The following is a 57671-nucleotide window of genomic DNA, read 5'->3' on the forward strand; positions in this document are numbered from 1 at the left end:
TCGTTGATGGTCAGCGATTGCAGGTAGCGGCGCTCGGCCTCGGCGTAGTCGCCCCGATCCTGGGCGAGGATGCCAAGCTGGTGGAAGCTGCTGGCCACGCCCACCCGATTACCCAGCTCCTCGTCGATAATCAGCGATTGCTGATAGCGGCGCTCGGCCTCGGCGTAGTCGCCCCGAAGGTGGGCGAGGATGCCGCGCTGACCGTAGCTGCTGGCCATGCCAGCCCGATTACCCAGCTCCTCGTTGATGGTCAGCGATTGCAGGTAGCGGCGCTCGGCCTCGGCGTAGTCGCCCCGATCCTGGGCGAGGATGCCAAGCTGGTGGAAGCTGCTGGCCATGCCAGCCCGATTACCCAGCTCCTCGTTGATGGTCAGCGATTGCAGGTAGCGGCGCTCGGCCTCGGCGTAGTCGCCCCGAAGCTGGGCGAGGATGCCAAGCTGGTGGAAGCTGCCGGCCACGCCCGCCCGGTCGCCCAACTCCTCGTCGATGGTCAGCGATTGCTGATAGCGGCCATCGGCCTCGGCGTAGTCGCCCCGATCATTGGCAAGGATCCCGAGCTGGTGGTAGCTGCTGGACATGCTGGCCCGGTCGCCCAGCTCCTCGTTGATGCTCAGCGATTGCAGGTAGCGGCGCTCGGCCTCGGCGTAGTCGCCCCGGCGCTGGGCGAGGATGCCGAGCTGGTGGTAGCTGGTGGCCATGCCGGCCCGGTCGCCCAGCTCCTCGTTGATGGTCAACGATTGCAGGTAGCGGCGCTCGGCCTCGGCGTAGTCGCCCCGAAGGTGGGCGAGGATGCCGAGCTGACCGTAGCTGTCGGCCATGCCCAGCCGGTTACCCAGCTCCTCTTTGATGGTCAGCGATTGCTGATAGCCGCGATCGGCCTCGGCGTAGTCGCCCCGATCCTGGGCGAGGATGCCAAGCTGGTGGAAGCTGCTGGCCATGCCGGCCCGGTCGCCCAGCTCCTCGTTGATGGTCAACGATTGCAGGTAGCGGCGCTCGGCCTCGGCGTAGTCGCCCCGGCGCTGGGCGACTACGCCGAGCTGCTGGTACCAGGCCGGGCGGCGGGGGGAGTTTTCTGGAAGCCAGCGAAGGGTGTCGTAGATGAGGCTGACTTCTCGGTCCCATGCCCCCCACTCGTCGAGTTGGCCGCAGATGCGCTTAGTGATGGTTCCGGCGGTTTCTAGATCATCGATGGCCAGCAGGTGATGACGGGTTTCGTCGAGGTCGTGGAGGTCGTCGAACCGATCTTGCGGCCAGGTCTCGACGCGCCACCGCCAGAATGTCGCGGCGGCGTGGTGAGCGGCGGTGACCAGCCCGGGGTGGTGGTGCGGACCGTGGTCGGTATTCCAGTGACGATGCAGTTCGGTGGCGGTCCAGCGGTGCATCACCACCCGGCCGTCATCGACGATGGCGATCAGACTGGTCGTGGCGAGTTGCCGGACTAACTCCGTCATGCCCGGTGGTGCGGCGAACGGGGGCTGAGGCGGTTGGCGTGCCTTTTCGATTAGCTGGGCGAGACGTTCGCCGTCTGCCGGGGTCAGCGGACTGTCCTGCCCGAGTGCCTCCGTTAGCCCGTACAGATCGAGTCCGTATCGCGACAGCAGGTCACTTATCTGCGCGGCTGCCTCTGTCATGCCGTGGGGCTGCGCTTCCAGATCGGCATCCGGGTCCGCGACGCCCACCTGGAACAGCAGCCCGTTGACGTCGACTGGTTCGCGGTAGACGCTGATCCCGGCCAGCAGCCGGACCGCGCCCTCGATGGGGTCGAGGCGGGTCAGGTGCTCGGTAAGCAGGACATCGTCGGCGGCCAGCGTGACCGTGTCGGCCAGCGCCGCGTCCAAGGTGCGCTGTTGGGCGAGCCACGCGGCCGTGTCGGCGGGACCGAGCCGTGTTTCGACGGCCTGGCGTAGGCGTCGGGTGATGTCGGAGAAGCGGCCCTGTCCCGCAGGGTCGCCGCCGCTGCTGGGCAGCAGCGCGTCGAGGTACTCCAAGGCCCTGGGGTGTCCACCGACTGTCTGCCAGATGCGCTGCTGCGCGTCGACATCGGCGGCGTGCCGGTCCAGGCGGGGCAGCGACCACAGCAGCTTCCGGGCCTCGGCCAAGCTCAGCGGAGGCACCTGATAAGGATGCAGCCGTTCGGCGGCCGGGTCGGGTAGCCCGAACCGGTAGCGGCTGGTGATCAACAGCCGGCTACGGCCGGGGCTGACCAACCAGGCGGCCAGCAACCCTGCCAGCCCCGGATCCGCGATCGACCAACCGGCGTCAATGCCGCTGTCCTGGATCAGGTTGTCCTCGAAGTTGTCCAGCACCACCAGGATCCTCGTGCCGGCCAGGACCTGATCGCGCAACAGAGCGAACCGGTCGGACCAGGGCAGATCCACCCGGCCGGCCGCCTGCACCGCAACCATCGGCGGGCCGGTGAACTGTTCCCGCAGCACCAACTCTCGACGGGCCGCGTCGGCGAGCGCGGTCAGCAGCCCGTCGACGGTGACCGGCCCGGTCACGGTGACCAGACGCCAGTCCGACGATGTGTCCAGCAGCCGGCGGACCACCTCGGCGGCCAGGGTGGTCTTCCCGACCCCACCGATACCGTGCAGCAGCACCGCCGTACCGGTGCCGTCAGTGAGGAGACCGGGCAGGGTGCGCTGGGCGTGCCGGCGACCGACGAACTGCCCGACCGGCCGGGCGAGTAGGCCGCCCAGGTCCGGCACGGTCTCCGCGCGAGCTTCGGCTGGTGCGGCGCCGTCCGCGACGGTCACCGACGGTGCGGCGGCCAGCACGCTGACCACACTCCACTCGTCCATGCCCGCAACCGCCTGGATCAGCGGGTCCGGGGCGGTCGCGAGGTCTCGTTGCACGCGCCGACGGGCCTGTGCCACCGCCGCGACCACGTCCGGCCGCGCCGAAGCTGCCAGCTCGGCGTACACGGCGGCGAACAATCTCGTGGCGTACGCGTCGGTGACCGAGGTCTGCGTCGCGATCACCGCGCCCGCGCCCCGCCGGGCCATCCTGGCGGCGAACGACCCCGCGCCGTCCTCGCCGTCGGCATCGGTGTAGCAGGCGGCCAGTGAGATCACCCGCGGCATCCGGCCCTCCGGGATCGCCTCCGCCATCAGGGTCTCCGGATCCACCGACCGGGAACGACCCTGCTCGTCCTCCAGGTGCAGGATGCCCGGCGCACCGTGCGCGGACAGATGCAACACGTGCGTGGTGTCCTCGGCCAGCACCGCACGGATGGCCGCCGTCGTGGCGAACGGCAGGATCCGCACCACCGCCCGGCTGCGGTGCGCCCCGTGCACCGCGTCCAGGACGCTGCCCAACTCCCGCTCGTAATCCAGCAGCGGACCACCGCCGGACTCCGGCGACGCGATCGCCACCACGATCCGCAACGGACCCGGCGCCGCTGCCGACCGGGAACCCGCCGCCTCCACCCTCCGATACACCGACACCAGCTCGTGCAGCACCATCGGACGGCCGGTCACCGGCTCCGGCAACGCCTCCCACGGCAGCCACCACCAGTCCGGCGCCTGCACCCCCACCCGCACCGGCACATACTCCCGCTGCGCCCGGCGGATCACCCGGGCCAGCGCCTGTGCCACCGTGACCGGCAGAAACGATTCCGCCAACAGCTCACCGGCGCGCCGCAACGACACCACACCGGCGGCCTGGCCGGCGGCAGCGAGATCACGCGTCACCACACGGCGGCGAGCGCGTTCCCGACGTACGTCCTGCAACGCGTTGGCCAGGCCGGGCGACACACCACGGTGTGCCGCCGTCACATCCTGTCCACACCCCGACAGGCGCACCTGCGACTGCGACACCGTCAGCACCAGGTCCAGCAGCCCATTCGCCGGCACCGTCTCCTCGACGACGACCGACGCCACCCCATCCAGCAGCGTGGACAGGTCTTCAACCCGGGACACCCACACCGCACCTGCCAACCAGCCGTCCTGCGAGTTGTAGCGGCCGGAGACGACGCCAACCACCGCCCGGTCGGACGCCCGCAGCACCGGCGCACCGCTCATACCGGGCATTACCGCGTCCGCCTGCAGACGCGACCACAACACGCCGTCCCGCAACGCCGGGCCACGCCAGTGGCCCCCCGCGGTCAGCAGCTCGTACTCGTGCCCGTCGTCCTCGACCGTCGGATAGCCGGCCGTCGTCACCGGCTCGTTGTCCCGCACCCCGTCGGAGGCGACCACCTGCGACACAGACCCCGCCAGCGGCTGCTCGGCACGCAGGACCGCCAGGTCGTGCACCTCGTCGACGCGTTGCACCGTGGCGTCCCACCCCGCACGGCCGCCGACGGGCCCGATCCGCACCACGGATCCCACCGCCGCCGCACCGATCTCCGCGAGAACGTGGTGGGCGGTGACCAGCACAGCTGACTCGACCTGGAAACACGTGCCGACAGGTACCGCATCGTCAGCAGCGACCCAGCCGAGAAAGTCGTACCCGGCCACCCGCACGGTCATGACGCGCCGTCCTGCGCTTCCTCGGCGTCGGTGTCGGCGTCGTCCGGGTCCGCTTCCCCCGGCCCTCGAAGCGCACGGTCAGCAGTTGCGCCATAAATGATCTTCACCTTCAGTGACGCCTCGCCCGAGGCGCCGGCGACGATCACGTCACCTTTGGCCGACACCTTCAGCCCGAACTCGACCTCCACCGACTCCGGGCTACCGACGCGGCGCGTGACCCGGCCAACCATCCGCGCCGTCGACACCGCGATCTCCTCCACCGCCGACTGCGCCCGTTCGAACGCACCCGCCGCATAGTCCACGGCCCGATCAACGCGCTCACGTGCCGACGTCTGCTGGGAACCACCCACCGGCACGACCTCGACGAGTACCTCGACCGCCCCCACCCGCACCGCAACCGTCTGCGCCACCCAGACTCCTTCGCCGAAAAATGGTAGGAACCATCTGACCAGCAAGCGGAAACACCCAGATAAAGATTAGATAGAGGCTAGGCAGCGGTCAAAACGAAGCACACAACACCAAACACCCAACGCCCCAGACGAACGAAAATATGTCAGCCATCCGACAATCAATTTTCAATCCACGAGAGAGTCCAATTACAAATTCAACAAATTGGACAGATCGAACCTAAGAGGACGCATCGAGCGTCGTGAGCGCCCGCACCATGGCAGAGGTTCGGCGAGTTGGCGACGTGACTCAGGTGGCGGTAAAGATCACTGAGCGGTCCGCTTTAGCGGCTCGGTCGTAGAACGCCTGCACGTCAGCGAAGTTGCTCCAGGTGTACTCGAAATCGTCGTCGTCCTGGGCCCCGTCGTAGTCGCTGCCGTCGATCGCATCGAAGCGGAGGCGTAGCCAGACTCGGTCGATGGTTCGCAGGGCCTCGGCCACATCCCGGACCTCGGCGGCGCTGACGTACACGACGTAATAGTCATCGTGGAGGTGCCGGCCACCGAGCACCGCGTGGGACAACGGATACGGGCCACCGTCCGGGTCGAGCGTGCCATCGGTCAGGCAGCGGTGGATGGCGTCCCAGGCTTTGTCGGTGTCAACCCTGAAGGTGTCGTCGTACCAAGACTCCTCGATCTCCTCAAGGAACTCGCCCACCCTGTCGTCGTCGGCCGCCAGCAGCGAGCGCTCCTGCTCGGACGTAATGGCGAAGTGCACCCCCAACATGCCGGCGATCGTACGGGAGGGGTGCGACGTTGACTCGGAGCCAGGAAGGCGCAACGCTGTGGAAGCGCTCCCATCGTCGAGCTCCTATGCGAAAGGAATGCTCGTGCGTCCCACCACCACCGTTCTACTCCCAGTCGTGCTCGCCACGGCCCTCGGCGGTCTGGCCCTGCCGGAGCCCGCCCTGGCCGCGGCCGGCCCGGCACTCACCGTCGACACCACCGCCGCCCGACACCAGATCAGCCCGTACGTCTACGGCATGAACTTCGCCGACGAGGCTCTCGCCCGCGACCTGCGGCTGCCCGTGCACCGCTACGGCGGCAACGCCACCACCCGCTACAACTTCCGTGCCGACACCACCAACCGCGCCGCGGACTGGTACTTCGAGAACATCCCCAACGACAACCCCAGTCCGGACGACCTCCCGGAGGGCTCGGAGTCCGACCGGTTCGTGCAGCAGAACAAGGCCACCGGCGCTGCCACGGTCATGACCATGCCGATGCTCGGCTGGATCGCCAAGGACCGGTCGCGGGCGTGTGGCTTCAGCGTCGCCAAGTACGGCCCGCAGCAGTCCACCGACACCTGGGCACCGGACTGCGGCAACGGCATCAAGCCGGACGGGTCACCGGTCACCGGCAACGACCCGGAGGACACCAGCGTCGCCGTCGGTGCGGAGTACGCCACCGACTTCGTCAACCATCTCAAGGGGCAGTTCGGCGCTGCCGCCGACGGTGGGGTCCAGTTCTACAACCTGGACAACGAACCGGACCTGTGGCACTCCACCCACCGCGACGTCCGCCCGACCGGGCTGGGCTACGACGAGCTACGCGACCGCACCTACGAGTACGCCGCCGCGATCAAGGCTGCCGACCCGGGCGCGAAGACACTCGGTCCCGTCGGCTGGGGCCTGAACTCGATCCTCTTCTCGGGCCTCGACCAGGACACCTGCTCGCGTACCGGCTGCTGGTCGAACCCGCCGGACAAGGCCGCGCACGGCGGCCAGGACCTCGGCCCGTGGTACCTGGACCGGATGCGCGAGTACGAGCAGCAGCACGGCACCCGCATCCTCGACTACTTCGACGTCCACCTCTACCCGCAGCAGGCCGGCGTGTTGGGCGAGGCCGCCGGCGACGCCAACACCCAGGCGTTGCGGCTGCGCTCGACCCGCCAGCTCTGGGACCCGACCTACGTGGACGAGAGCTGGATCAACAGTCCGGTCCGGTACATTCCGCGACTGCGCGAGCTGGTCGACCAGCACTACCCGGGTACGAAGGTCGCGATGACCGAGTACAACTGGGGCGCCTTCGGGTCGCTCAACGGCGCGCTCGCCCAGGCTGACGTTCTCGGCATCTTCGGCCGCGAAGGGCTCGACCTGGCCACCCTCTGGACCGCACCCACGGCCGACCAGCCGGTGGCCAACGCCTTCCGCGTCTACCGCAACTACGACGGCAAGGGCGGCGCGTTCGGCGAGACCTCCGTCCGGGCGACAAGCGCCGACCAGGGCAAACTGGCCGTGTACGCCGCCGAGCGCAGCGCCGACAAGGCGCTCACCCTGGTCGTCGTCAACAAGACCGGCGACGACCTGACCAGCCCGGTCGCCCTCACCGGTGCCTCCGCCAGCACCGCCCAGGTCTACCGCTACAGCGGGGCGAACCTCGCCGGCGTCGTCCGGGAGGCCGACCTGCCGGTGACCGGCAGCGGCCTCACGGCCACGTTCCCGGCCAACTCGATCACCCACCTGGTGCTGCCCCGCAGCACCACGCCCAGCGACACCCAGGCGCCGACCGTCCCGGGTAAGCCGACCGCCGGCACGATCACCGGCGACAGCGTCGCGCTGACCTGGACGCCGTCCACCGACGACACCGCCGTCACCGGCTACGACGTGCACCGGGTCGACACCACCGGCCCCGTGAAGGTGGGCAGCGCCACCGGCACCACGTTCACCGTGACCGGGCTGACGCCGGACACCCCGTACACCTTTGTGGTGACCGCCCGCGACGCGGCGGGCAACGTCTCGACGGTCTCGCCCGGCCTGGCCGTGCGGACCGCGCCCACCGCCCCGACCGGCGGTTGCACGGTCGGCTACACGGCGAACAGCTGGCCGGGCGGCTTCACCGCGTCCGTGACGATCAAGAACACCGGCACCACCGCGATCGACGGCTGGAAACTCGGCTTCGACTTCCCCACCACCGGCCAGAAGGTCGATCAGGGCTGGTCGGCCACCTGGAAACAGAGCGGCGCGAGCGTCACCGCGGACAGCATGAGTTGGAACGGCAAGCTCGCCCCCGGCGCGTCCACCAGCATTGGCTTCAACGGCACGTGGAGCGGCACCAACCCGGCGCCGACCGCCTTCACCCTCAACGGTCAACGCTGCGGGTGACCTGAGAGAGCCCTCCGCCGGGCCACGCCGGCGGAGCAGGCCTGGGGTCCGGGGTGCAGCTGCACCCCGGACCCCTCGCTGACTCGACGTGATGGGAGTGAAGCGAGATATCTTGGCAACCACCGCAGCCTCTACCGGCGCCTCGGCCTCATCACGGCTGCCAGCTACTGCTCGATGGCCACGGAGGAGTTAACCGCTTGAGGTACGACCATCCGGTGTCCCTTCCTACCGACGAGCAGATCCGGGCACTGCACGAGCGGTTCGCGCCGACCAAAGGCGCCTTCGAACTCGTCTACACCCACTGCCAAATCATCTGCGAGGTCGCGGAGCAACTCCTGGGCAGATACCCCGTTCCCCTGGACACCGCGCTCGTGCGTGCGGGCAGTCTCCTGCACGACATCGGCGTCTACCGCCTGTACAACGATGCAGGACAGCTCGATCACGGAACCTACGTCCGGCACGGGATACTCGGCCACACGATGCTGCGCGAGCTCGGGTTCCCCGAACTGGTGAACAGGTTCTGCTCCCATCACACCGGTGTCGGGCTCACCCGCGACGACGTGGTGCGGCAAGGCTTGCCACTTCCGGTACGGGACTACACGGCAGACACCGTGGAGGAGCAACTGGTGATGTACGCGGACAAATTCCACAGCAAAACGACACCCCCGACGTTCCTCACCGCAAGCTCCTTCGCTGCCAGCGTGCGGCGTTTCGGCGATGACAAAGTTGACCGATTCGCGGCGATGGTCAAGACGTTCGGCGAGCCGGACCTAGTATCACTCTCCCACCGCTACCGGCAGCCGCTCGTCTGAGCGTCCCTGCAACCATGCTCGCCGGCGCCGCCGGCGCGACGGCCTTCGCCCAGCGAGTGCCGGGCGTCGTCGTCGGCATTTGCGCTGTACTCGCTGCTATCCTCGCCGGAACCCAGACCGTGGTTCGCCCGGATCAGCGAGCGCGGTTCAACCAGACGCAGACGTTCGCCCTCGCCCGGCTAGCGACATCGCCGGGATCAATCTGCAGCTCTGCGTCTGCCCGGTATCGCCGGAGCACCGGCACACTTAAGGCGTGTTTCAGAAGTCGTGGGTGGCCGGTGAAGGTCACGGCGTGGCGGTGACCTGGCTGACGATCCAGGGCAAACCGGCCGTGATCCGGAGTGGTCATGGTGGTGGTGTCCGAGGCGGAGCCACGTGGTGCATTGACGTGTTGGACCTGAAGGCGGATTCCCCGGCCACGTTGTGGGAATTCACGATTGGCCTGAACAGGCGCCGGCCTACCGTGCCTCAGTGACCAGCCCTCCGGACGCGGCGCGCATGCGCCTCCGCTTACGCGTTCACCACGTGTCCCGTAGCGCCCAGCTACGGCGGGTGATCACGATGGCGGCTCCACTTCGCAACACCCACATCACCAATGTGCTGTGGCAGCACACCGGCGCTCTTATCAGCTCCCGTGCGGATCTACTTCGCCTCGGGGCGCTGTTCCGGCTGGCGGCGGTCAGCCCACACAGCGCGGTGTTTCTGCCGTTGCGGATGAACGAACCCAGCGATACCGCCGCGTCCTGGCGTGACGGCCAGGGATTGGCCGACCTCCTCATCGTGCGCCGCGATGTGCCGCTACGACCGTCGGCCTGGCCGACGATCCGTGCGACGCTACGCCGTGGCCCCGGGGCCCCCGCGACAATGTCGGCACCGGCTCCGCGCCCGCCGGCCGGCCCGACATACAACCCGGCGCTGCAGGCACTGTTCGTCGCCGAACATGCCCACACGCTGGTGATGTCAGGCACCTCCACCGCCCTGCACGAGGCCGGTGACGAGCTGACGTGGTGCGGCAACGAGGTCGCCACCAACGAGGGCATTCACCGATATGGGGGGCCCACCGGGCTCAGCCAGTTCAACGGACCGGACCGCCGCTCCGGACGACGCGACGGTAGCTGGGAATGCATGGTCCTCGCCGAGGACCCGATCTTCCACCGGTCTCGCTGGCTGCGAATCGTGTCCGAACCAGCTGCCGCCTAATACTGCAACTAAGGCTTTTTTATAAGCCCGGTCAGAGCCATTCGCAGATGATGGTGATGGTCAGGACGGCCTGGAACCGGACGGCCAACTTGTCGTAGCGGGTGGCCACGGCGCGGTGGCGGTTGAGCCTGTTGATGCCGTTCTCGACGGCATGTCGCATCCGGTAGAGGTCTCGGTCGAACGTGGGCGGGCGTCCGCCGCGGCTGGTGTAGGCCTTGTCCGCCAGGACGAGGTCGGGGCAGGTGCGGGACCGGCCTACTCCGAGACGGGTCCCGATTAACGTCGCGCGTGTAGACGGGCGACCGGAGGGCGGGTCATGACGGGGTGGGACGGCGTGCAGTTGTGGGACGGCGGCGACGAGGACGAGGTGCGGGCTCGTCTGGCGGCGGGAGCCGATCCCTGCATGCCACTCGGGCATGACTCGGCCCTGCACGTCGCTGCGGAGCACTGGTCGCCAGCAGTCGTGGCGGCGATGGCCGCGGCGGCGAGCGATGTCGACTGCGTGTCCGACGGCCGGTCCCCGCTGTGGCTGGCGGTTCACGCGCGGCGGCACGACAACGCCCGGGTGCTGGCGGCCGCTGGTGCGGACCCGTGGCAGCCGATGATGGCCGGTTGGTCACCCGGTCGGCTGAGCCTCGCCGGCCCCGAACCCGACCTGTTCGGCACCGCGCCGGCCGGGGTCGAGCTGAGCCCGGCCGAGCGGGAAGCCGTCGCGTTGGCCGGTGAACTGGGCGACCGTTTGCAGGTCGACCACTACGACGGGACCGGGCTTCTCTGCGTCGCGGAGATCGACGCGACCGAGGCGATCCGCCGGCTCGACGGCACCCCGATGACCGAGGACGAGCTTCTCGCCCACTACGACATCGACGTCGACGAGGATCCCGATCCAGGCGACGAGCACGACTGGGTCTGGCTTTCGGAGATGAACGATCTGCTGCTCGTCGGCGTCACCGACGTACCCGGCGGCTGCGTGATCACCCAGCCGTGGGGATACCAGCCGCAGACACCCCTGGTCGGTCGGCTGCTGTCCGTCGGCACGATCGCCTACGGCCTGTACGCGAACCCGAAGAGCGGCAACCAGGGCAGCATTCACCGCGACGGGGAGACGATCGGCTGGGACCTGCATCCCGGCGGTGCCCCGTGGAGCGCAGACACCAGCCAGATGATCCTGCTCAGCTACCTCTACAGGTCGCAGGCCCCCGCATACTCGTGCGCGTTCGTCAGCCTCCGTCCCGTCGACGCCCGATGCATCACCGGCCCCGCCGACCACTGGGTTCTGCTGCCCGAGCGGGACTACTGGGCGAGCAATACAGTGTGATGACATCCGGAATGATGAGGCACTGCCGTGCCAGGTCGGCAAGCCGGCCGGCGCGGGCAGGACGCGCGGTGTCCGTGCCTGCCTTAGCACCGGCCAACCGCTACAGCGCCCGCTGGCCTTGCTGGCCCCGACGTGCAGCCGGGGCCAGCAAGGCGTCGGTCATCTCGCAGGTGAGGGCATGCGCCGAGGTCAGCCCTTGATTCGGTACGCAGCGAAGTCCACGGCCCGTCTTACCGCTGGGCGTCGCGTGCGATCAGCCACCCGTTCACCGCAGATCAGCCAATTCGCGGTGGCCCAGCGCCGGTCGGTCCTGGCCACGGTCGCGTGGTGCGGCCAGCAGCGCGGCCGCAACGATGATCTGTACCGCCAGGACGAGCGCCTGGGCGGCGGGTGCCTTGAGGGTGAGCAGCGCGATGGTGGTGTTCACGCCGAAGTGGACCGCGATCGATGCCGCGACCCCGGCGAGCTCGTAGGCGTAGCCGGTGAGCAGTGCCATCGGGAAGACGCTGAGCGTGAACAACAGGCCACTCCAGCTGACCAGGCCGAACTCGGACTGAAGAGTCCCGTCGATGAAGAACAGCGGCAGGTGCCACACCGCCCAGGCGGTGCCCAGCAGCAGACCGGCGCGCAGGCGGCTCATCGACGCGCGCAGGCGTGGGTAGGCCGTGCCACGCCAACCGGGCTCCTCGGCCAACGGACCACCCACCAGCATGCTGATCAGGAACGGTACGGTTCCGCCCGCCGTCGCGATCAACTCGCGCCCTTCGGTCAGGCTCACTGCGGGGCCTCCCAGGAACTCCGCGAGCAGTGCGGCTGCCAGTACGGTCCCCGATGCCAGGGCCAGCATGGGCAGCGCCCAGAACAGCCGTGGGCGCAGCCGAAGTCGCACCGTGTGGGCGGGGATCGGTTGACGACGGCGATGGCGCCGTATCCGGACGGCGATCGCGCCGATCGCCGGGCCGAATCCGCCGAGAAGGTACGGAACGACGGTGGGGGACGTCATCGCCGGTCCATCGAGTGTGACCGCGAAAAGCCAGAAGGCGAAGGTCCAGGCGAACGTGACGATCCAGAAGGTGGTGAGGCCGTCGTGTCGGCGAGCAGAGGTTGCGGTGGTCACGCCAGTTCCCTTCGCGGGGTTAGGAGCAGGGGTTGTTGGGGTTGGCTCTGGGTGGGGGTGAGCCATCGGTCACCCGGCACGAACCGTGTCGGGCGTCTCGTGTAGTCGGTGGGCGAGCCAGCCGACCACCTGCGCGAGCAGGTCGGGGTCGACCGGCTGGCGGAGCAGTCGCCGGTAGGAGCGCACCGACGGACGGCCGAAGTCGCGACGCAGCACGTGGGTGAGGTCGGGAATCCGGTGCACCGTGACGTCGCCGGGCACCAGCCGGCGGATCTCGTCCAGGTCGGCCGGGTCGACCTGGACGTCCTTGCCGCCGGTGATGGCCAGGACGGGAGCCTTGATGTTCGCCAGGTCGGAGCGCGGGTCGTGGTCGAGCAGCTCCCGCAGCCACCGGGCGTTGGTTGGCCTCCCGAGGACGCGCACCACGTCCGTGCTGGACGTCTTGATTCGGGCGAGTTGGCGGTTGGCCAGGGATCGCAGGATCGGTAGCAGCGGTCGTACGGGAGCGGGGAGGTCGCGGGCGATCATTGCGGCCTGCCAGCGCAGGGCGTCCTCCCCTCGGCGGGCGAACCCGGCCAGCAGCACCACCGCCGCGACCTCCGGGCGTGCCCCAAGCGACATGGCGTGAACGGCACCCTCGCTGTGCCCGAGCACGCCAACGGCGTCCGCCCGGATATCGGGTCGCGCGACGAGGGCGCGTAGCGCGGCGGCGGCGTCGTGCCGACCGGCGGCGAATCCGGTCGCGCGCCAGTCGCCGCCCGTGGCGCCGACACCGCGCCGGTCGTACCGCAACGTGGCGATCCCGGCCTCTGCCAGCCTGCTGGCCACTGGTGGCCCGAGCTCCATCCGGAGGCGCGCGGTGTTGGAGTCGCGATCCAGCCGTCCGGAGCCGTGCAGGATCAGGACGGCCGGGTGCGGTCCGGGACCGACGGGCAGGGTCAGCGTGCCGACCAGGGCAAGTCCGTCGTCTGCGACAGCCGTCATGTCGACATCCGTCATGCGCCACCTCCTATCATTCTCAGCATCGCGAACATTATCAACCGTGGGAACATTATCGTATGTGGGAAGATGGGTCCATGGCAACCGCAGACCTTCTCCTGCACCCCGTCCGGATGCGCATCCTGCAAACGCTGTTCGACACCGACCCGCTGACCACCACACAGCTCCGCGAGCGCCTACCCGACATCCCCCCAGCGACGATGTACCGGCACATCGCCGTGTTGGTCGAGGCGGGCGTGCTGGAGGTGGTCGACGAGCGGCGAGTACGCGGCACGGTGGAGCGCAGCTACCGCGTACGCCAGGAACAGGGCACGGTCAGCCCCGCCGCGCGGGCCGCGATGACCCTCGACGATCACCGACGCGCCTACACCACGTTCGCGGCGTCACTGCTTGGCGACTTCGACCGCTACCTCGCCCATGAACACGCCGACCCCCACCGCGACGGCGTGGTCTACCGACAGGCCGCCGTCTGGCTCACCGACGAAGAGTTCGCCACGATGGTCGCCGAGATCGAACACGCCGTCGTCAGTCGGACCGGCAACACCCGCGACGGCCGGACCCGCCGCGTCGTCAGCCTCGTCGTCGTACCGGACACGCCATCGACGCCACCTGAATCGGCCACAACCACCCGGCCCCCGACCGAGTAACGCGCTCGCCGACGCCGCCCTCAGCGGACAGCCCCTCGCCTGGCTCACTCCCCCGCCGCAGGAGTAAGCCTTCGAGAGGATCCCGCCGCCTCAGCTCAGCGCGCCTCGACTGGTTTGCGGTAACGGGGTCGCCAGGCCGTCACCCGGTATCCCACCTTCTCGTACAACCGAACGCTGTTGTTCGGGTTCTCCGCGACCGTGCCGAGTCGGGCCGTCGACGCTCCCGCCTCCGCCAACATACGCAGCGTGCGCCTCATCACCGCGAGACCGACGCCCCGCCGACGCCACGCGGTGCCCACGGCAACCCACGGCGTCAACGCGGTGCCGTCGGCCTGCAACTCGTTCACCACGACCGCGGCGATGTCGTCCCCCGCCCAAACGACGCACCAGATGTCGATGTCCTGGACGTCGCGGAGGTACTCCTCGTAGGTCCTGGGCCGGTGGCCGTTACGTGATCCCGCGAAGCACTCCTCGATCACCTGGTGGATCTGGGGATGGTGGGCAGCCTCGACCGGACGCTGGACGAGCCCTTCGGGCAGCCGAATGTCGCCGTCCGGTAAGCCGCTGAGGTCGTGGGCCATGTCAACGACCGTGAACGCGACCCGGTAACCGTGAGCTGTCAGCAGTGCCAGCTTGCCCGGCTGGTGCTCGCCCACGTTCGCGCCGAAGACGCTCCGACCGCCGACCGGCCTGCTGCCGTCGAACTCGATGGCCTGTGCCTCCTGCCACCGCAGCATGGCGCTGCCGATGCCCCGTCTGCGCCACGCTGGGCTCACACAGCCACTCAGCAGGTAGACCCGGGTATCGGCCGCTTCGGACCACCAGTCCATCCAGGTGAAGCCCACGATTCGCCCCGAATTGCCTTGGGCGATCAGACAGAACGGGTGTACGCCGTTGGGGTCATCGCTGGTATCGGGACCGGGCAGCGAGAGATCGCCGTCGACCCGGTGCACCTCGGCACGGACGGCCTGGACGCCGGCAATGTCACTGGCACCCACATAGGGCCGCATCGTGACGCCAGCCTCTGCCAATGAACCGAACCGCTCAACCGCCACTGTCCCGCCTTCTTGGTGCCACCGCCGCGGAGGACTGCACGCCCGGTCATCGCGCCGACCGCCGCACCCGCGCTACGGACCGCTGCTCGCAATGCTAAGACGTACGCGCGGACAGCCGATTGTCGATCGACCGGGCAACGGGCTCGTGACTTGCACAATCGGAAGGTGGGCGATGCTGGTATCGGGCAGGCGTTGGAGGCGGACCTTGGAGCGCTCGTTCCTGAGGTGGCCGCGCTTGTGCTGTCGACCTGCTCGTCCCAGACCAGTCGCGGCAGGAACTAACCTCTATCGTCTACCGCCTGCGGGCGGACGCACTCACCGGCACAGGGACGGGCAGATGACCGACGACCACGACGCCGCGGGAGCAATGAGCTTCATCTTCGAGGCCGGCGTCCTCAAGCGCGCCGCCCGCACCGGCTGGTGGTTCGCTGGCGTCAAGCACCCCGAATCCATCGCCGAGCACTCGTTCCGGACCTCGCTCATCGGAATGATGCTCGCCGCCATGGAGGGCGCGGACCCGGCCCGCGTGTCGATGCTTTGCGTTCTGCACGACACCCAGGAAACCCGGATCACCGACATCCCACACATCGCCAGGCGCTATCTCACCGCCGTACCCAACACCGCCGTCACCGCCGACCAGGTTGCGGCCTGCCCACCGGCCGTCGCCGACGTCATCACCGCTGCCGTCGCCGAGTACGAAGCCGGCGAGACGCTGGAAGCCGTCGTCGCCCGCGACGCCGACAAGATGGAATGCCTCGTCCAAGCCGTCGAGTACCGCCATCAGGGCATCGACAACGTCCAGCGCTGGATCGACAGCTCGCGAGCGGCACTGAAGACCGCCAGCGCCCACCGCCTCGCCGACGCCGCCCTCAGCGGACAACCCCTCGCCTGGCTCACTCCCCCGCCGCACGAGTAAGCCGGTCTTCACCTGCTGAACCGTCCACGAAGGTCCCTGCTCGTCCGCTGACATCCGTCCCGATCATCACCCGATTAGTCACCCAGCCGGGTCACTCCCACAGGTCGGCACCGTCGTTGCCGGATGGGTCCGTCTCCCCCAGAGATTCATGGAGCCCGCCGATCTCGCGGCCCGTCGGATTGCACTCCGCGTCCGTCTCGACCAAGTGCCAGCCGGGATCGCTCTCGCGCGCGTGCGGGCCGCCACCCTCGTCGAGGATGCACACCGTGGCAACGACCGCCTCGTACGCTCCAGCTCGCGCGACCAGCAGCACGTCGTGAGGATCCGCGCCTGCCTCAACCAACCGCCGCGCGGCCGCCACGTCGTACAGAGCACTGGCATCCATCCACGGAGATATCGCATCCCGCCACAAGGCGCGCAAAACCATGAACCGAGCCAGCTGCGGAATGTTCTCGCTGACCTCCGACCTTGCCCACCCCTCCGGGTCTTGGGCTCCAAGCTCCTTGAACCTCTCCGCCAGCGATAACGCAGAATCGCGGACATCTGGCGGTAGAGTCGCCAACCACTCATCCCACGTCGGCCAGGAGATCACCGCCTGATCATGCCCTTGCCTCGTCCGCTGGCCAACCCAGCGCTTGATGTCCCTGAATGGCGCGCTGCTCGGCTAGGTTCGGCTGACCCGGTTGCTCTGATTCGCTGCTGCACAGCTGGCGTCAGACGAGGCGTTGGATGCGAACCTTCGGGCGCTCGTTCCTGAGGTGGCCGTGCTTGTGCTGACGCACCTGCTCGTCCCAGACCTCCTGGTCGTAGTCCGGGTCCGGCGGGATCCACCTGCGCGAGCCGTCGTTGTAGTGGAACTTCTCGTCACCCGGCCGCAGGATGCTCATCGGGTCCAACCGAGGAATCGGTAGTGCAGGAGTCCGGCGGGAACGTGGGCCAGATCCTGCGTCGCGTCGACGAACTGACCCGCCAGGTAGAGGACCAGTGAGACCGGGGCTCGGTCGTACTCCGCTCGCAACTCTTGACGCCGGGTCTGGCATGGCCACTCCCAAGCACAGCCACCGCACGTCCAGGCCGGCCTGATCGGGTGGTGAGTGGTCACTGCGGGCCGTCCTGGCTGGGCCAGTGGCCGCGGTTGATCGGGATGCGATGCCGGCTTCGGCATGGCAGCGCGCCTCCGCAGCGGCAAATGCGCCGCCAGCGTCGCCAGGACCAGACGGGCCGGTGACGGCGAGCGAGCGTCAGCGCCACCGCCAGCACGTACTCGTCGTACGAAACTCGCTTCACCGGCTCGCCTCGCCTGCTCGCGCCAGGATCTGCCCTGCCCTTGTCGAAGGGAGCACTGCCGTCTCCTTATACCGGAGCGATCTGGAGGCGTGGATGCCCGAGCGCGGGGGACGCGCCGGACATCCACGCCGGCGAGGACGGCCCACAGCGCCAACCGAGGGAATCGACCTCCTCGGCAACCTCCCACAGGTACCGTTGGGTAGTCAAGGGCTGACGTAGGTGGTCTACTCGTGTTGCCAACCGAGGAGAGCCACGTGCCACCGCGTTACCGCTACGAACAGATCGCCGACGACCTCGCCGAACGCATCAAGGCCGGCGAGTTCCAGCCCGGCTCCAAGCTGCCGAGTCGGCGAGAGCTGATTGAGCACTACGGGGTTACCGAGCCGGTGATCGACCGCGCAATGCAGGTACTACGGATCAAAGGAATGACCGAAACACTTCCCGGTGTTGGCGTCTTCGTCGCCGAGTGAATCTCTCCCTAGGTGCCTGTAACCTCGGGCAATGTTCCGTCTTTCTCCGGCTGAGCCCCTCCCCGTCTGACCCGGTTGCTGTCGACAGCAACCGGGCTCGCATTTTGCATAAACGGGGGGCCGGTTAACCTCCGAGGGTGCGACACCTCAGCAGGTCGTTCCTCCTCGGCGCGCTGCACCGCAAGAAGGGGGCCGAGCAGTTCCTCGGACCCGTCGTGATTGCGGGCGTCGAAGGCATCCGCTGGGTGTCCATCTGGCCCTGGAAAGAGGGCTACAACGTGTCCATCCAGAACGTGCAGGACCTGGACGACGAGAGCCGCCGGGACCTGTCGGTGTTCCCGTCGCTGGACCCAGACGGCGAGGACGACCCAGGGCCTGGCCGCTTGATCGGTCACGTTGAAGACCCGGCCGAAGCGCTGGAATTAGCACAGCGAGCGACCGGGGCGTCGCCGGATCGCTGGGTCAACCACGGGGTTGCCGGGGAGGACTACGCGGACTTCGTACGAGCCAGGAACTCCTGAGTCAGACGTTGAAGCGGAACTCAGACGAGCGGTTGCGTGACCTGCGGCGTTCCTCACGGTGAGGTTGCATCCTGACGGCGGTCCTTGTGCTGACCCACCGCCGTGGTGGGTCACAGGCCGGTTCGCCCGTCGATGCACTCGCGTAGGAGGTCGGCGTGGCCAGCGTGCCGCGCGTACTCCTCGATCACGTGGACAAGCACGTCGCGCGTGGCGTGGCTGCCACCGTCGACCAGCACCTCGCGGCCCAGGTCGGCCTCGTCGAGGGCGTCGAGCCATTCGTCCGCCCTGGCGATCTCGGCCTTCCAGGTGGCAAAGGCGTCCTTCACCACCGCTGGGTCGGGGACTGCGCCCCCGAAGTCCCAATCCGGGTCGTCCTCGTGCTGGTAAAGGCACGGTGCGTCGGTACGCCCCTGCAGCACACGCTGGAACCACTGGTTCTCCATCTGCGCCAGATGGCGGACCAGGCCGAGCAAGCTCAGGGTGCTGGGCGGTACCGAGCGTCGGCCGAGCTGCTCGGCGTCCAGTCCGTCGCACTTCATCTCTATGGTCAGGCGGTAGTTGCCGAGGTACTCCCGGTAGGTCGCCTTCTCGCCGACGGGCTGACCGAAGGTCCTGGGGTCTTTCTCGGGGGCGGTCCACAGTTTGCTCACGGCGCCACCAAATCGCGGGCGGATCGCACCAGTCAAGTGAGTTGCGGTGCACCAACTTCGACGGCGCATCGCTGGCGAAGCTTGACACCTTCGTTCCGCAGGAAGCACCGATTGAGCTGCCTCAAAGTCCACCGGAGTTCATGGACGTCCGGACAGAGTCGTCCTGGTCGTCACTCAGACGAACGCCGGATCTTGCGCATGAGCATGGCCCAGACGCCGTACCCGGAGCCGACATTCCCCGTGATTGCGCCGGCAGCAGAGCCCATGAAGAGGGCGTTGGCGCAGTCAGGGCAGACCTTGCGGCCGGTGATTGTCTCTTGAAACGGCTCTTTGACCCGTCGTCTGCAGTCCGGACACTCACGGCTTGACAGGCCCATTGGCTCTCCCCGGTCGGTTATCGAGCAGGGTATCCGGCTGCCACCACCGAATCCGTCGTCACGAGCGCCTTGACGCCTACGAGACGCCAGGGCGCGGCAGCAATGCGACGCAGAAGCTCCAGGGTCAAAGGGCGGCCCGCAGCGGCGCGACGCGCCCTGCAGATCGGAGGGACGGTCCCCGCATCTCAACCGGCGACGTCCACGACAACCTTGCCGTTCGCGGTGCCGCTGGCGACCAGGCGGTGGGCGTCCGTGACCGTGTCGAGCGTGAACGTGCGTGGATCCAGTCGCGGGCGCAACATGCCGGCGTCGGCCAGCGCCGCGACCTCGCGCAGAATGTCGCCCTGGTGTTCGCGGCCCTGCCCGGTCAGCAGCGGCAGCAGAGTGAACACCCCGGAATAGGTCGCTCCCCGGAACGACAGCGGGGCGAGCGAGTGCGACCCCCAGCCCAACGCGCTGACCACGTGGCCGTGATAGGTGCGCACCGCCGCGAACGACGCGTCGAGGGTCGCGCCGCCCACGTTGTCGGCGATGATGTCGAACCCGGCACCGTCGGTGTACCTCTGCACGTACTCCTCGACGCTTGTCGAGGTGTAGTCGATCGCTACCGCGCCCAGGCTCTCGATCAGAGACATGCTCGCCGGCCCGCCCGTGGCGTACGCCGCGGCGCCGCGCGCCTGGGCGAGTTGGACGCTCACGTAACCGACGCCACCGGCGCCGCCGTGCACCAGCACCTTCTGGCCGGCCCGGACCCCGGCCCGGTCGACAAGCCCCTCCCAGGAGGTGATCGCCGCCAGGGGTAACGCGGCGGCCTCCCGCATGGAGAGGGTGTTCGGCTTGCGGGCCAGGAGTCGGGTGTCCACGGCGGCGTACTCGGCAAGCGAACCCTGGAGGTCGCCCACGCCCCCGCACAGCCCGTACACCTCGTCTCCCGGCGCGAGGTCGGTCACCTCCGCACCGACCGCCGCGACGACGCCGGCGAGGTCCAGGCCGAGCACCGCGGGGAGCTGGATGCGTGCGTGCGCGGCCTTTCCCGCCTGGATCTTCGTGTCGAGCGGGTTGACCCCGCTGGCGACGATCCGCACCAGCGCCTGCCCGCGCTCGGGGCTGGGTTGGTCGATCTCCTCGATCGTCAGCGGAACGTCGAACTCCCGCAGCACCGCAGCGCGCATCGCCATCCACACTCTCCGTGATCGGGGCCTCTCGTGGACGCTATCCGACCGGATCGGCGGTGGGGCGGGTTCTCGGACCGGCCACCGTCACAACGGGCGCGTCAGGCGTCGTCGGCGCCGTCGAGCAACGCGCGTCGCAGCGCCAGCCGGTGCTCCCGGCGGATCTCCGCCTCCCGGTACCGTCGCCGGTCCCCGTCGGTCTCCGGCAGCAGCGGCGGCACCGTACGAGGCTGACCGTCGTCGTCGATGGCGACCATGACCAGGTGGGCGGTGGCCACGTCGGTGGGCGGCACCGCCCGGTCCCACCGGTCGGCGGTCACCTTGACGGCGACCTCCATCGAGCTGCGGCCGGCCCAGGTGATCCGGGCATCGACGTGTACGACGTCACCGACCCGCACCGCGCGGAGGAACGCCGTCTCGTCGATGGCAGCGGTCACCGCCGGCCCGTCGGAGTGCCGGGCGGCGACCACACCGGCGACGGAGTCGATGAGGTTGAGGATCCGGCCGCCGTGCACCGTACCCATCAGGTTGGTGTGGTGCTGGTCCATGATCTGCGACAGGGTCAGGTGCGACGCCGACGGCGCTCGGCCGGCGATCGTGGTGGTGTCGTGCACAGCGGTAGTCCGTCCCTCGGGAAACCACACCGCCGGGTCGCGGACACGCGCTGACGAGGACCTGGCCGTGCGCCACACGCACGGCCCGTCACCCGCTCAGCCCACCCGCGAGGCCGCCGGCAGCGCACACGGTTGTGTACGCGGCGCCGGCAGGTCTTCGGACTCGCGGGCCTGACCGGTCGCGCCGGTCCCCTACTGGCCGTCGCTTCCCAGGCCGATGGGCCCAGTGCTGATGACGGCGGTCGTTCCCACTCACCGCTGCGGGGCAGCCCCGGATTTCCACCGGGTTCCCTCTTGCGACGCCCAGCCGGTCACGACGGGGCGAACCAGCGCCGTCGGCAGCATAGCTGGCCAGGGAATGTGTCCACCCGGGGCGTCCCGCTGCGACGGCCCGCGACCTCGTCGTCAACTTTTGTCGTCGGAGGAAGAAGATCGCCACCTCTTGAAAAAAGTCTCGCGAGGGTGAGGATATCCAGATGCGTCGTCTCCCCCAGACTTGCGGGCGGGTGATCTCGGGCCTCCTCGCGTTCCTCCTCGCCTCGGCGGTCGCCCTGCTCGCGTCCGCCCAACCCGCCGCGGCTCACGGGACCCTCGCCGAGTCCACACCGGCGGGCGGCTCCACCGTGCGCGAGCCCTTCACGGCGGTGCGGCTCTACTTCACCGAGAAGGCCGCCGCCAACGCGTTCTTCACGGTCACCGCCCCGGACGGCACCCGGGTCGACGACGGCTGGTCGCAGGGGGAGCCGAAGCCGCTGGAGAAGCCGGTACGGGAGTACTTCCTGGTCAACGGGCAGTTCGAGCCACGGGAGTACACGACGGGGTTCCCCGCGGTGGTGACCGTCGCCCACCTGCCCGCCAAGGGCCAGTATTCGGTGAGCTACCTGTCGGTCGCCTCGGACGGCGACACCGTGCGGGGCACCCTGACCTTCCGCTACGACGGGCGGGTGGCCGCGGCGCCGAAGGGGTGGAGCCCGCCGTCGACCCAACCGGACCCGGCGCTGGTGGCCGCCACCGAGCAGCACAACACGTCCGGGCAGGCCTCGGCGGTGCCGACCACCGCGGACGATCCGTCCAACCCGCCGGCTGCGGCGGCTCCGTCGACCGAGTCCACCGAGGAGAGCGGCTTCGGAACGGTGGCCTTGGCCGGCTGGGCGGTGGTGGTCGCGGCGGCCGGGGCGGTGGCCGCGTACATCTTCTGGCGTCGCCGATCGGCTTCCACCCGCAGACCCACCGGCCGGGGCCGCACCTCGCCGGCGACCTCCGGTCGACGCGGCGGCGGTGCCCGTCCCACGAACAAGGCCGGCACTGGCCCGGCCACCGGCGGCAAGACCATCGGCGGTGGCAAGGCCGACGGTCGCAGGACCGTCGTCGCGCCGGCTCCGGGCGACAAGCGGCGGCCCACCACCGTGCCGGCGGCACGCAAGGGCAACGCGGTCGTCACGGCCCGCACGGGCGTCGCGGTCGATCCGACGCCGACCGATCAAACCGTCGCCGGTACGGACGGCGAGCCCACGGTCGAGCCCGGAGCACGGCCCGACACGGATCTCGCCGCCGCAGCGCCCGGATCCCGGCTGAGCAACACCCACCTTGCGCTGCTCGTCGGCGGGCTGGTGATCGCTCTGCTGGCCGGGTTCGGTCTGGCCCGCATCGGGACCGGCGACGGGAACCCGGCGGACCGCAGCGCCCGGCAGCCCGCGGGCGGTCCGCCCGCCCCGGGCCAGGAGGGCGCCGCGAACGACGGGCACCAACACCCGGCGGGCACCGGGCCGCACACGCATCGCGGTGACGGCGCGACGGGCGAGACGCTGGCGACCGGGACGACGGTCAGCGCCGGCGGCTACACCCTGCAACCACTGGAGCGGTCCCAACCGCCCGGGGTACGCGCGGACTACCGGTTCCGCATCGTCGGGACCGACCGGCAACCGGCGACCCGCTTCGCGGTCGTCCACGACAAGCCGTTGCACCTGATCGTGGTCGGCCGTGACCTGTCCGGCTACCAGCACCTGCACCCGACGATGGCGGCCGACGGCACCTGGAGCGTCCCCCTGACACTGGCCCGGCCCGGCGGCTACCGCGTCTACGCCGACTTCTCCGTCACCGCGCCCAACGACACGCAGATTCCGCTCGTGCTGGGCGTCGACCACACCGTGCCCGGCGCGCACACCCCGACCGCGTTGCCACCGGTGCAGGCCCAGGCGAAGGCCGGGCCGTACGCGGTGTCGATGACCGGAACCCCGACGGTGGGGGTGACGGCGCCGATGCACTTCAAGGTCAGCGCCGACCCGACCGTGCCCGTGCAGTTGGAGCCGTACCTGGGCGCGTACGGGCACCTGGTCGTCGTCCGCGAGGGCGACCTCGGGTACGTGCACGTCCACCCCGAGCCGGAGCTGGTCGACGGGTCGGTCAAGTTCTGGCTGACCGCCCCGAGTTCGGGCCGGTACCGGGCGTTCTTCGACTTCCAGGTCGCCGGCAAGGTGCACACCGCCGAGTTCACGATCAACGTGCCCTGAGCCGGAACTTTCTCCCCGCTGCGGCCGACCATCCAGCCAGCAGCGATCATCGGAGGAAGAACACATGCGCAGCACCAACCCGTTCGGTTCACGCCACTTGGCCACCGTCCTCGCCGCCGCCATCCTGGCGGTGGGCGCCGCGGGTTGCGGCTCGTCCGACTCTCCGTCGGCAGCGCCGCCCGCGCCGTCCGCGTCGGTCTCGGCCAACCCGGACGCCGGTGTGCTCGGCATTCGTGACCCGTGGGTCAAGGCGGCCGACAAGGGGATGACGGCGGCCTTCGGGACCCTGGTCAACGACGGTGACAGCGATGTCACGCTGACCAGCGCCACGACCGAGGTGTCGCCCATGGAGCTGCACGAGATGGCCATGAAGGACGGCAAGATGGTCATGCGGCAGAAGCAGGGCGGCATCGTGATCAAGTCCAAGGGCACGCACGCGTTGGAGCCCGGTGGCGATCACCTGATGCTGATGGACCTCACCAAGCCGGTCCAGGCCGGAGACGAGCTGACAGTCACCCTGACCTTCGCCGACGGCCGGACCCAGCAGTTCCGCGCGGTGGCCAAGCCGTTCACCGGCGCGCAGGAGAGCTACGCCCCCGGGCACGGCGAGCCCATGCCCGGCACGAGCGCTACGCCGGGGATGAGCATGAGCCCGGCGTCGTGACCGAGACGTCACCCGTCCGGCCGGTGAGCAGGCGTGGCCTGCTCACCGGCGGGGCTCTCGCCGTCGGCGGTGCCGTGGCCGGCGGGACCGCGATCGCCGTGACCCGTGCCGGGCAGACCGGACCACCGCCGGCGACCATCGCCGACACGACGCTGGCGGCGAGCGTGGGCGGCCTGGTCGAGCCGTTTCACGGCGCCCGGCAGGCCGGGGTCGCCACCGAACCGCAGGCGCACGCGGCATTCGTCGCGTTCACCCTGCGACCCGGCACCGACCGGGCCGCGCTGGGGCGGATGCTGCGGCTGCTCACCGACGACGCCGCCCGGCTCACCCAGGGCCAACCCGCGCTTGCCGACACCGAGGCCGAACTCGGGCTTCTGCCGGCGCGGCTGACGGTGACGTTCGGCTTCGGGCCCGGCCTGTACCGGGCCGCCGGTGTCGACGACCGGCGGCCGGCCTCGGTCACCGACCTGCCCTCGTTCCGCGTCGATCGACTCCAGCCGGCCTGGTCCGGCGGCGACCTGCTGGTGCAGATCTGCGCGGACGACGCGGTCACCGTCGCCCACGCCCAACGAGTCCTGATCAAGGACAGCCGGCCCTTCGCCGTCGTCCGCTGGGTCCAGCAGGGCTTCCGGCGCAGCCCCGGAGTCGAAACGGGCGGCCACACGCAGCGCAACCTGTTCGGCCAGCTCGACGGCACAGCCAACCCCCGGCCGGGCACCCCGCTGGACACCGCACTGTGGGTGCCGGACGGCCCGGCGTGGCTTCGCGACAGCACCACCCTTGTGGTACGGCGCATCAGCATGAACATGGAGACCTGGGACCTGCTCGGCCGCACCGACCGCGAACTCGCCATCGGGCGGCGGCTCGACACCGGCGCGCCCCTCACCGGCACCGCCGAGCACGACGAGCCCGACTTCGCCGCCACCGGCCCCGACGGGCTCACCGTCATCCCCGACTTCTCCCACCTCACCCGGGCCCGAGAAACCGACGACCGGCTGAAGATCCTGCGCCGGCCCTACAACTACGACGGCGTGCCGACCGCCGAGGGCCACGCCGACAGCGGGTTGATCTTCACCTCGTACCAGGCCGACATCGCCCGGCAGTACCTGCCCATCCAACGCCGACTGGCCGACCGGGACCTGCTCAACGAATGGACCACCCCGATCGGCTCTGCCGTCTTCGCCATCCCACCCGGGTGTACGCCGGACGGCTGGATCGGCGAGCAGGTGCTCGGATGACCCCGCCAACCGGAGACGTCACCAGGACCGTGCCGCCACCCCGCCCCACCGCCGTCCGGCTCGGCGCGGCGGCGCTCGCCGTCCTCGTGGCGCTGCTCATTCCGGCCAGCCCGGCCTGGGCGCACAACTCGCTCAAGTCGTCGACGCCGGCTCGGGACACGACCCTGTCGCGCGCGCCGACCGAGGTCGCCCTCGAATTCATGCAGCGGCTCGACCCCACGTTCACCACGATCGTGCTCACCGACGCCGCCAAGCGGAAGCTCACCACCGGCGCGCCGGTGGTCACCGGGGCGACGAGCACGGTCCAGATCACCGGCGCACTGCCCAACGGCAGGTACACGGTCGCCTACCGGGTCGTCTCCGCCGACGGGCACCCCGTCCAGGGGTCGTACCCGTTCACGGTTGCCGACCCCGCGTCCAGCGCCGCGCCGGTCGCCGACGCCGGTACGTCGGCCGCCACCGCGTCCGCCGCCGCCACCGCGAAGGACACCGCCGCCGGCCCGGGTGCCGCAGTGCTCGTCGCGGGTGCCGTGCTGGCCGTCCTCGTCGTGGTGGCGGCCGGGCTGCTGTGGCGGCGGGCCGCCCGTCGCTGACCGACCCCTTGCGATCTTGGAAGGAAACCGCCCCTCAAGGGGCACCTTTCTTCCAAGATCTCGATCGATCGAGAGGCCCTTCCGGTCGGAGAATCGGCCTCCACGTCGCCGGGAACCGGCGACGCCGGCCAGCCGACTACCAGACAGAGCCGACGCGACACACCACCGGGCGACCAGACCAGTGCGGGAGAGGCCTTCGGGTGCCTCCCGACTCTTCCGATCGGATCACCATGTCTCTTACCGAGTTGTCCGGCACGCCGACGCCAGAGCCCTCCGCACCCGAGAAACCCGCCCGGCCGGCTCGGCGTCCGTCGCCATTCGGCGCGCTGCTGCTGCGGTTGCACTTCTACGCCGGCATCCTCGTCGCCCCGTTCCTGGTGGTCGCCGCGTTGACGGGGCTCGCCTACACCACGACCCCGCAACTCGACTCGTTCCTCTACGGCGACCAGTTGACCGCCGCCCCGGTGGGTGACCGGCAGCTCCCGTTGGCCGAGCAGGTCGGGGCCGCGCGAAACGCGCACCCCACCGGCAGCATCACCGCCGTGCAGCCCGGCGACGGCGACCGGACCACAACTGTGGTCTTCTCCCTGCCGGAGCTCGGCGAGAAGCAGCACACCGTCTACATCAACCCGTACACCGGCGAGTCCCAGGGGCAGCTCACCACCTGGTTCGGCTCGACGCCGGCCGCGACGTGGCTGGACGACCTGCACCGCCACCTGCACCTGGGCACGGTGGGCGAGAACTACTCCGAGCTGGCCGCGAGCTGGCTGTGGGTGATGGCGCTCGGCGGGGTCATCCTCTGGTGGCGTCGACGCAGCGCCGCCCGAGCCAGCGCCCGACACCTGCTCGTGCCGGACCTGTCCACGGGCCGGGGTGTTCGCCGCACCCGGAGTTGGCACGCCACCACGGGCATCTGGCTCACCGTCGGACTGCTCTTCCTCTCGGCCACCGGCCTGACCTGGTCCCGCTACGCCGGCGCGAACTTCGCCTCCGGCCTCGACGCGCTCAATGCCCGTACGCCGGAGATCTCCACCAGCCTCAGCGCGATCCCCGCCGAGCCGGGCGGCAGTCACCACCACGGTGCCGCCGGGGCGGGCGCGACGGTCGAGTCGGCGGCCTTCGACCGGGTGCTGACGGTCGCCCGCGACGCGCGACTCTCCGGGCCGATCGAGATCATCCCGGCGGCGGAGCCGGGCCTCGCCTGGACCGTCACGCAGGTCGACAACACCTGGCCGGTCGCCAAGGACCGCATCGCCGTCGACCCGGCCACCAGCACGGTCACCGCGCGCAGCGACTTCGCCGACTGGCCCCTGCTGGCCCAACTGAGCGGGCTCGGCATCCAGGCCCACATGGGCCTGCTCTTCGGCCTGGTCAACCAGATCCTGCTGGCCGCGCTCGCCCTCGGGCTGCTCTGCGTCATCGTCTGGGGCTACCGCATGTGGTGGCAACGTCGACCCACCCGCACCGACCGACGCGCCCTCGCCGGCACCCCGCCGGCCCGTGGCGGCGTACGCGGACTGCCGCTCTGGGCCCTGCTGATCGGCGTACCGGTGGTCGTCGCGGTCGGCTTGGCGCTGCCCCTGTTCGGGCTCACCCTGCTCGCGTTCCTCGTCGTCGACGTCGTCGCCGGCGCGGTGTCCCGACGCCGACGACCTGCCCAGGCGCCCACCTCGCCGGCACCCGCCGGGAGCTGATCAGCGAGGGCCGGCCACCGTGGTCAGATCACCACCTGTTTGGTGGTCGGCAAGGCGTCGACCATCGACTTCTGCACGTTTATCGTGTCCGCGATGATCTCGTGGGGCGTGTTGGCCATCCACTGCATCACCGAGATGTCCTCGAAGCGCGGATGCCGGAACATCTCCAGGAACACCAGCGGTTCGTCACCGGTGTTCTCGATGTAGTGCCCGTAGGCGAACGGCACGTAGCCCACGTCGCCGGCCTGGAAGTCGAACGTCCGGGCGGCGGCCTGGGACGCGAAGACGCCCATCCGACCGGTGCCGGAGATGTAGTACTGCCACTCGTCGGTGGTGGGATGCCAGTGCAGCTCGCGCATTCCCCCGGGCTCGACCTCGACGAGAGCCGCGGCGGTGGTCACGGACGCGGCGAAGTTGGTCGAGTCGGTGACCCGCACCGTCCCGCCGCGGAAGCGGTGCGGGGTCTGCGCGGTCATCCGGTGTTTGAAGCTGCGCGGGATGTCGCCGGTGGGGCTGACCACCCGGTCCTGTTGCAGGGGCGGCGGGACGTCGCCCTGGAAGATGTACTTCTCCCGCTCGGGCAGGTTCTCCATCTGTTCCATCGTCCAGCCGAAGTTCTTGGCCAGGACGTGCCGGGGAGTGTGGGCGAAGAAGTCGCTGAGCAGGAAGGTGTTGTTCTCCGAGAAGGCCCCGTCGTTGAAGACGAGCAGGAACTGGGCGCCGTCGTCCAGCGCCTGGATGTTGTGCGGTACGCCCTGCGGAAAGAACCACAGGTCGCCCTCCTTCACGTCCTCGATGAAGTTGCGTCCCTCGTGGTCGACGGCGCTGATCCGGCAGCTGCCGCTGAGCATGTAGGCCCATTCGGACTGCTGGTGCCAGTGGATCTCGCGGTACCCGCCCGGCTCCAATCCGAACTGGACGCCGGCCAACTGGGTGGCGATCGGCAGGTCCCGGCTGGTGACCTCTCGGGTCCAGCCACCCTTCTCCACTCGGGTGTGCGCCTGGGAGAACGAGAACTTGAGGTTGGGCACCAGTCGACTGTCGGTCGTCGGCGGCACCACCAGATCGGGGTTCTGCCGCTCCAGTTCGATGTTGCGGCCCGCGAGGGGCGGTGCCCCCTGGTCGCCGCGGCGCGGCTGAGGATCGCTGTTCGCCATGATCGCTGTCTCCTTATGTCGGTTGGGCCGGCTCGGGCGTGGACATGGATCCGCCTCGCCGGCGTGGCCGGGACGGCAGCCCCAGCAGGGTGCGTACTGCGGGCCATCCGTACTGGACCGCGATCGCGGCGGGTACCGCCACCGCGGTCGCCACCACCACCAGGCGGGTCCACGGCGGAGCGTGGCCGCCCGCCCCGGTGCTGGCGAACACGACGAGAGCCAGCAGGACGACCCGGAGCCGGTTCGCGCCGGGCAGGCTGGTCCGATCCGGGTGCTCGCCCCGGTCGTCGGCTGTCGAGGAGCAGTCCGGCCGACCCGCCGCGTTGCTCGGCAGCCAACGATCAAGGGGCGACGACGTCGTGTGGGCCATGCTTCGATGATCGGGGCCAAGTCGGTGCCGTCACATCACGTGATCGCGCCATTACGTTCCGTCATTTCGGGACGTCGTGGGCCTTACGCCGCAATCCCGCCGCTTCGTCGATCTGGTCGCCCGCCTCTCCCGCCGTGGATAGGCTCGGTCGCAGGACGGCCTTTCGACGCGCCGGGTAACCACCGGGGAGAACGCTATTGTCCGAATCATCCTTCAACGCCACGGCGATCCCGGCTGACGACATCGCCACCGACACCGAGCAACGACAACGGTGGCTGTTCGCCGCGGCTGATCAGCTCCGGCTCGCCGGGCGCGGCGAGGCGGCCCTGCGCGTCCTGGCCGTCGAGATCGCCGCGAACGGCCGCGGTACGCGACACCGTGCCCTGCTGCTGAGCCGCCTGGCACAGATCGCGGCGCTGGAACCACCGTCGGTCGCCCTCGCGGGCCTCCGGGAGTCGCTCAACCAGCGACTGGACGCCCCGAGCCGAGCCACGCTGCTCGCCGTCATCGCCACCATCGCCGCCCGCACCGGACATCCGGACGCCGACGCACTGCTGCGCGACGCGGGCACCGCGCACGCCACCTCGGGTGACCGGTCATCCGCCCGCCACCTCACCCTCGGCCGGGCCGCCCGCGCGCTGTCGCACGGAGATCTACCCGGCGCGCACGCCGTCCTGACGGCACTGGACCCCGACGCCAGGGCGGCCCGACGGGACGCCACCTCGGTCCGCACCGAAGCGATCCTGGTGCAGCTCGGTCTGGGCCGGCACCAGGACGCCCGGACGGCGACCAGGCAGGCCTTCGACGACACGACCTCGACCGGTACGCCGCTGAGCGGCGCCCTGACCGCCCTGGACTGCCTGCGCATGGTCGCGGTGGGCGAGCTGCCCGAGGCCGCCGCCCTCGCGGCCGCCAGGCTCGGATCCGACTCGGTGGACATCAGCCAGGAGACACGTGCCCTACTGGTCACGGTCCTCGCGGAGGTGCACTACCGCCGGGGCGAGCACCACGCGGCGCGCGCCGCTCTGCGCGCCTGTCTCACCCGGAGACGGTGGCCGGACAGTACGGTGTGGACGCCCGCCCTCTGCGTCGCCGTCCGCGATCCCGCCCTCAGCGAGCCGGTGAACCTCCTCGGCAGCATCGTCGCCGACCTGCACCGGTCGGTGCGGTCGCTCCTGCCGGTGCCGCAGTTCGGCCCCCGTCTGGTCCGCGCGGCGGTGGCCGCCGGCGACACGCAGGCCGCCCGCCGGGTCACCGAACTTGTCGCACTGGTGGCCACCCGGACTCCGGTCCCGCTGTGGCAGGCACTGGCGGACCAGACCAGGGGGCTGCTCGATCGCGACCCCGGCGCACTGCGGTCCGCGGTCGACGGGCTGCGCACCACCACCGCGTGGCCGGCTCTGGCCGACGCGTTGCTCGACCTCGCCAACAGCCCCCTACTGCGCCCGGCACAGGCGTGGGATGCCGCGCACGAGGCGGCGGCCCTCTACGCCCGCATCGGCGCGCCCGGCGATCAGGCGACCGCCGACCGACGGTGCGCCGAACTCACGGCCACCCCGCGCCGTCGGTCGTCGATCGATGAGCCGCCGCGCACGGGCATCGAGGCGCTCACACCGGCGGAGGAGCGGGTGGCCGAGATGCTCGCCGCCGGCGCCACCAAGAAGGAGGCGGCCGGGCATCTCTTCGTCTCCTTCCACACGGTGGACACCCAACTCCGGTCCATCTACCACAAGCTGGGTATCCACAACCGGATGCAGCTCGTGCGGGCCTGGGACCGGCACAAGTCGATGATCAGCTGATGATCGAACCAGCCGACCTGATGCCGCTCGCCGAAGGCGTGGAGTGCGAATTCATGTACTCCTACGAGTCACGGGCACCTGAGCCCGCGTACACCGATCTGGGGATCGCGACCACGCGCATCGGCGGCGGTGTCGCCCTCGCGATGCGCAACGACCCCTCCGGCGGGTACTGGAGCAAGGCCCTCGGCTTCGGCATCACCGAGCCGTTCACCGCGCGAACCCTGGATGGCGTCCTCGACTTCTACCGGGAGCAGGGCGTCGCTCAGGCCGTCCTCCAGCTCGTCCCGTCGGTGCTGCCCGCGGGCTTCGACGACATCGCCGCGGCGCGCGGGCTCGAAGCGGGGAGCACCTGGGTCAAACTCGCCGCTCGGCCCGGTGACGTCGCCGCGACCCCGACCCGCCTGCGCGTCGGCCCGGTGCCGACGGCCGAGGCGGAGCGCTGGGCGAACGTGCTGCTCGCCGGCTTCGGCATGCCGGCCGGTGGGCTCACCGACATGCTGGCGGCGACCGTGGGCGAACCGGCCTGGAGACCGTACGCCGCGTGGGACGACGCGGAGCTCGTGGCGGGCGGCAACCTGTTCCTGCACGACGGGGCCGCCTCGCTCAACGCCGCCGCGACGGCACCCGCTCACCGCGGTCTCGGCGCGCAGTCGGCGTTGATCGCCGCCCGCGCCGTGGCCGCGGCCGAGGCCGGATGCCGGTGGCTGTTCGCCGAGACCGGGAAGCCCGCATCCGGTACGCAGAACCCGTCGCTGAACAACCTGCGCCGGGCTGGGCTGGTGCCGCTCTACGAGCGGCGCAACTGGGTCTGGCGGTCCACTCCCTGACGTGGCCGTCACTTCTCGCTGTCGAGCAGGTCCATCATCGGGGCCGCGTACCGCTGACCGGAGGCGGCACCGGCCGGCACGGCGCGCTCGATCTCGTCCAGTGCCTCCCGGTCCAACACCAGGTCGGCCGCGGCCAGCGACTCGGTCAGCCGGTCCCGCCGCCGCGCGCCGACAAGCGGCACGATCTGCTCGCCCTGCGCCGCCACCCAGGCGATCGCCACCTGGCTCGTGGTGGCCCCCAGCCGCTGCGCGACCCGGCTCAGCGCGTCTACGAGCCGCAGGTTGGCGGCCAGGTGCTCACCCTGGAACCGAGGGCTGTTCGCCCGGAAGTCCGTGCCGGTCAGCTCACGGTCCGCCGACCAGTGCCCGCTCAGCAGACCACGGGACAGCACCCCGTAGGCGGTCAAGCCGATGCCCAACTCGCGCAGGGCCGGCAGGATCGCGGCCTCGGGGCCACGGGACAGCAGCGAGTACTCGATCTGGACGTCGCTGATCGGCGCGACGGCCGCCGCCCGGCGGATGGTGTCCGCGCCCACCTCGGAGAGCCCGATGTGCCGGATGTAGCCGGCCTGCTGCATCTCCAGCAGCGCGCCCACGGTCTCTTCGACCGGCACCTGCGGGTTCAGCCGGGAGGGCCGGTAGATGTCGATGTGGTCGGTGCCCAACCGGCGCAGCGAGTACGCCAACCGGTCCCTCACCGCCGCCGCCGACACGTCGTACGGTGCCGCCTGGAACGCGCCGTCCGGTGTGCGGCGCGCACCGAACTTCACGCTGAGCACGACCTCGTCCCGACGGCGCTCACGCAACACCCGACCGATCAGCATCTCGTTGTGGCCGGAGCCGTAGAAGTCCCCGGTGTCGACCAGGTTCACGCCGGCGTCGATGGCCGCGTGCAGCGTCGCCACGCTCTCCGCCTCGTCGGACGGGCCGTACAGGTCCGACATGCCCATCGCGCCCAGCCCGATGATCGACACCTCCGGTCCGGAGGCACCCAGCCGTCGTCGTGGTAGAGCCGTCATGGTCCTCGTCTCCTTCGGTCGGGTCGCGGCGCGTTCCGAGATCGGGCACCGCTGTGTACGCTGTGTCCATATAACCACCCCGTAGACACGCTGTCCATATAACCGGGAGGACCCGTGGCCCAGCTCACGCCGGACGCCCACACCCCGCCGCGCCGTGGTCGCGGCCGTCGCCCCGCCGATCAGGTACGCGCGGAGATCCTCACGGCAGCCGGCGCCCTCCTGCTGGCCGAGGGCATGGCCGGCTTCACCATCGAGAAGGTCGCGGCCCAGGCGGGGGCCAGCCGCATGACGATCTACAAGTGGTGGCCGTCCCGGGGGGCGCTCGCCCTGGACGGCTACTTCACCGTCGTCGCCCCCACGTTGGCCTTCCCCGACACCGCCGACATCGTCGCCGACCTGACCAACCAGCTCGTCGCCTTCGTCCACCTCGTCCGGGACACCTCTGCCGGGCGGGTCATCAGCCAACTCATCGGCCAGGCGCAGACCGACCCGGAACTGGCCGCCGCCTACCGGGAGCGCTACTCCGGCCCCCGCCGCGCGCTCGCCGTGGAGACCCTCACCAGAGCCATGGCCCGCGGGCAGCTCCGCGCCGACATCGACCCGGAATCCGTCGTCGACCAGCTCTGGGGCGCCTGCTACCACCGGCTGCTGATCCCCGACCTGCCGCTGACCGAGGACTTTGCCCGCACCCTCGTCGACAACCTCGTACGCGGGCTGCGCTGACGGCGCGGCTCACTCGGGCGGCTCGGCCCCCGACTGCTCGCTCACCAGGTACGCCGCGTACCAGTCGGGCCAGTTGTCGTCATGCTCGCCCGTCCGCTTCTCGTGCTCACCGTGCGCGGCGGCCGCACGCCGGAGCGCGCTCGCCAGGTCGCTCGTGGAGCCGAACGACGTGCGGCCTCCCTCGATGCGTCCGGGAAGCCTGGTCGTGATCTCTTGCAGCAGCCAGGTGTTGCCGTCCGGGTCGCGCAGCGTGGCGCGCGAGAAGTAGCTGCGCCGCTGCGGGTCCGGCCCGTCGACCGGACCGTCCGGGCTGACGTGGAAGACGTCGCCGACCTCGACACCGGCCGCGACGAGGGCGTCGTGGGCCGCCTCGATGTCGGACACGATCAGGTACGCCATGGCCGAGCCGGGGGCCGCCGACGTGAGCCCGGGCCCGAACTGCACCGAGCAGTCGGAGCCGTGCGGCGTGAGCTGGACGATGCCGGGCGGTGTCTGGTCGAGGCGCCATCCCAGCCGCAGGTAGAACGCCTTCGCCCGGTCGACGTCCGACACCGGGATGACAATCACCTCCAGCTTCACGTCGACGCTCTCGATGCTCGACCTGCCGCTCGCATCACCCTGGGCGCTCTTCGGGCTCATCACCGCCCCCTCTCGATCCGCCGATCGCCGAAACCGCGTGCCGGATGCCGCCTTCCCGGCATCGGCCGGACGACACCCTGGCGGCCCGGCGCACCCCGAGGAGCGCGGGGTCCGGGTGTTCGCGCCGCCGGCTCAGCCCTCGGTGTCGTGGCCGGTCGCCGGCAGGCTCGCCACGGCGTGGCCCAGCGCGTCTCGGAAGTCCCGGTACCGGTCGGGACCGAGCGTGTCGGCGAGTTTCTGCTCGATCAGTTGCACGAAACCGTCGGAGATCTCCATCAACCGGCGACCCCGGTCCGTCGGCACGATCAGCTTTGCCCGGCGGTCCGCCGGGTCGGGCGTACGCCGGACGTAGCCCAGCCGCTCCAACTCGTCGAGGATCGCGCCCATCGTCTGCTTGTTGCGGCCGGCCAGCCGGGCCAGTTCGCCGGGGCGGGTGCCCTCGGCGTCCAGGTACGCGAGGACCGCGCCGTGGCGGGGGCGGACGTCGTCGAACCCGTGCTCCGCCGAGTGTCGGAAGATCTCCCGCTGCACCCGTGCGGAGAGCTGCACGGCCAGGATCCCGAGGTCGGGGTCCTGCTCCTTCAGTGTGCTGCGTTTCATAACGTAGTCCAATCATTGGACGGTACAAGTTTTGGACTATATCGTCGCTGGCGGCGACCGATGGCCCGACCACGGTTTCGCCCCCACCGAGAGGACGACCATGACCATTCTGATAACCGGGGCAAACGGCACCGTGTCGAGGGAGGTGCTGCGCGAACTCGCCGGCCGCCAGCCGGTACGCGCCCTCGTCCGGGACGTCTCGCGCGCACCCCGCCTCGACGGTGTCGAGTACGTCGTCGGCGACCTGGACCGCCCCACCACACTGACCCCGGCGTTCGAGGGGGTCACGACGCTGTGGCTGCTGACGCCGATGGGTCCGCTGGCCCCGAGCCAGAGCATGAACGCGGTGTGGGCCGCCCGCCAGGCCGGCGTGCGGCACATCGTCCGACTCTCCGCGATCGGTGCCGCGCACGATGCGCCCACCCGCAACGGTCGGCTGCACGCGCTCTCCGACGCGGAGGTGCAGGACTCCGGGATCCCCTGGACGATCCTGCGACCGAGCTACTTCATGCAGAACCTGCTCGGCGCCAAGGCCGGTGAGCACCTCTACGGGCTCTTCGGCGACGCGCGGGTCGGGGTGATCGACGCCCGGGACATCGCCGCCGCGGGGGCAGCGATCCTCGCCGCCCCGCAGCGGCACGAGGGCATGATCTACACGCCGACCGGGCCGGAGAGCATCACCCTGGAGCAGGCCGCCGAGGACATCACTCGTACCCTCGGGCAGCCCGTCACGTACGTACCGCAGAACCCGGAACAGACGCGCGACAGTCTGCTCCAGGCGGGCCTCGACACGTGGTCGGCCGAGGTTCTCACCGAGTACAGGGTCGCCTACGGCTCCGGGTGGGGCGACTTCACCAACGACCACGTCGCCCGGATCGTCGGCCGGCAGCCGCGGACCTTCGCCGAGTTCGCCCACGACCACCGCGCGCACTTCGCCAACGCCTGACCGGCGAGCGGTGCCCTTCGGTGCGGTCTCGCCGAAGGGCACCGCGCGGGGCTTCCGCCAGTCGACGCCCTACAGGTCGGGGTGACCGAAGAGTCCCGGCAGTCCCCCGGTGTGCAGGAAGACGACCTTGTCGCCGTGCGGGAAGCTGCCGGCCAGCAGCCCCGCCATCGCCCGGCCGGTGTACGTCGGGTCCAGGAAGACGCCCTCCTCGCGCGCGGTCGTCTCCAGCGCCGCCCGGGCCCCGTCGGTCAGCGTGCGGTACCCGGCGCCCACCTGGGAGCCGTCGATCCGCAGCGCGTCCGGCTCGACCTCGCCGTCGAGCAGCCCGGCGACTGTCGTACGCGGGTCCGGCAGGGCACCGACATCCACGCCGATCACCCGCGCGGCACCCAGCTCCCGCACCAGCCCGGCCATCGTGCCACCGGAGCCGAGCGCCACCACGACGTCGGTCCCGTCGACGTCCGGCACCTGTGCCCGCAACTCCCGGCCGCCGTTCACGTAACCCTGGACCGACGCGGGCGAGGTGCCGCCGAACGGGATCACCCAGGCGGATCGCCTCTCCGCCTCGGCCGCCACCACCTCGGCGAGCGGGCCGTCCCCGCCCCAGACGACCTTTGCACCGGCGAGCCCGTCGAGGAGCAGGTTGCCACGCCGCTTCGCCGCAGGCGGGCCGGCGAGCACCAGCACACAGGCGAGACCGAGCCGCGCGGCGGCGGCCGCGGTGAGCCGGGCGTGGTTGCTCTGCGGCGCGCCCGAGGTGATGACCGTGGTGGCGCCGGCGGCGATCGCCTGGGCGCAGGTGTACTCCAACTTGCGGATCTTGTTGCCGCCTCCGCCGAGGCCGTTGAGGTCGTCACGCTTGAACCAGAGCTCGGCCAGCCCCAGCCGCGCCGCGAGCCGGGGCGCAGGCTCCAACGGTGTCGGCCACGTGCCGAGGGAAACGGGAGTGATCACCCCTGCAGCTAAGCACGCCACCGCGGAAGGCCAGCACCCCTTCGCCGCAACCCCAGCCTCGTCTAACGCTTGCGGCCCACCCCGCCGAAGGCGTCGATGTCGGCGGGCGTGTCGACCACGTCGTCGGGTCGCCACTGCGGGCACGGCACCACGCCCGGCTCCACCAGCTCCAACCCGTCGAAGAACCCGACGATCTGGTCCGGCGAGCGAAGCGTGTACGGAACCGCCCCACTCTCGTTGTAGTCGTCCTGCGCCTGCTGCATCTCGGCGCTGATCAGACTCGTACCGTCGTTGAGGGAGAGGTAACTGCCGCTCGGTAGCGACGCCAGCAACTGTCGCGCGATCGACCTGGCCGCCTCGTAGTCGGGCACGTGGCCCAGCACACCGCTGAGGATGAGGCCGATCGGCTGCTGGAAGTCCAGCGTCCTGCCGGCCTCGGCGATGACCGCGGCCGGGTCACGCAGGTCACCGTCGATATAGGCGGTCCTCCCCTCGGCCGCGCCGACCAGCAACGCACGGGCATGGGCCAGCACCAGCGGGTCGCTGTCCACGTAGACGATCCGCGCGTCCGGCGCGATCCGCTGCGCCACCTCGTGGGTGTTGTCGGCCGTCGGCAGCCCCGTGCCGACGTCGAGGAACTGGCGGACGCCCGCCTCGCCGGCGAGGAACATGACCGAGCGGACCAGGAACTGCCGGGAGGCCCGGGCGACGTCGACGACGCCGGGGAAGACCTGCCGGTACTGGTCGCCGGCTTCGCGGTCGACCGCGAAGTTGTCCGTGCCGCCGAGCCAGTAGTTCCAGATCCGGGCCGAGTGCGGCACCGAGGTGTCGATCTTCTGCACCGCATCGACTCCGCCAGCCTCGGGCCGGTCGGTCGCCTGCGAATCCGTGGTCACGACGAACCCCTCCTCCCATCGCGCACGCGATGTCGTGGCGGGGACGGCCCGTCGAGGATCTGGCCGCCTCGCGACCGTGCCACGGTATATAAGGCAACGAATACGCGCCACCCTGAGGACAATCCACACGCGAGCCAGCCCGGACCGCCGCGATCGAGGCGGCCGGCGATGGACCGCCGTCAGGCCGTACGGTGGGGTGATGGCCCGCGGTCACGGGGAGGTCAGCCATGCGGTACCACCTGCTCGGGCCGGTCGAGGTTCGCTCCTCCGCCGGGGATCTGCTGACGCTCGGCACGCCGATGCAGGTACGCCTGCTGGCCGTCCTGATGTCGCAGCCGGGCAGCGCGTGGACCATCGACCAGCTCGTCGACGAGCTGTGGCAGGGACGCCCGCCGAAGACGGCAGCAGGCAACGTGAAGACCTACGTCTGGGCGCTACGCCGGGCGCTGCGGTCCCCCGGCGCGCCGGAGCCCACCATCCTCGCCGGAGCCACCGGTTATCGTCTCGTCCTCGATGGGCAGACGGTGGACAGTCTGACCTTCGACGACCTGGCGCAGCGCGGCTATCACGCGTTGCGCCAGGACCGCTGCGCGGATGCCCTGCGGGCGTTCGAGGCGGCGCTGGCGCTGTGGCGGGGCGAGCCGTTCGCGGGACTGCCTGGCGCGGGGGTGTTGCTCTCGGTCCGGACCAGGCTCCAGGAACAGCGGTCGAGTCTGCTGGAGGAGGTCGCGGACCTCCATCTCCGCGCCGGGCGGCACAACGAGCTGATCGAGCCGCTCCGGACCCGGATCGACGGGGATCCACTGCGCGAGCGTCCCTGGGGGCAGCTCATGGTGGCCCTGGCCCAGGCCGGACGGCGGGCGGACGCGCTGGCGACGTACCGGCAGGTGCGTCGGGTCCTGGCCGAGGAGGTGGGGGTCGAGCCCGGCGCCGACCTGCAACGGTTGCACACCAGCATCCTGCGGGCCGACCGGGAGGTGTCGACATCCGGGGCACGGCCGCCGGAGTGGCAGCCAGCACGGATGGTTCCCCGGCAGTTGCCCGCCCCACCGACGTTGTTCACCGGCCGGACCAGCGAGCTGGCCCGACTCACGACGCTGCTGCTCGACGACACCGAATCGGCCGGCACCGTCGTCGTCACCGGCACCGGCGGCGTCGGAAAGACCTGGCTGGCGTTGCGCTGGGCACACGACAGCCTGCACCACTATCCGGACGGGCAGCTCCACGTCGACCTGGGCGGTTTCGGCACGGCGACACGGGAGGCGGCACCGTCCGCCGTCGTCGTGCGATCGCTGTTGCCCGCCCTGGGCGTCAAACCCCTGGAGATACCCGCCGAACCGGCGGCCCAGTTCGCCCTGTACCGGAGCCTGACCGCGGACCGACGGCTGCTCGTGCTGCTCGACAACGCGCGCGACGCCGAACAGGTCCGGCCGCTGCTGCCCGGGTCCCGCCGATGTGGCGTGATCGTGACGAGTCGCCACACGCTGCCGGGCCTGGTCGCCGCCGAGGGCGCCCACACCGTCGCACTGGATCTGCCCAGCGCCGCCGAAGCACGCCAGTTGCTCGTGCGCCGGCTCGGTGCGCGGGCCGCCGCCCAGCCGGCCGCGGTGGACGAGCTGGTCAGCCGTACCGCGCGGTTGCCCCTCGCGTTGTCCATCGTGGCGGCGCGGGCCGCCGCCCGACCCGCGTTCCCACTCCAGGCCATCGCGGACGATCTGGCCGCACCCAGGGGCGGTCTCGCGGCACTGGCCACCGACGACGCCGCCACCGACCTGCGGACGGTGCTCTCCTGGTCGTACCGTCTGCTCAGTCCGGACGCGGCCCGACTGTTCCGGCAGATCAGCCTGCACCCGACGGCCGACCTCGGCGCGGCGGCGGCGGCCAGCCTCGCCGGGGCACCGCCACACCAGATCCGGCCGGCCCTCGACGAGTTGACCCGGACCAACCTGCTGACCGAGCAGTCCCCCAGCCGCTTCCGCTGTCACGACCTGCTCCGGGCCTACGGAGAGGAACTGACGGACAGCCACGACTCCGCGGCCGCCCGGAGAGCCGCCCGCAAGCGCGTGTTCGACCACTATCTGCGGGCCGTCCGTGCCGCGGCGAGGCTCGTCGACGCCGGCCACCAGCCGACCGATCCGCTGCCCCCGCCCACCGACGCGGCACCGCCGACGTTCGCCGACCACCGGGCCGCACTGGCCTGGTTCACCATCGAACAGGGGGTGCTGCTGGCCGCCGTCGACGACGCGGTCGCCCACCGCTTCGACGCCCACGCCGGGCAGCTCGCCCAGGCCCTCACTCCCCTGCTCAGCCGGTTGTCGCGGTGGCACGACCTGAGCGCCGTGCAGGCCGTCGCGGTCGCGGCCGCCCGACGCCGCGGTGAGCCGGGGGCCGAGGCGGTGGCACACCGGGACCTCGCGCTGGCACACCTCCAGCTCCGCCGGTACGGTGCCGCCCGCCGGCACCTGCGCAGCGCGATGACGCGGTACGAGACGGTCGGTGACCGGCCGGGCCAGGCGAGCATCCACCTGCACCTCGCCTGGGTGTACGACATCGAGGGCAACCCGCGCGACGCGCTGCCGCACGCCGAGGCGGCGCTGGCGCTGTCCAGCGGCAGCGACGACGCACGCGGCGCGGCGGATGCGCTCAACGCGATCGGGTGGGGTCACGCCCGCCTGGACGAGCACGTCCGGGCCATCGCCTACTGTGAGCAGGCACTGGCACTCCATGCCGAGGTCCACAACCGGGTGGGCGAGGCCCAGACCTGGGACAGTCTCGGCTTCGCCCATCAGGGTCTCGGGGCACACCCGACGGCGGTGGACTGCTATCGACGCGCCCTCGCCCTGTATTCCGACGCTCAGGACCAGTGCGGACGGGCCGAGACACTCGTCCGGCTCGGGGACAGCCATCGGGCGGTGGGCGAGCACGACACGTCGAAGGACCTCTGGGGACAGGCGTTGGCGATCTTCGACCGGATCGGTCATCCGCTGGCCGGTGAGCTGTCCGAGCGGTTGGCGACCACGCGCTGAGCGTGCCCCGTACGCCGCGTCCGGACCGGCATGGATCGGGCATGGACCGGTCGTCGGCAGGCTGGGCGAATGCTGACCCTGAAGAGACCCACTCTCCGGCACCGCGGCGGGGTCGACCGTCGACGCCCGCCGCTCGTCCTTCGCCTTCCGGCCGCCGTCGCGGTCCTCGTCGCCCTGTCGCTGAACGCCCCACCGGCGTTCGCGGTCACCCCGCCGGCGTCGCCCCCCGCCAGCGGGTCGGCCACCGGTTCGGTCGTGGAGAGCACCACCGGCGGGTGGAACGGCCGCATCGACTGGCGGGCGTGCGCGGACCCGGCCGACGATCCGGGTACGCGATGCGGCACCCTGCGCCTGCCTGTCGACTGGGCCCGGCCGCGAGGGGAGACCTTCGAGCTGGCCCTGGCCCGCCGCCCCGCCACCGACCCGGGCGCCCGCATCGGCGCCCTGGTCTTCAACCCCGGTGGCCCCGGCCTGTCCGGGGTGGACGTGGCGCTGACGGCCGCCAGTCAGCTCGGGCCGGACGTGCTGCGCCGCTTCGACATCATCGGCTTCGACCCCCGGGGCACGGTGCGGAGCGCACCGGTGCGCTGCTCGTCGGCGTTGCTGGCCCAGCACCCCTCCCTGACCCCCACCACCGCCGCGGAGTTCGAGCGACTCCGCACCTACAACCGCCAGTTGCGCGAGGACTGCCGCGCGAAGAGTGGCCCCCTGTTCGACCACCTCGACAGCGTGAGCGTCGCGCGGGACACGGACGCCATCCGGGCGGCACTCGGTGAGCGGCAGCTCAGCTTCTACGAGTGGTCCTACGGCACCCTGATCGGGCAGGCGTACGCCGAACTGTTTCCCGACCGCGTCCGCGCACTGGCCATGGACAGCGTGATGGACCACAGCCAGGGGGTCCGGGGGTACTTCCGCAGCGGGGCGGCCAGCAACGAGGCCCTGTTCCACGAGTTCGTGAGCTGGTGCGAGCGGACCCCGAGCTGTGCGCTGCACGGCCGCGACGTGCCCGCGCTGTACGACCAACTGATGCGCCGTGCCGACGCCGGCACGCTCGTCGACGCGGGCACCGGCGAAACGCTCACCTGGTTCGAGCTGGGGTTCGCGACGTTCGTCAACTTCTTCGACGCGACCTGGGCCGACCTCGCCACCATGCTTCTCGCGTTGGAGCGGGGCGAGCCCGCCGCACTCGCGTCCCCGATGGTCCCGGTCGACAGCGGCGTGGACCTGACCGAGTACGCCCTACCCGCGTTCTGCCAGGACTGGTCGCTGCCGGTCGACGACTTCGCCGAGTGGAACCGGTATCTGAAGGTGTCCCGCGACGCGGCGCCGCACCTGCGGGCCTCCCCGCTGGCCGTCCGCTTCGCCGCGATCTGCCTGGGCTGGACGGCGGTCAACCCGCAACATGAGCTGCGGGTGCGGACGAGCACCCCGGTCCTGCTGCTCAACGGTAGCTACGATCCGGCCACCCCGTACGACGGGGCGCAGCGGGTGGCGCGCCAACTCGGCACGCATGGCCGCCTCCTCACCTACGAGGGGTCGGGTCACGCCAGCTACCCGCGCACGGAGTGCACCCGCGGGAACGTCGACAGGTACCTCATCTATCGAGTCCTGCCGCCGGTCGGCGCGAGCTGCCCGGCCGCCCCGGCCTGACGCATCGTTTTCTCCGGGCGGACGTCGCCGACAGCGTGACACCGGGGTCGGCGCCGAGGCTGGTTGCCTCGGCGCCGACCCGGCGTTCGCGGGGCGGGTCGTCGGCACGGGCCTCAGGTGCAGCGCCACACCAGCGGCCGGTGCGCCTCGTTCTCGTAGACGGCACCGACCACGGTCCGGCCGTCGTCGCTGATCCCGTCGGCCGAGTACGTGCCCGCCTCGGTCGACCGGACCTCGGGCCGGCCCGGCAACCGACGGGACGTGCCGTCCGCTGCGACGATCAACGGCGCGCCGTCGTCGACCAGCAGGTCGCCGTTGCCGGCGATCCCGCTCGCGGACGGGTACGGCAGCACGCTCGCCGCCCCGGTCGTCAGGTTCCATCGCACCGGCAGCATCTGCACGCTCCCGCCCCGCGCGGCACCGGGGACCATGCCGATCGCCCAGTTGCCGTGTGCCGAATCGACCGAGGCGTGCGGGTAGCCGTCCGGCACCGCCAACTCGGCCCCGGTGCCCTGGGGCGTCCACCGGTAGGGCCGATCGCCCATCGTGCCGACGACAGTGCCGTCCTCGGTGATCCCGGTCGCCGCGGACCCCACTCGGCCGAGGAAACGGTACTGCTGCGGGCGGTCCACGGACCACAGCACGGCACGGGGTGTGTCGTCGGCCTTCCGGGCGGTGCCGGCGATGTCGCCCCGACCGTTGACCGCGTACACCAGGACCGCGTCGTAGCCGGGCGGGGTGGTCAGGAAACGCAGCGTCCCACCCCGGTAGACCCAGCCGGTGCCGTCGCCGTTGGTGCCGACCACGTACCCGCCGGCGTTGACCGCGGCCCCGTGCCGGGCGGCGGCCGGCAGGACCGTCGCCCGGCCGTCGGTCCACAGCACGACCTTCCCGTCCTCGTTCCCGGTGCCGATGTCACCGACGATGTGCCGACCGGTGGGGTCGACACCGGTCGCCACCGCGACCGAACCACGGACCGGTTGCGCCAGCAAAACGGCCGCACAGGTGAGCGATCTGGCCGGCGCGGTCGACACGGACGCGGCCGGCGACGCCGCGACGGCCGGCGGGACCGGGGCGGGCTCGTCGGCGACCCCGCCGACCTGGACGGCGCCCACCGCGGCAAGCCCGGCCAGCACCGTCGCCGTGGCGACACCACCGACCCGTCGGCGTCGGCGTCGACGCCGGCCGTCGCGGATCGCGCGGTCCAGGTCGACGCGCGGCTCGGGGACCGGCGCCGATCGCAGCAGTGCGGCGATCCGCTGGTCGTCCACCATGGTCATGTCGAATTCCTTCCGGCCATCTCGGCGACGTCGAGCACCTGGCGGATCGCCGCCAGCGCCCGAGCCGTCTGCGACTTCACGTTGCCTTCGGAGCAGCCCATCGCGGCGGCCGTGTCGGCGAGCGACAGGTCGCACAGGAACCGCAGGACCAGCACGGTGCGCTGGCCGCGGGGCAGGTGGGCGAGCGCGGCGACCAGGCTGTCCCGCTCGGCCACCTCGTCGTGCGGCATCACCGGGCGCTCCGGCTCGGGCGTCGACCCCGACAAGCGGACCTTCGACCAGCTCAACCGCTTCTCGTCGACGAGCTTGTGGACGAGCATCCGGTGCACGTACGCGTCGACGTTGTCGGCCCGGCTGACCTTGCGCCAGTGCACGTACAACGCCGTGATCGTCTGCTGCACCACGTCGTCGGCCAGATGGGCGTCGCCGCACATCAGGAACGCGGTTCGATGCAGGTTCGGTAGTCGCGCGGAGACGTACTCCACGAACTCCCGCTCGGCATCCATCATTGAGGCTCCCTCCTCTGCACGCTCGACGGGTCCGGACGACCGTCGGGTTGCGTCCGGTCCGAGGTTCGGCGGGATGCCAGGTCAGCGCCGGTGACCGTAGCAGCGCGTGCGGCGCTCGGCGTCCGGCGCAGCTCCCTCTGGCGAGGGAGCGTCTCCCCTGTCGGCGGGGTTCGCCCGGCCCCGGGCAGCGGGAGGATCGGATGCATGGCGACATCAATCGTTCGCAGGGCGGGCCACGGTCTGACGTACGCGGTGCTCGGCTGGACCGTGGCATACGGGGGCGTGCGTCTGGCGTGGACCGTCGGCGAGGCCCCGGAGTTCCGGCAGTTCGGATCGGACCTGGTGGGGTTCACCGGTTGGTGGTCGGTGGCGCTGTGTCTGGCCGCGGCTGTGCTGGCCGTTGCGCTGGACCGGGTGTCGACGTGGCGGCCGGTGCTCGCGGGGGTCGCCTGGGCGGTCACCGGGGCGCTGGTCGCGGCCGCCGCGATCCTGCTGCCGGAGCTTGTGGGCTTCCTGCTGTTCGTGGTCAGCCCGCACTTCGACCCGACGGCGTTCGTCAGCCGGCTGGGTTGTGTGACCGGAGCGGCCCTGCTCGGCCTGGCCACCGCCCGCTATCAGCGGCGCACCCGGGGCGACTGCCCGGAGTGCTGCCGGACCGGGCGACCCGGTCACCGCCGCGCGGTCCCCGCGCGCTGGGCACGCTGGGCCGCGTACGTCGCGGTGGCCGGCCTCGTGACGCGCTTCGCGGCACAGGGCGTGGTGGGGTTCGACAGCCTCATCCAGGACCCCTCCGTGATCGGGCTGGAGGTCGGCCTGCTGCTGGCGGGAGCGCTGTTGCCGTTGGCGCTCGTCCACCACTGGGGTGAGGTCTGGCCGGGGTGGGTGCCGCTGCTCGCCGGCCGCCCGATCCCTCGCCTGCTGTTGCTGGTGCCCGGCTTCGGGCTCGGGGCGGGCATCGTGGCGTACTTCGGCATGGGGCTCGTGCAGTTGGTGTCCGGATCGGTCAGCGAGTTCTCCGACACGTTCCTCTGGGTGGCGATGTCGGCGTACTGGGTCCTGGGGCTCGGGCTCCTCGCGGCGTCAAGCGACTACCACCTGCGTACCCGCCGGGCGTGCGGGGCCTGCGGGCGCTGACGGGAGCCCCAGCCGTGCGCTGGGGCTCCCGCCCGGTGCCCGGTTCGTGGTGGGCGCACGGTCAGTGCGAGTGCCGGGGTACGGCGCTGCCGCTGCCGCCGACCAGGAAGTCGAGGTCGGCTCCCTGGTCGGCCTGGAGAACGTGCTCGGTGTACAGGCGTGTCCAGCCCCGGTCGGCCGTCCGCGGTGACGGTTGCCAGGCGGCGCGGCGTTGGGTGAGTGTCGCGTCGTCGACCAGCAGGTCCAGGCGCCGCGTCGGGACGTCGACGCGGACCAGGTCGCCGGTGTGTACCAGCGCGAGCGGGCCTCCCACGGCGGCCTCCGGGGCCACGTGCAGGACACAGGTGCCGTACCCGGTGCCGCTCATCCGGGCGTCGGAGATCCGCACCATGTCGGTGATGCCGGCTTCGAGCAGTCGTCGTGGCATGGGCACGTTGCCCACCTCCGGGAAGCCGGGATAGCCCCGGGGGCCGGCGTTGCGCACCACGATCACCGTGTCCGGGGTGACGTCGAGGTCCGGATCGTCGGCGGCGACGACGTAGTCCTCGATCCGGTCGAAGACGAGCGCCGGTCCGGTGTGTCGCAGGAGGTGCGCGGAGGCGGCGGAGACCTTCAGCACGGCCCCGGACGGCGCGAGTGACCCCCGGAGCACCACGGTGCCCGAGCCGGCGGGTTGGAACGGCTCGGCCAGGGTGCCGATGACCTGCCGGTTCCAGCACTGCACGCCGCTGATGTTGTCGGCGACGCTCCGGCCGCTGACGGTGACGTGCTCCATGTTGAGCAGGGCGGCGATCTCGTTCATCACCGCCGGCACGCCGCCCGCGTAGGCGAAGTCCTCCATCAGGTACGCCCCGGACGGCATCAGGTTGACGAGCATGGGCACGTCGGCGGTGAGGGTGTCGAAGTCCTCCAGGGTCAGCGGGACGCCGAGGCGGCCGGCGATCGCCAACAGGTGGACGACGGCGTTCGTGGAACCGCCGATCGCGGCGTTGACCCGGATGGCGTTCTCGAACGCCTCCCGGGTCAGCACCGTGGACAGCCGCTGGTCCTGCGCGACCATGGCGACGATCCGGCGGCCGGCGGCCTGCGCGAGCGCGTACCGGCGCGAGTCGACAGCCGGCACGGCGGCCGCACCCGGCAGTTGCACGCCCAGTGCCTCGGTCACGCAGGCCATCGTGGAGGCGGTGCCCATGGTCATGCAGTGCCCCCGGCTGCGGGACATGCCGACCTCCGCCTCCGCGCAGTCGGCCGCGGTCATCCGGCCGGCGCGCTGCTCCTCGGTGAAGCGCCAGACGACGGTGCCCGACCCGATGTCCTGGCCCCGGAACTTGCCGTTCAGCATCGGTCCGCCGGTGATCATCAAGGTGGGGAGGTCGACGCTCGCCGCGCCCATCAGCAGGCCGGGGGTGGTCTTGTCACAGCCGGAGAGCAGCACCACCCCGTCGAGGGGGTTGGCGCGGACCGACTCCTCCAACTCCATGGCCAGCAGGTTGCGGTAGAGCATGGTCGTGGGTCGCATCAGGGGCTCGCCCAGGCTCATGGCGGGGAACTCCAGTGGCAGGCCGCCGCTCTCCCACACCCCCCGCTTCACCGATTCGGCCAGGTCCCGCAGGTGGGCGTTGCAGGGTGTCAGCTCCGACCAGGTGGTGGCGATGCCGATCACCGGACGACCGTCGAAGACGTCGTCCGCGAAACCCTGGTTGCGCATCCAGGAACGGTGGATGAACCCGTTGCGGCCCTCCGCGCCGAACCACTGCCCGCTGCGCAGCGGACGATCCGTCGTCGACATCAGCACACCTCTCTGTCATCCGGCGATCAAGGGGGTGGCACCTACCGGAGGCCGCCGACGGACAGCCCGCCGCGCCAGTGCCGTTGCAGGCTGAAGAACGCGATGACCAGTGGGATCACCGACACGAGCGAGCCCAGGATGATGAGGCTCCACAGCGAGGTGCCTCCCGAGTTGTTCGCCGAGGCGATGCCCTGCCAGAGGCCGAGGCCGACGGTCACCGGAAAGAGCCGGTTGTCGGAGAGCATGGCCAGCGGCAGGAAGTAGTTGTTCCAGGACGCCACGGCGGACAGCAGGAGCACGGTGACCACCGCGGGGCGCATCAGCGGGAGGGCGATCTGGAGGAAGGTACGCACCTCGCCCGCGCCGTCGACACGTGCCGCGTCCAGCAGCTCGTCGGGCACGGCGTCGCGCGCGTAGACGTGCATCAGGTAGACGCCGAACGGATTGAGCAGCGACGGGAGGATCACTGCCCAGACCGTGTTGGTCAGGCCGAGCCGGGAGAACATGATGAAGGTCGGGATGACCAGGGCGGTGGCGGGCACCATCAGCGCGCCGAGCACGACGGCGAAGCTGAAGCGCCGGGCGGCGAACCGGTACTTGGCGAAGCCGTAGCCGGCCATCACCGACAGGACCGTGGCGCCGATTCCGCCGGCTATCGCGTACAACGTGGAGTTGAGGATCCACCGCAGGTAGATGCCCCCGTCGTAGGTGAACAACTGCCGGAGGTTGCCGACGTAGTCGATCTGGTCGGAGAACCACAGGGTGTTGCCTCCGCCGAACAGCCCCGGTGCGTCCTTGGAGCTGTTGACGATCACCCACCAGAACGGTACGAGGAAGTAGATCACCATGAAGCCGAGGAGGATCTGCAGCGGCAGATAGCGTTGCGGTCGACGAGGACCCGCGCTGACGCTCGTGCGATTGGCCATCAGAGGAAGCTCCTCCGCTTGCGGGTGAAGAACAGGAATGCGTACACGCAGATGAACACGATGCCGCCGAGGGCGAACGAGATCGCCGATCCGTAGTTGAAGTTGGCGAGGGCGAACGCCTGCTGGTACGCGTACATGTTGGGGGTGAAGTCCGTCCCGATCGTGCCGGCGGCGAGATACCGCAGGATCTGCGGTTCGTTGAAGAACTGCAGGGTGCCAATAAGTGCGAAGACCAGGATGAGGATCAGCGCGGGCGCGATCAGTGGGATCTTGATCCGCAGCGCGACCTGCCACCGTCCGGCGCCGTCCATCCGGGCGGCCTCGTAGAGCGTGGGGTCGACGCCCTGCAACGCCGCGTACAGGATGATCATGTAGTAGCCGACCCACTGCCAGGTGACGACGTTCAGCAGGCCGTAGAAGATCAGGTTGCTGCTCAGGAAGTCGGGTGCCGTCGCCCCGAACAACCCGAAGATGTCGGTGAGCGGGCCGAAGCCCTTGCTGTAGAGGAACCCCCACATCACCGCCCCGATCACCGTGGGGATCGCGTACGGCAGGAAGATCATGAGGCGGGAGAAGCGCGCGAACAGGGACGTCACCGCGTCCAGGATGAGCGCCATCGCCAACGCGATGGCGATCTGCACCGGGATGGCGACGAGGGAGAACCGGAGAACGAACCACGCCCCGGACAGGAAGCTCGGGTCGGTGAACGCCTTCACGTAGTTGTCGAAGAGGACGAAGCTGGTGCCGCCGATCAGCTTCTTCTGGAAGAGACTGAGGTACAACGCGTAGCCCAGCGGCGCGATGAGGAACGCCAGGAAGACGACCGCGAACGGCCCGACGAAGAGCCACCCCATCAGGTGCTCGCGGAGGTGCACCTTGCCACGGGTCTTGCGCTTCTCGGTGCGGGTACGCGGTGTGCGCTGCTCGGTCAGGAGTGTCATCTGTGGTCTCCGGGACGTGGACGCTGCGGGATCGTGGGTGGGCCGGCCGTCGAGCGGCGGCACGGCCCACCCATCCGGTCACTGGACGGTGAAGCCCTGCTCCTTGGCGTACTTCGCCACGTCCTCCTGGATCCTGTCGGCGGCCTGCGCACCGGTGGCGGAGCCCTTGATGATCTCGCTGATCTGCTTGGTCATCGCGTCGAGGTAGAACTGGCCGAACGGGGCGTAGGCGACGCCCTTGTAGGCGTTGGCGGCGGGGACGTAGACCTCCTTGTTCGCCTGCTGGCCGTCGAAGAACGCCACCTTCAGGTCGATGAACGCGGGATCGTTGAGCGCCGTCAGGTTGAGCGGGAAAATGATCTGGTTGGTCCAGCCGTCGGTCAGCGACTCCTTGTCGGCGTAGAGCCCGTAGGCGACCTTCGCCGCCAGCTCCGGCTTCTTCGCCTGCTTGGTCACCGAGAAGGCCGACCCACCCCAGTTGACCTGCACCGGGTTGTTCGCATCCCACTGCGGCAGCGGCGCCACCGCGAACTTGCCGGTGTCCTGGCCCTTACCGACACCCGCGCCGGTGAGATAACCGGGTGCCCAGGCCGCCGAGATGTACGTCGCGTAGTTGCCGTTGATCACGCCGGAGATGTACTCCGGGGTGAACTGGTCCTGCGTCCCGACCAGGCCCTTCTTGGCGAGGCCGCCCCAGTAGTCGAGCACGTCCTTGGACGGCTGGTCGTTGAGTTTCACGCCGATGGACTTCGGCTGCGCCGGATCGAAGGTGAACGGGGACGCGCCCTTCTGGATCTGGAGCGCCATCATGACCGCCGGGACGTTCGCGCCGAGGTCCCCGAACAGCGGGCCACCCGCGTCCTTGACCTTCTGCGCGGCCTGCTCGTACTCGGCCCAGGTCTTCGGCGGGGTGATCTTGTACTTGTCGAAGATGTCCTTGCGGTAGATCATGCCCATCGGGCCACCGTCGACCGGGACCCCGTAGACCGCGTCGCCGACCGACACGTCCTTCCAGGCGCCGTCGCTGTAGTTGGCCTTGACCGCGTCGTAGCCGTACTTCTTGATGTCGATGAGCGCGCCCTGGATCTGGAAGGTCGGGATCCGGTCCGCCTCGACCATGATCACGTCGGGCGCGCCGGTGCCCGCCGAGATGGCCGTCTGGAACTTGTCGTACTCGTCGCCGCCCTGCCCGACGTTGGTCCAGCAGACCTGCACGTCGTCGTGCTGCTTGTTGAAGTTGTCGACGACGAGTTGGGTGTTGGGGTACCAGCCCCACATCGTCACGACCGGCACGTCCTTCTTGGTGATGGTGTTCGTGCAGTTGCTCGCGTCGCTTCCCCCCTCGTCGGAGGAACAGCCGACGAGCCCGGCCCCGGCCGCGAGCATGGTCACCGTGGCGAGTATTCGTATCGTCTTCATTGACGGTCTTCCCTTCGGGGATCGCGGTGCGACAGTTTCCTGCTCGGCGGGCGCCACCAGGGCAGGAAGGCCTGCCCCGGTGTCGCCGCCGTGGACGTGCTCCTAGCGCTTGAACAGGCGCGGCGCCAGGTCGATGAGGTTCTTCTGCCACACGTCCCAGCCATGCGGCCCGGGGGTCACCCCGTCGAACTCGTAGCGGATACCGAGGTTGTCCAGCGTGGTCAGCGATGCCATGAAGCTCGGGTACACGAAGTCGGTCCGGTCGCCGACGTACAGGCGCAGCATCTTCGTCCCGCTGTTGATCGCCTCGACGTCGACACCGGCGCCGCTGCCGAACCCGGCCGAGAGCGCCGCGACGTAGGCGAACTCACCCGGGTACGCCCGCAACACCCCCAGTGCCTGCCCGCCGCCCATCGACAGGCCGGCGATTGCCTGCTGGGACGACTCGCCGGAGATGCGGTAGCGGGCGCGGGCCGTCGGCACGATGTTCTCCAACAACTCCCGGTTGAAGTTCGACGAGTTGCCGTTGCCCATCACGACGACCATGGGCGTGAGGTCACCGTCGAGGAACTGGTGGTCGAGGATCTGCTTGGCGCGTCCCATCTCGACCCAGTCGGTGTGGTTCTGGCCACCGCCGTGCTGGAGGTAGAGGACGGGGTACGGCTGAGCCCGGCCCGGGTCGTACCCGGGTGGCGTCCACACCAGAGCCGTGCGGTCCTGGCCGGCCACGGTGCTGGGATAGGTCATGCTCTCGACGGTCCCGCCCCGCCCGGCGGGGACGTCCGTCAGCAGGCGGGCACCCGGCCCGGGGATGAGGAAGGTGCTCCACGTCGGTTCCGTGGTCACCGTCGTCGGGTTCGAGGTGTCCTTGACCGCGACCCGGTCCACGATCAGCCGGTAGTAGTAGAACCAGGGCTTCAGCGGACCCACGGTCGCCCGCCACCGGTCACCGTCGCGGGTCAGCGGCACGCGCAACCAACTGCCGCCCGGCGCGATGTTCGCCCATACCGTGACGTGCTGTGCGTCCGTGAAGTTCGTGGTCGTCTCGAACGTGACGAACCCGTCCTCGGTGACGAACGGCGTCGGGGTGGTGCCGGCCGGCGGCGGAACGAACTCCCCCCGCAGCGGCCGGTGACCGGGGCTCGGCCCGTGGTCCGACACGTGCTGGAACAGTCGCGGCGCGAAGTCGACGAGGTTCTCCTGCCAGGTGGTCCAGTTCGCGCCGCCGTCCGGGTTGACCCCGTCGACCTCGAACCTGACCTCGGCCCGGTCCAACGCCTTCATCAATCGGTAGGTGGGGTTGTACGCGGGATCCGTCTGGTTTCCCGTGTAGAGGCGCAACACCTTCACGGTGCGGTTGACCGTCCTGGCGTCCTTCCGGTCGACCTGCGGGACCGACCGACCCGAGAACCAGCCCACGTAGCCGAACTGACCCGGCTTGGCCAACGCGGCCTGGACCGCCGCCGTCGCGCCGCCGGACACACCCGCGATCGCCTGGTGCGCCGGATCACGAAGGACCCGGTAGCTGTCGGTGACCGCCTTCCGGAGGTCCTTCAGCTCCCTGCCGTCCGCGCCGTTGGCATCGTTGATCACGACCACCATCGGCCTGATGGCGCCGGCGGCCGAGAGGTTGTCGAGGATCTGCTTGGATCGGCCGAGGTCGAGCCAGTCGCTGGCCTTCGCGGCATCGCCCGACTGCAGGTAGAGCACCGGGTAGCCCTTCGGTCCCTTGGCCGCGTACCCCGGTGGCGTCCACACCAGGGCCGACCGCTGCCCGCTCCGGGTGCGGTAGTTCAGGGTCTCGACCGTGCCGCCGGTGCCCGTCGGTGCGTCTGCCAACCACCGCGCCGAGTCACCGGGGACGAGGAAGGTGCTCAGGAGCGGATTGGACGCCACAGTCGTGCTGTTCGTCGGATCCTTGAGGCTCTTGGTGTCGTCGGCGGTGACCTGGTAGTGGTAGAGCCCCGGCGTGAGCGGGCCGAGGATGCCCGACCACACGTCGCCGCGCCGGGTCAGCCCGAACTCCGCCCAGGCCGCGGAGGGGCCGAGGTTGCCCTCGACGACGACCTGCGAGACCGAGCCCAGGTGCTCCTGGACGTACGCGGCCGGCACGGTGAACGAGGCGTAGCGATCCGGGGAGACATCCAGCCACGGTGTCTCCGCCGCCGCGGCCGGTTGCGGCGCGAACAGGACGGCCGCGGCCGCCATGACTCCGGCGGTGAACACCGCCGAGAGTCGACGCACGCCCGATCGGCGTACGGGCCAGTGGTTCGTTGCGGTTGTCACGCTCCACTCCTTTCCTGCGCCGGCAGCGGACGCGACCCGCCGGGCCGGCTCAACTCATCGGCGAAGCTCGCCGTGGGTCTGCGCGTGCACACCTCCTTCGCGGCTCTGCCCCGGGCGGACCTGACGGGGTCGCCCGCTGCGGCGGACATGGGTCACGGTCGTGCCGCGCTTCGTGGTGGCGCGCTCGACCCACGGACGACGAGGTCTGTCGGCAGCACGACCTGGCGTGGCCCCTCCCACTCGCCGGTCACCAGCGCCTTCAACATGCGCGCGGCCTCGTAGCCGAGTTGGTACATCGACTGGTCCACAGTGGTCAGACCCGGCCGGGTCAACGCCGACTCCGGGATGTTGTCGAACCCGACGACGGACAGGTCCCCGGGGACCGCGAGCCCCAGCTCCGCGGCGACCTCCAGCACCTTCAGGGCCATCCCGTCGCTCGCCGCGAAGATCGCCGTCGGCGGGTCCGCACGTTGCAACAGCGCGCGTGCCAACGGCGTCGCCGACTCGGGGTTGAAGTCTCCTTCGCCGATCAGCGTCGGGTCGACCGGGAGGCCTGCGTCGGTGAGCGCCGCCCGGTAGCCCTCCTCCCGCGACCACGCCGCGGCCAGGCTGGCGCGGCCCGCGATGAACCCGATGCGCCGGTGGCCCAGGCCCAGCAGGTGCTCGACCGCCGTGGTGGCGCCCGCGAGGTTGTCGGCCGTCACCGAATGCGCCGTCGAGCCGCGCACCGGGTCGATGGCCACGATCGGTGTCCGGCTCTGGACCTCACCCCAGGGTGTGACGACGATGCAGCCGTCGGTGAGGGTGCCCGACAGGCGGGCGACGTGCCGCTTCTCCCAGCCCTCCGAATACGACCCGTAGAGGTCGCTGTTGGCGTAGATGATCAGATCGAAGCCCGAGCGGCTCAGCGCCTTCATCGCTCCCTTGAGCACCTCGGCCGTGTACGACTGGAAGCTGTGCGTCACGAGGCCCAGGACGTTGGTGCGGCTGCGCCGGAGGCTGGTGGCCACCAGACTCGACTCGTAGCCGAGCTGGTCGATGGCCGAGCGGACCTGAGCAATGGTGCGGGCACTGACGCCGTAGTGCCCGTTGACCACGCGCGAGACGGTGGCGGTGGAAACACCGGCGACCCGCGCGACATCACTCATTGTGGCCGGCGCATTGACCTCAATCATGCCGCTCCCTCTGGACTGCAATCGTTATCGGTTACGTTTCCAGGGTGTTGCCAACGTAACCGACCGGGGTTACGAGCACAAGACCTCCGCGCCTCCCGCGACGCCTGGTAGAACGTCCTACCAGGACAGTCGGGCAGCCTCGGTGAGACAGTGGGACGGCCACGGAATTGTGAACGGAGGCCGCTCTCGGCGCGGACGGGAAGTGCGAGTTTCTGCGGTTGCGCAGACCGAAAGAACGGGGCGCAAGGCCACCGACATTGCATTCCCCACCGCAGCAGGGAATTGCGGTCCCCGATAACGGGTCCGGTGCGCCGCACCCGCGCGCCACGTTCGGCCACGCGTCACCGGCCGGGCGGCGTCCGCCCGGATCGCCCACATTGACCGCGGGCAACTATTCCCTACCGTAAACGTAATCGGTAACGTTTACATAGATCAAGAACGTAGTCCACCGCCCCCGCGGTGTCCAGACCGCACACGGACCCCACCACCCCTCGGTCCCGCGCGCCGGCAGCGCTCTCGGCGTCGGGACCTCGCACGAAGGGAGCCCGTCCTGAACCCCCACCTCGACAAGGCGCCGATGCACCTGACCGGCGCCGGATGCCCCCTCCCCCACCGCTACCGGATGCCCGCCCGGCCCCGGCCGGACCGGCTGGCCGGGATCGGGCCGGCGGTCACCGGGGAGGCGTCGTGAACACCGCCCGCCTGAGCCTGGACCCGCGTCGGCGCGTGGCGCCGGTGTCGCGCCGGCTCTTCGGCTCGTTCGTGGAACACCTGGGTCGCTGTGTCTACACCGGCATCTACGAGCCGGGGCACCCGACGGCCGACGCCGACGGCTTCCGGCGCGACGTGCTGGCGCTCGTCCGGGAGCTGGGCGTGACCACGGTCCGCTACCCGGGTGGCAACTTCGTCTCCTCCTACCGGTGGGAGGACGGGGTCGGGCCGGTCGACAGGCGACCGGCCCGACTCGACCTCGCCTGGCACAGCCTGGAGACCAACGCATTCGGGCTCGACGAATTCATGCGCTGGCTCGGCCAGGCCGACCTCGAACCGATCATGGCGGTCAACCTCGGCACCCGCGGCACCGCCGAGGCGGTCGACCTGCTCGAGTACGCCAATCACCGCGGCGGCAGCCACCTCGCCGACCAGCGGCGCGCCAACGGCACGGACGACCCGTACGGCATTCGGCTGTGGTGCCTGGGCAACGAGATGGACGGCCCGTGGCAGGTGGGCCAGCGCAGCGCGACCGAGTACGGCCGCCTGGCGGCACAGACCGCGAAGGCCATGCGCCGTTTCGATCCCGAACTCGAACTCGTGGCCTGCGGCTCGTCCCACCTCGGCATGCCCACGTTCGGTAGCTGGGAACGCGACGTGCTCACCGAGGCGTACGACGACGTCGACCTGATCTCGCTGCACGCCTACTACCAGCCGGTCGACGACGACCTGCCCAGCTTCCTCGCCTCCGGCGAGGACATGGACAGATACATCGACGCCGTCACGGCCATCGCCGACTCGGTCGGGGCGATCCGCCGGTCGACCAAGAAGATCATGATCGCGTTCGACGAGTGGAACGTCTGGTACCAGTCCGCCACCCCGTCGACCCCACCGAGCGGTGACGACTGGCCGGTCGCGCCGCGGCTGTTGGAGGATCACTACAGCGTGGCCGACGCCGTCGTCGTCGGTGGCCTGCTGATCAGCCTGCTCCGCCACAGCGACCGGGTGACGGCGGCGTGCCAGGCCCAACTGGTGAACGTCATCGCACCGATCATGACCGAACCGGGCGGCTCAGCCTGGCGGCAGACCATTTTCCACCCCTTCGCCCGCACCGCCCGGCACGCCCGGGGAGCGGTGCTCGACGTGCTCCGCGACGGCAGCACGACGACCACCGACCGCTACGGTGAGGTGGCCGCGGTCGACGCGGTCTCCACCTGGGACGACGACAGCGGCGAGATCAGCGTGTTCCTCGTCAACCGCGTCACCGACACTCCGGCCGAGGTGACCGTCGACGTCAGCGGCGCCCACCTGACCGGGATCATCGAGTGCGTCACCGTCGGCGGCACCGACCTGGCCGCCAAGAACACCGCCGACGGTCCGGACCACGGCGCACCGCGACCCAACGACACCGCGCGACAGGCCGATGCCGCCGTTCGGCTGACGCTTCCGCCGGCGTCCTGGACCATGCTGCGGATGCGGGCCACGGAAGCAACCCCGTAACCGCCCTGAGCGGGAAGCGCCCGGCCGCCAGGGGTGGCGGCCGGGCCTTTACCCCGCGATCTTGCACTTTCTATCCCGACATAAGGGTCACATGCCCCCGAATCAACGACAGAAACTGCAAGATCGGCGCACTCCTCGAGCGCGGGGTGGGCTGCGGCACAGCGCGCCGGTCCTAGCGGCGCGAGGGTTTCACGGGTGGCTCCAGCTCTCCGTCGACTCGGCGGGGAATGGCGGTGCAGCCGTCCTGTAGTTCCTCCGGAAGGATCCAGGCCGGCGCGTCCTGCCAGGCCAGCGGGCGCAGGAAACGCCGGATCGAGGTGGCGCCGACGGAGGTGTGCACGGCGTTTGTCGAGGGCCAGGGTCCGCCGTGGTGCTGGGCCCACGAGACCCGGACGCCGGTGGGATAGCCGTCGAAGACGATGCGACCCGACCGGCCGGCGAACAGCTCGACCAGCCGGCGTACGACAGCGGCGTCGTCGTCCGGCGCGCTGTGGATGGACCCGGTCAGCGACGGTGGGACGGCCGCCAGCGCCGCGTCCAACTCGGCGACGTCGTCGTAGCGCACCACGACCAGGAGCGGGCCGAAGCACTCGTCGGTGATCTCGGCGGTGAGGCCCGACAGCTCGACCTCCAGGAGCGTCGGCGCGACGCGGAAACCCGCCTCGGCGTCGATCCGCGCTCGCGCCGAGACCCGAGCGCCGGCCTGCTCGAAGGCCGCCGCCTGCTGCTCGTACGCGGCCCGGATGCGGTCGTTCAGCATGACCGCACCGCCGGTGGCGGCGACCTTCTCGCGCAGCGCGTCGACCAGGCGCGCGCCGCTCGGATCGGACGGGACGAACGCCAGACCGGGCTTCGTGCACAGCTGGCCGCCCGAGTTGGTGAAGGAGGCGAACAGTCCCTCGGCGATCTGCTCGCCCCGGTCGGCGGCTGCGCCGGGCAGGACGACGATCGGGTTCACGCTGCTCAGCTCGGCGTAGAGGGGAATGGGATCGGGTCGCTCGTCGATGGCCGCCTGGATGCCGCGGGCGGCCCCGACGGAGCCCGTCAACGCGGCGGCGCGGATCGCGGGGTGGCGTACCAGCGAGCGGCCGGCCTGCTCGCCGTACACGGTCGCGATCACACCGTCGGGCCCGCCCAGGTCGCGGACGGCCGCCGCGATGGCCTCGGCCGAGGCGTGTGAGGTCAACGGGTGCGACGGGTGGGCCTTCAGGACCGTGGGACAGCCGGCGGCGAGCGCGGCCGCGGTGTCACCTCCCGCGACCGAGAAGGCGAACGGGAAGTTGCTGGCGCCGAAGACGGCGACCGGCCCGAGGGGTACGAGCATCCGCCGCAGGTCCGGGCCGCGTCCGAGCGGTGTGTCGGCGGCGTGGTCGATGGCGGCCTCGACGTAGCCCCCGTCGCGCAGCACGTCGCCGAACATCCGGAACTGGACCGCCGCCCGGGTGAGTTCCCCGTCGAGTCGCGCGTTGCCGAGGCCGGTCTCCGCCTCCGCCGTCGCCACCACGTCGCCGCGATGGGA

Annotated in this window: 48 protein-coding genes, 1 pseudogene and 1 riboswitch (1 of these 50 only partly in view); of the genes and pseudogenes, 21 read left to right on the forward strand and 28 right to left on the reverse strand. The window is 70.4% G+C overall.

Translation table 11 applies throughout. From position 1 onward, the window contains the following. From AB0C01_RS12575 to AB0C01_RS12585, 3 genes are all read right to left on the reverse strand, one after another. Nucleotides 1-4472 (reverse strand): tetratricopeptide repeat protein (locus AB0C01_RS12575; RefSeq protein WP_357571116.1); only part of this gene is annotated, 4472 nt, incomplete at its 3' end. Further along, entirely contained in the window at nucleotides 4469-4927 is a 459-nt protein-coding gene (locus tag AB0C01_RS12580) for a CU044_2847 family protein (RefSeq protein WP_357250285.1), read from the reverse strand. The genes AB0C01_RS12575 and AB0C01_RS12580, both read right to left, overlap by 4 nt. A 241-nt stretch (nucleotides 4928-5168) precedes the next feature. Further along, nucleotides 5169-5645, reverse strand: coding sequence for a YfbM family protein (locus AB0C01_RS12585; RefSeq protein WP_357250288.1), 477 nt, complete (start codon nucleotides 5643-5645; stop codon nucleotides 5169-5171). A gap of 97 nt (nucleotides 5646-5742) precedes the next feature. Here AB0C01_RS12585 and AB0C01_RS12590 point away from each other — a divergent pair, with 97 nt between their 5' ends. From AB0C01_RS12590 to AB0C01_RS12600, 3 genes are all read left to right on the forward strand, one after another. After that, the gene (locus AB0C01_RS12590; RefSeq protein WP_357571117.1) at nucleotides 5743-8022 is read left to right on the forward strand and encodes a glycoside hydrolase family 44 protein; all 2280 of its coding nucleotides are present in this window, start codon (nucleotides 5743-5745) and stop codon (nucleotides 8020-8022) included. 215 nt (nucleotides 8023-8237) lie between these two features. After that, entirely contained in the window at nucleotides 8238-8834 is a 597-nt protein-coding gene (locus tag AB0C01_RS12595) for an HD domain-containing protein (RefSeq protein WP_357571118.1), read from the forward strand. A gap of 552 nt (nucleotides 8835-9386) precedes the next feature. After that, nucleotides 9387-10034: a hypothetical protein gene (locus AB0C01_RS12600; RefSeq protein ID WP_357571119.1), complete on the forward strand. Its 648-nt coding sequence runs from the start codon at nucleotides 9387-9389 to the stop codon at nucleotides 10032-10034. A 31-nt stretch (nucleotides 10035-10065) separates the two neighbouring features. On the opposite strand, the pseudogene AB0C01_RS12605 reads toward AB0C01_RS12600, so the two are convergent. After that, a pseudogene (locus tag AB0C01_RS12605) lies at nucleotides 10066-10239 on the reverse strand (IS5/IS1182 family transposase); the annotation flags it as partial. Between the two features lie 111 nt (nucleotides 10240-10350). On the opposite strand from AB0C01_RS12605, the gene AB0C01_RS12610 reads away from it, so the two are divergent. Then, nucleotides 10351-11352, forward strand: a complete 1002-nt coding sequence (locus AB0C01_RS12610; protein ID WP_357571340.1) for a hypothetical protein — start codon at nucleotides 10351-10353, stop codon at nucleotides 11350-11352. 265 nt (nucleotides 11353-11617) lie between these two features. On the opposite strand, the gene AB0C01_RS12615 is transcribed toward AB0C01_RS12610, so the two are convergent. Continuing rightward, a complete protein-coding gene (locus AB0C01_RS12615) occupies nucleotides 11618-12469 on the reverse strand; it encodes a type II CAAX endopeptidase family protein (RefSeq protein WP_357571120.1) in 852 nt (283 codons plus the stop codon). Between the two features lie 69 nt (nucleotides 12470-12538). Beyond that, nucleotides 12539-13453 (reverse strand): alpha/beta fold hydrolase, encoded by a 915-nt coding sequence (locus AB0C01_RS12620; RefSeq protein WP_357571122.1) that lies wholly within the window; start codon nucleotides 13451-13453, stop codon nucleotides 12539-12541. A 92-nt stretch (nucleotides 13454-13545) separates the two neighbouring features. Between AB0C01_RS12620 and AB0C01_RS12625 the strand changes: the two genes are divergently transcribed. Further along, nucleotides 13546-14115 carry a helix-turn-helix domain-containing protein gene (locus AB0C01_RS12625; RefSeq protein ID WP_357571124.1) on the forward strand — a complete coding sequence of 190 codons (570 nt, stop codon included), beginning with the start codon at nucleotides 13546-13548 and terminating at the stop codon, nucleotides 14113-14115. 95 nt (nucleotides 14116-14210) lie between these two features. Here the strand turns inward: AB0C01_RS12625 and AB0C01_RS12630 are convergent, their stop codons facing one another. Continuing rightward, a complete protein-coding gene (locus AB0C01_RS12630; protein WP_357571125.1) occupies nucleotides 14211-15125 on the reverse strand; it encodes a GNAT family N-acetyltransferase in 915 nt (304 codons plus the stop codon). A 382-nt stretch (nucleotides 15126-15507) separates the two neighbouring features. Between AB0C01_RS12630 and AB0C01_RS12635 the strand changes: the two genes are divergently transcribed. Then, on the forward strand, nucleotides 15508-16086 hold the full coding sequence (locus tag AB0C01_RS12635) for an HD domain-containing protein (protein ID WP_357571126.1): 579 nt from the start codon (nucleotides 15508-15510) through the stop codon (nucleotides 16084-16086). A 91-nt stretch (nucleotides 16087-16177) separates the two neighbouring features. Here the strand turns inward: AB0C01_RS12635 and AB0C01_RS12640 are convergent, their stop codons facing one another. Together AB0C01_RS12640 and AB0C01_RS12645 are read right to left on the reverse strand one after the other, a co-directional pair. Then, complete coding sequence (locus AB0C01_RS12640) at nucleotides 16178-16678, reverse strand: hypothetical protein (protein WP_357571127.1); 501 nt, start codon at nucleotides 16676-16678, stop codon at nucleotides 16178-16180. A 121-nt stretch (nucleotides 16679-16799) separates the two neighbouring features. Further along, a complete protein-coding gene (locus AB0C01_RS12645) occupies nucleotides 16800-16973 on the reverse strand; it encodes a hypothetical protein (protein ID WP_357571128.1) in 174 nt (57 codons plus the stop codon). 654 nt (nucleotides 16974-17627) lie between these two features. Here AB0C01_RS12645 and AB0C01_RS12650 point away from each other — a divergent pair. Then, a complete protein-coding gene (locus tag AB0C01_RS12650) occupies nucleotides 17628-17843 on the forward strand; it encodes a winged helix-turn-helix domain-containing protein (protein ID WP_357255930.1) in 216 nt (71 codons plus the stop codon). A 137-nt stretch (nucleotides 17844-17980) separates the two neighbouring features. Continuing rightward, nucleotides 17981-18364: a hypothetical protein gene (locus tag AB0C01_RS12655; RefSeq protein WP_357255928.1), complete on the forward strand. Its 384-nt coding sequence runs from the start codon at nucleotides 17981-17983 to the stop codon at nucleotides 18362-18364. A gap of 110 nt (nucleotides 18365-18474) precedes the next feature. Here the strand turns inward: AB0C01_RS12655 and AB0C01_RS12660 are convergent, their stop codons facing one another. The 3 genes from AB0C01_RS12660 to AB0C01_RS12670 form a co-directional block, all read right to left on the reverse strand. After that, nucleotides 18475-19014 (reverse strand): DinB family protein, encoded by a 540-nt coding sequence (locus AB0C01_RS12660; RefSeq protein WP_357255926.1) that lies wholly within the window; start codon nucleotides 19012-19014, stop codon nucleotides 18475-18477. Between the two features lie 562 nt (nucleotides 19015-19576). After that, a complete protein-coding gene (locus tag AB0C01_RS12665) occupies nucleotides 19577-20569 on the reverse strand; it encodes a zinc-dependent alcohol dehydrogenase family protein (protein WP_357255924.1) in 993 nt (330 codons plus the stop codon). Between the two features lie 95 nt (nucleotides 20570-20664). Further along, nucleotides 20665-21177 (reverse strand): acyl-CoA thioesterase, encoded by a 513-nt coding sequence (locus AB0C01_RS12670; RefSeq protein WP_357369322.1) that lies wholly within the window; start codon nucleotides 21175-21177, stop codon nucleotides 20665-20667. Between the two features lie 130 nt (nucleotides 21178-21307). After that, a riboswitch (cobalamin riboswitch) is annotated at nucleotides 21308-21523 on the reverse strand. A gap of 130 nt (nucleotides 21524-21653) precedes the next feature. Here AB0C01_RS12670 and AB0C01_RS12675 point away from each other — a divergent pair. The 5 genes from AB0C01_RS12675 to AB0C01_RS12695 all read left to right on the forward strand — a co-directional run bounded on the left by AB0C01_RS12675 (nucleotide 21654) and on the right by AB0C01_RS12695 (nucleotide 27876). Beyond that, nucleotides 21654-23687, forward strand: coding sequence for a copper resistance protein CopC (locus AB0C01_RS12675; protein ID WP_357571129.1), 2034 nt, complete (start codon nucleotides 21654-21656; stop codon nucleotides 23685-23687). A 64-nt stretch (nucleotides 23688-23751) separates the two neighbouring features. Next, a complete protein-coding gene (locus AB0C01_RS12680) occupies nucleotides 23752-24351 on the forward strand; it encodes a copper chaperone PCu(A)C (RefSeq protein ID WP_357571130.1) in 600 nt (199 codons plus the stop codon). Further along, nucleotides 24348-25589: a Dyp-type peroxidase gene (locus AB0C01_RS12685; RefSeq protein ID WP_357571131.1), complete on the forward strand. Its 1242-nt coding sequence runs from the start codon at nucleotides 24348-24350 to the stop codon at nucleotides 25587-25589. Before AB0C01_RS12680 ends, AB0C01_RS12685 begins: the two co-directional genes overlap by 4 nt. After that, a complete protein-coding gene (locus AB0C01_RS12690) occupies nucleotides 25586-26182 on the forward strand; it encodes a copper resistance CopC family protein (RefSeq protein WP_357571132.1) in 597 nt (198 codons plus the stop codon). Before AB0C01_RS12685 ends, AB0C01_RS12690 begins: the two co-directional genes overlap by 4 nt. A gap of 230 nt (nucleotides 26183-26412) precedes the next feature. After that, a complete protein-coding gene (locus tag AB0C01_RS12695; RefSeq protein WP_357571134.1) occupies nucleotides 26413-27876 on the forward strand; it encodes a PepSY domain-containing protein in 1464 nt (487 codons plus the stop codon). 23 nt (nucleotides 27877-27899) lie between these two features. On the opposite strand, the gene AB0C01_RS12700 is transcribed toward AB0C01_RS12695, so the two are convergent. Beyond that, the gene (locus tag AB0C01_RS12700) at nucleotides 27900-29033 is read right to left on the reverse strand and encodes an oxalate decarboxylase family bicupin (protein ID WP_357255912.1); all 1134 of its coding nucleotides are present in this window, start codon (nucleotides 29031-29033) and stop codon (nucleotides 27900-27902) included. A gap of 13 nt (nucleotides 29034-29046) precedes the next feature. Further along, nucleotides 29047-29403, reverse strand: coding sequence for a hypothetical protein (locus tag AB0C01_RS12705; protein WP_357571135.1), 357 nt, complete (start codon nucleotides 29401-29403; stop codon nucleotides 29047-29049). 197 nt (nucleotides 29404-29600) lie between these two features. Here AB0C01_RS12705 and AB0C01_RS12710 point away from each other — a divergent pair, with 197 nt between their 5' ends. Continuing rightward, a complete protein-coding gene (locus AB0C01_RS12710; RefSeq protein WP_357571136.1) occupies nucleotides 29601-31202 on the forward strand; it encodes a helix-turn-helix transcriptional regulator in 1602 nt (533 codons plus the stop codon). Next, a complete protein-coding gene (locus AB0C01_RS12715; protein ID WP_357255906.1) occupies nucleotides 31202-32029 on the forward strand; it encodes a hypothetical protein in 828 nt (275 codons plus the stop codon). Before AB0C01_RS12710 ends, AB0C01_RS12715 begins: the two co-directional genes overlap by 1 nt. An 8-nt stretch (nucleotides 32030-32037) precedes the next feature. On the opposite strand, the gene AB0C01_RS12720 is transcribed toward AB0C01_RS12715, so the two are convergent. Continuing rightward, nucleotides 32038-33048 carry an aldo/keto reductase gene (locus AB0C01_RS12720; protein WP_357571137.1) on the reverse strand — a complete coding sequence of 337 codons (1011 nt, stop codon included), beginning with the start codon at nucleotides 33046-33048 and terminating at the stop codon, nucleotides 32038-32040. Between the two features lie 114 nt (nucleotides 33049-33162). Between AB0C01_RS12720 and AB0C01_RS12725 the strand changes: the two genes are divergently transcribed. After that, complete coding sequence (locus tag AB0C01_RS12725; RefSeq protein WP_357255902.1) at nucleotides 33163-33771, forward strand: TetR-like C-terminal domain-containing protein; 609 nt, start codon at nucleotides 33163-33165, stop codon at nucleotides 33769-33771. A 9-nt stretch (nucleotides 33772-33780) separates the two neighbouring features. Here AB0C01_RS12725 and AB0C01_RS12730 read toward each other — a convergent pair whose 3' ends face one another. Next, nucleotides 33781-34410 carry a VOC family protein gene (locus tag AB0C01_RS12730; RefSeq protein WP_357255900.1) on the reverse strand — a complete coding sequence of 210 codons (630 nt, stop codon included), beginning with the start codon at nucleotides 34408-34410 and terminating at the stop codon, nucleotides 33781-33783. A 132-nt stretch (nucleotides 34411-34542) separates the two neighbouring features. After that, nucleotides 34543-35022 (reverse strand): MarR family transcriptional regulator, encoded by a 480-nt coding sequence (locus tag AB0C01_RS12735; protein WP_357255898.1) that lies wholly within the window; start codon nucleotides 35020-35022, stop codon nucleotides 34543-34545. Nucleotides 35023-35110: 88 nt separating this feature from the next. Here AB0C01_RS12735 and AB0C01_RS12740 point away from each other — a divergent pair, with 88 nt between their 5' ends. After that, complete coding sequence (locus AB0C01_RS12740; RefSeq protein WP_357571138.1) at nucleotides 35111-35956, forward strand: NAD(P)H-binding protein; 846 nt, start codon at nucleotides 35111-35113, stop codon at nucleotides 35954-35956. 69 nt (nucleotides 35957-36025) lie between these two features. Here AB0C01_RS12740 and AB0C01_RS12745 read toward each other — a convergent pair whose 3' ends face one another. Together AB0C01_RS12745 and AB0C01_RS12750 are read right to left on the reverse strand one after the other, a co-directional pair. After that, complete coding sequence (locus AB0C01_RS12745; protein WP_357571139.1) at nucleotides 36026-36910, reverse strand: pyridoxal-phosphate dependent enzyme; 885 nt, start codon at nucleotides 36908-36910, stop codon at nucleotides 36026-36028. 62 nt (nucleotides 36911-36972) lie between these two features. Continuing rightward, nucleotides 36973-37806, reverse strand: a complete 834-nt coding sequence (locus AB0C01_RS12750; protein WP_357571140.1) for an SAM-dependent methyltransferase — start codon at nucleotides 37804-37806, stop codon at nucleotides 36973-36975. 227 nt (nucleotides 37807-38033) lie between these two features. Here AB0C01_RS12750 and AB0C01_RS12755 point away from each other — a divergent pair, with 227 nt between their 5' ends. Together AB0C01_RS12755 and AB0C01_RS12760 are read left to right on the forward strand one after the other, a co-directional pair. Continuing rightward, nucleotides 38034-40832: a BTAD domain-containing putative transcriptional regulator gene (locus AB0C01_RS12755; RefSeq protein ID WP_357571142.1), complete on the forward strand. Its 2799-nt coding sequence runs from the start codon at nucleotides 38034-38036 to the stop codon at nucleotides 40830-40832. A 69-nt stretch (nucleotides 40833-40901) separates the two neighbouring features. After that, nucleotides 40902-42482: an alpha/beta fold hydrolase gene (locus tag AB0C01_RS12760; protein WP_357571143.1), complete on the forward strand. Its 1581-nt coding sequence runs from the start codon at nucleotides 40902-40904 to the stop codon at nucleotides 42480-42482. 113 nt (nucleotides 42483-42595) lie between these two features. On the opposite strand, the gene AB0C01_RS12765 is transcribed toward AB0C01_RS12760, so the two are convergent. Both AB0C01_RS12765 and AB0C01_RS12770 read right to left on the reverse strand, forming a co-directional pair. Further along, nucleotides 42596-43762 carry a hypothetical protein gene (locus tag AB0C01_RS12765; RefSeq protein ID WP_357571144.1) on the reverse strand — a complete coding sequence of 389 codons (1167 nt, stop codon included), beginning with the start codon at nucleotides 43760-43762 and terminating at the stop codon, nucleotides 42596-42598. Continuing rightward, complete coding sequence (locus tag AB0C01_RS12770) at nucleotides 43759-44271, reverse strand: SigE family RNA polymerase sigma factor (protein WP_357571145.1); 513 nt, start codon at nucleotides 44269-44271, stop codon at nucleotides 43759-43761. The genes AB0C01_RS12765 and AB0C01_RS12770 overlap by 4 nt, the downstream gene beginning before the upstream one ends. 204 nt (nucleotides 44272-44475) lie before the next feature. Between AB0C01_RS12770 and AB0C01_RS12775 the strand changes: the two genes are divergently transcribed. Continuing rightward, nucleotides 44476-45405, forward strand: a complete 930-nt coding sequence (locus AB0C01_RS12775; RefSeq protein WP_357571147.1) for a hypothetical protein — start codon at nucleotides 44476-44478, stop codon at nucleotides 45403-45405. 61 nt (nucleotides 45406-45466) lie between these two features. On the opposite strand, the gene AB0C01_RS12780 is transcribed toward AB0C01_RS12775, so the two are convergent. From AB0C01_RS12780 to AB0C01_RS12805, 6 genes are all read right to left on the reverse strand, one after another. Next, nucleotides 45467-47194, reverse strand: a complete 1728-nt coding sequence (locus tag AB0C01_RS12780; RefSeq protein WP_357571148.1) for an IlvD/Edd family dehydratase — start codon at nucleotides 47192-47194, stop codon at nucleotides 45467-45469. A 41-nt stretch (nucleotides 47195-47235) separates the two neighbouring features. Further along, the gene (locus AB0C01_RS12785) at nucleotides 47236-48120 is read right to left on the reverse strand and encodes a carbohydrate ABC transporter permease (protein ID WP_357255881.1); all 885 of its coding nucleotides are present in this window, start codon (nucleotides 48118-48120) and stop codon (nucleotides 47236-47238) included. Beyond that, entirely contained in the window at nucleotides 48120-49061 is a 942-nt protein-coding gene (locus AB0C01_RS12790) for a sugar ABC transporter permease (protein ID WP_357255879.1), read from the reverse strand. The genes AB0C01_RS12785 and AB0C01_RS12790 overlap by 1 nt, the downstream gene beginning before the upstream one ends. A gap of 78 nt (nucleotides 49062-49139) precedes the next feature. Continuing rightward, the gene (locus AB0C01_RS12795; protein WP_357255877.1) at nucleotides 49140-50480 is read right to left on the reverse strand and encodes an extracellular solute-binding protein; all 1341 of its coding nucleotides are present in this window, start codon (nucleotides 50478-50480) and stop codon (nucleotides 49140-49142) included. 102 nt (nucleotides 50481-50582) lie between these two features. Then, nucleotides 50583-52766 carry an alpha/beta hydrolase-fold protein gene (locus tag AB0C01_RS12800; protein ID WP_357571149.1) on the reverse strand — a complete coding sequence of 728 codons (2184 nt, stop codon included), beginning with the start codon at nucleotides 52764-52766 and terminating at the stop codon, nucleotides 50583-50585. Between the two features lie 152 nt (nucleotides 52767-52918). Next, the gene (locus AB0C01_RS12805; protein WP_357255873.1) at nucleotides 52919-53941 is read right to left on the reverse strand and encodes a LacI family DNA-binding transcriptional regulator; all 1023 of its coding nucleotides are present in this window, start codon (nucleotides 53939-53941) and stop codon (nucleotides 52919-52921) included. 687 nt (nucleotides 53942-54628) lie between these two features. On the opposite strand from AB0C01_RS12805, the gene AB0C01_RS12810 reads away from it, so the two are divergent. Next, nucleotides 54629-56152, forward strand: coding sequence for an alpha-N-arabinofuranosidase (locus AB0C01_RS12810; RefSeq protein ID WP_357571150.1), 1524 nt, complete (start codon nucleotides 54629-54631; stop codon nucleotides 56150-56152). Between the two features lie 172 nt (nucleotides 56153-56324). Here the strand turns inward: AB0C01_RS12810 and AB0C01_RS12815 are convergent, their stop codons facing one another. Beyond that, nucleotides 56325-57671: the 3' portion of an aldehyde dehydrogenase (NADP(+)) gene (locus AB0C01_RS12815; protein ID WP_357571334.1), read on the reverse strand. 177 nt of this gene lie beyond the right edge of the window; only the last 1347 of its 1524 coding nucleotides appear in the window; its start codon lies off the right edge, out of view — the gene reads right to left on this strand; the stop codon is at nucleotides 56325-56327.

This window comes from Micromonospora sp. NPDC048905 (genome assembly GCF_040649655.1).
In the GTDB taxonomy this organism is placed as follows: domain Bacteria; phylum Actinomycetota; class Actinomycetes; order Mycobacteriales; family Micromonosporaceae; genus Micromonospora.

Excerpts from the sequence above, each read along its gene's own strand:
- AB0C01_RS12585 (WP_357250288.1), bottom strand. The coding sequence starts at position 5,645 with ATGTTGGGGGTGCACTTCGCCATTACGTCCGAGCAGGAGCGCTCGCTG.
- AB0C01_RS12590 (WP_357571117.1), top strand. The coding sequence starts at position 5,743 with ATGCTCGTGCGTCCCACCACCACCGTTCTACTCCCAGTCGTGCTCGCC.
- AB0C01_RS12610 (WP_357571340.1), top strand. The coding sequence starts at position 10,351 with ATGACGGGGTGGGACGGCGTGCAGTTGTGGGACGGCGGCGACGAGGAC.
- AB0C01_RS12620 (WP_357571122.1), bottom strand. The coding sequence starts at position 13,453 with ATGACGGCTGTCGCAGACGACGGACTTGCCCTGGTCGGCACGCTGACC.
- AB0C01_RS12625 (WP_357571124.1), top strand. The coding sequence starts at position 13,546 with ATGGCAACCGCAGACCTTCTCCTGCACCCCGTCCGGATGCGCATCCTG.
- AB0C01_RS12630 (WP_357571125.1), bottom strand. The coding sequence starts at position 15,125 with ATGCGGCCCTATGTGGGTGCCAGTGACATTGCCGGCGTCCAGGCCGTC.
- AB0C01_RS12635 (WP_357571126.1), top strand. The coding sequence starts at position 15,508 with ATGACCGACGACCACGACGCCGCGGGAGCAATGAGCTTCATCTTCGAG.
- AB0C01_RS12645 (WP_357571128.1), bottom strand. The coding sequence starts at position 16,973 with ATGAGCATCCTGCGGCCGGGTGACGAGAAGTTCCACTACAACGACGGC.
- AB0C01_RS12665 (WP_357255924.1), bottom strand. The coding sequence starts at position 20,569 with ATGGCGATGCGCGCTGCGGTGCTGCGGGAGTTCGACGTTCCGCTGACG.
- AB0C01_RS12675 (WP_357571129.1), top strand. The coding sequence starts at position 21,654 with ATGCGTCGTCTCCCCCAGACTTGCGGGCGGGTGATCTCGGGCCTCCTC.
- AB0C01_RS12680 (WP_357571130.1), top strand. The coding sequence starts at position 23,752 with ATGCGCAGCACCAACCCGTTCGGTTCACGCCACTTGGCCACCGTCCTC.
- AB0C01_RS12690 (WP_357571132.1), top strand. The coding sequence starts at position 25,586 with ATGACCCCGCCAACCGGAGACGTCACCAGGACCGTGCCGCCACCCCGC.
- AB0C01_RS12695 (WP_357571134.1), top strand. The coding sequence starts at position 26,413 with ATGTCTCTTACCGAGTTGTCCGGCACGCCGACGCCAGAGCCCTCCGCA.
- AB0C01_RS12700 (WP_357255912.1), bottom strand. The coding sequence starts at position 29,033 with ATGGCGAACAGCGATCCTCAGCCGCGCCGCGGCGACCAGGGGGCACCG.
- AB0C01_RS12705 (WP_357571135.1), bottom strand. The coding sequence starts at position 29,403 with ATGGCCCACACGACGTCGTCGCCCCTTGATCGTTGGCTGCCGAGCAAC.
- AB0C01_RS12715 (WP_357255906.1), top strand. The coding sequence starts at position 31,202 with ATGATCGAACCAGCCGACCTGATGCCGCTCGCCGAAGGCGTGGAGTGC.
- AB0C01_RS12720 (WP_357571137.1), bottom strand. The coding sequence starts at position 33,048 with ATGACGGCTCTACCACGACGACGGCTGGGTGCCTCCGGACCGGAGGTG.
- AB0C01_RS12730 (WP_357255900.1), bottom strand. The coding sequence starts at position 34,410 with ATGAGCCCGAAGAGCGCCCAGGGTGATGCGAGCGGCAGGTCGAGCATC.
- AB0C01_RS12740 (WP_357571138.1), top strand. The coding sequence starts at position 35,111 with ATGACCATTCTGATAACCGGGGCAAACGGCACCGTGTCGAGGGAGGTG.
- AB0C01_RS12755 (WP_357571142.1), top strand. The coding sequence starts at position 38,034 with ATGCGGTACCACCTGCTCGGGCCGGTCGAGGTTCGCTCCTCCGCCGGG.
- AB0C01_RS12760 (WP_357571143.1), top strand. The coding sequence starts at position 40,902 with ATGCTGACCCTGAAGAGACCCACTCTCCGGCACCGCGGCGGGGTCGAC.
- AB0C01_RS12765 (WP_357571144.1), bottom strand. The coding sequence starts at position 43,762 with ATGACCATGGTGGACGACCAGCGGATCGCCGCACTGCTGCGATCGGCG.
- AB0C01_RS12770 (WP_357571145.1), bottom strand. The coding sequence starts at position 44,271 with ATGATGGATGCCGAGCGGGAGTTCGTGGAGTACGTCTCCGCGCGACTA.
- AB0C01_RS12775 (WP_357571147.1), top strand. The coding sequence starts at position 44,476 with ATGGCGACATCAATCGTTCGCAGGGCGGGCCACGGTCTGACGTACGCG.
- AB0C01_RS12780 (WP_357571148.1), bottom strand. The coding sequence starts at position 47,194 with ATGTCGACGACGGATCGTCCGCTGCGCAGCGGGCAGTGGTTCGGCGCG.
- AB0C01_RS12785 (WP_357255881.1), bottom strand. The coding sequence starts at position 48,120 with ATGGCCAATCGCACGAGCGTCAGCGCGGGTCCTCGTCGACCGCAACGC.
- AB0C01_RS12790 (WP_357255879.1), bottom strand. The coding sequence starts at position 49,061 with ATGACACTCCTGACCGAGCAGCGCACACCGCGTACCCGCACCGAGAAG.
- AB0C01_RS12795 (WP_357255877.1), bottom strand. The coding sequence starts at position 50,480 with ATGAAGACGATACGAATACTCGCCACGGTGACCATGCTCGCGGCCGGG.
- AB0C01_RS12805 (WP_357255873.1), bottom strand. The coding sequence starts at position 53,941 with ATGATTGAGGTCAATGCGCCGGCCACAATGAGTGATGTCGCGCGGGTC.